The organism is Serratia sp. HNCC26DJ206 (assembly GCF_057180605.1).
Genome location: NZ_JBXUGP010000002.1, coordinates 57,672 through 114,054, shown reverse-complemented (window position 1 = coordinate 114,054; position 56,383 = coordinate 57,672). Strand labels below are relative to the sequence as shown.

Below are 56,383 nucleotides of genomic sequence, written 5' to 3'. Positions count from 1 at the left end.
TTACCGTATGCAGACCCGCCGCTTTGATATCAGCGGCTTTATCATGCTGGCGATCGGCATGGCAACGCTGACGCTGGCGCTCGACGGCCACAAAGGCATGGGGCTCTCCCCCACTATCCTGCTCGGGCTGGTGATTCTGGGCTGCACGGCGCTGGCCGGTTACTGGTGGCACGCCAAGGGTAACGGCCGGGCGCTGTTCTCGCTGCGGCTGTTTAAAACCGAAACCTACAGGATCGGTCTGACCGGTAGCCTGCTAGGGCGCATCGGTAGCGGCATGTTGCCGTTTATGACGCCGCTGTTCCTGCAGGTCGGCATGGGGTTTTCACCTTTCCATGCCGGGCTGATGATGATCCCGATGATCATTGGCAGCATGGGCATGAAGCGTATTGTGGTGCAGATCGTCAACCGTTTTGGCTATCGCCATGTGTTGGTCGCCACCACCCTGTTGTTAGCCGTGGTCAGTTTAACCCTGCCGCTGGTGGCGATGCTCGGCTGGGTCTATCTGCTGCCGGTGGTACTGTTCTTCCAAGGGATGGTCAACTCGCTGCGTTTCTCGTCCATGAATACCTTGACGCTGAAAGACCTGCCCGATCGCCTGGCCAGCAGCGGCAACAGCCTGTTGTCGATGGTAATGCAGCTTTCCATGAGCCTGGGGGTGAGCGTGGCCGGGATCCTGATCGGCAGCTTCGCTCATCATCAGGTAGTGGCCGACAGCGCTGCCATCCACAGCGCATTTATCTACAGTTACGCCTGCATGGCACTGATCATCGCCCTGCCTGCGCTGGTTTTCGCCCGCGTACCGGCCAACATCGCGCCTAGCCGCACGCTGACAAAAGGGCCGAGTAACGGCTCAACGAGGTTGCAATGAGAATAGGCATCACCGGCAAACTGTTCATGGCGATCTTCGCCACCTGCATGCTGGTGCTAATCACCATGCACTGGGGAGTACGCATCAGCTTTGAACGGGGATTTATCGACTATATCAAACAGAGTAACGAACAGCGTATTGCCCTACTCGCCGACGCGTTGGAAGAGCAATACCGTCAGCATGGTAACTGGGCGTTCCTGCGCAATAACGATCAGATGGTGTACCGTATCGTGCGCTCTCTCGAACAAAGCAACGACCGTGAGCATAATCTGCCGCCCAAAGGCTGGCGTTCGCAGTTCTGGATCGTCGATAACCAGTATCAGCGGCTGGTGGGCCATTCAGGCCCGATACCGAAAGAGAGCACCCGCCACCCGATCCATTACAACGATCAGATCGTCGGCTGGGTGATGGCAGCCCCGCCGGAGAAGCTGACGCGCAATGCCGATATCAACTTCGATCGACAACAAAAACGCACCAGTTGGCTGATCGTCGCGCTGTCGACGCTGCTGGCAGCGGCGGTCACCTGGCTGCTGTCGCGCGGCCTGCTGGCACCGGTAAAACGGCTGGTGGCGGGCACGCACCGCTTGGCAGCCGGGGATTTCAGCGCCCGCGTCACCGCCAGCAGCCAGGATGAGCTGGGCCGGTTGGCGCAGGATTTCAACCACCTTGCCATTTCGCTGGAAAAGAACGAACAGATGCGGCGAGCGTTTATGGCCGATATCTCGCACGAACTGCGCACCCCGCTGGCGGTGCTGCGCGGTGAGCTGGAAGCCTTGCAGGACGGCGTGCGCCAACAGACACCGGCGTCGATCAGTTCGCTATTGGCAGAAGTTTCTACCCTCACCAAACTGGTGGACGATCTGCATCAGCTTTCGCTGTCCGATCTCGGTGCCCTGGCCTACCGTAAATCATCGGTAGATTGTGTCCATCTGGTGCAAATCGCCGTCGCCGCCTTTCGTGAGCGTTTTCATGCCAAAGGGCTGGAGATCGTCACCCAGTTGCCGCAACAGGCGAAGCTGTTCGGCGATCCGGATCGCCTCAACCAGTTGTTCAACAATCTGCTGGAGAACAGCCTGCGCTACACCGATCCCGGCGGCAGGCTGGAGGTCGGTATCGAATCGCTGCCGGGCATAGTGCGGATTTACTGGCAGGACAGCGCCCCCGGCGTCAGTGACGAGCAGTTGGCACGCATCTTCGAACGCTTTTACCGCACCGAGGGTTCACGCAACCGCACCAGCGGCGGAGCCGGGTTAGGGCTGGCCATCAGTCAGAACATTGTAGAAGCGCATAATGGGACGATCCACGCTCAGCATTCGCCTTTCGGCGGCGTGCGCATTACAGTAGATTTCTCCACTCAGGTGAACAACAAGGCTCCATAATGGAAAATCCGAACCCGCCATTGCAGATTATGATTGTCGAAGATGAGCCCAAGCTGGGCCAATTGCTGGTGGATTATCTACAGGCGGCGGGCTACGCCACACGCTGGCTAAGCAACGGCCGCGAGGTGGTTCCGGCGGTGCATGAGCAGCAACCGGCGCTGATCCTGCTGGATCTGATGCTGCCGGGTTGCGATGGTTTAACCATCTGCCGCGATCTGCGCCGCTTTACCGACGTGCCGATCATGATGGTGACCGCCAAAATTGAGGAGATCGACCGCCTGTTGGGGTTGGAGATTGGTGCCGATGACTACATCTGCAAACCCTATAGCCCGCGTGAAGTGGTTGCCCGAGTCAAAGCCATTCTGCGCCGCTGCTACCGGCCCATGGAACAGGGTGACGAAGAAGCGCTGTTGCATATTGATGAACCGCGCTTTCAGGCCAGCTATAGCGGCCATATCTTGGATCTGACACCGGCAGAATTCCGCCTGTTGAAAACCCTGGCCTGCCAGCCGGGCAACGTATTCTCGCGCGAGCAGTTGTTGAACAACCTGTATGACGATTACCGCGTGGTGACCGATCGCACCATCGACAGCCATATCAAAAACCTGCGCCGCAAGCTGGAACTGATTGACGGCGACAAAGCCTTTATCCGTTCGGTTTACGGTGTCGGCTATCGCTGGGAAGCCGAACCATGCCGGTTGGTAAACGGCTTGGCTTAAATCCCTGCCGCGTAAGTGTAGAGATCACATATCCCACGATTATTTCGCTGCTCAAACGTCACTTTTCAAGCTATTGGCTACAATTACCTCTGTCATTGGAACCAAGCGGAGAAGGACTATGGCAACCGGCCACTATGAGCTAAAAAAATCGAGTAATGGACAGTACCACTTCACCCTGAAAGCCAGTAATGGAGAGATCATTCTTTCCAGCGAGATGTACGCCAGCAAGGCCTCAGCGGAAAACGGCATTGCGTCTGTGCAAGCCAATTCGCCCGATGAGGCCCAGTTTGAACTGAAGACCGGCAGTAATGAAAAGCCCTACTTTGTGCTGAAAGCCAAAAACCAGCAGGTGATCGGCACCAGCCAGATGTACAGTTCAGAAAGCGCGGCGAAAAACGGCGTTCAGTCAGTGATCAAGCATGGCCCAACCCCTCATATACGTGATTTGAACGCTTGAATCATGTCGATGTTAGATACAATCCCACCTGCAAACTACCGAAAACACCCCAATCGCTGAGCCAACTCAGCGTTTGGGGTGAATAAAGGCCCCCCTGAAGAACAGCGATCCCCCTAAATAATTCCGGTTAATTGCTGATTTCTTGCCGGGCTGCCGTTACAATCCCCCACTTTCGCTGCGCCATTAAGTGGCGCGGTGCTGACCTGAAATCAGACCGAGAATCACGATGTTTACACCAGAATTGCTTTCCCCGGCGGGAACGCTGAAAAACATGCGTTACGCCTTTGCCTACGGTGCCGATGCGGTATACGCCGGCCAACCCCGTTACAGCCTGCGGGTGCGTAACAACGAATTCAACCACGAGAATCTGGCGCTGGGGATTAATGAAGCCCATGCGCTAGGTAAAAAATTCTACGTGGTGGTTAACATCGCACCGCACAATGCCAAGCTGAAAACCTTCCTGCGCGATCTCAAACCGGTGATCGACATGGGCCCGGATGCGTTGATTATGTCCGACCCGGGCCTGATCATGATGGTGCGCGAAGCCTTCCCACAGATAGATATTCATCTTTCAGTGCAGGCCAACGCGGTCAACTGGGCCACGGTAAAATTCTGGCAGCAGATGGGGCTGACGCGCGTGATTCTGTCGCGCGAGCTGTCGTTGGAGGAGATCGCAGAAATCCGCAGCCAGGTGCCAGAAATGGAGCTGGAGATTTTCGTCCACGGTGCGCTGTGCATGGCCTATTCCGGCCGCTGCCTGCTTTCCGGCTATATCAACAAGCGCGATCCGAACCAAGGTACCTGCACCAATGCCTGCCGCTGGCAGTACAAAGCGGAAGAAGGCAAAGAAGACGATACCGGCAGCATCGTGCATATGCATGAGCCGATCCCGGTGCAGAACGTTGAGCCAACGCTCGGCATCGGTGCGCCGACGGATAAAGTGTTTATGCTTTCCGAAGCACAGAAACCCGGCGAGTACATGAGTGCCTTCGAAGATGAACACGGCACCTACATCATGAACTCGAAAGACCTGCGTGCCATCCAGCACGTGGAGCGCCTGACGCAGCTTGGCGTGCATTCGCTGAAAATCGAAGGCCGCACCAAATCCTTCTACTACTGCGCGCGAACTGCGCAGGTATATCGCCGCGCCATTGACGATGCCGTTGCCGGTAAGCCGTTTGATCCCACCCTGCTCACCACGCTGGAAGGGCTGGCACACCGTGGTTATACCGAAGGTTTTCTGCGTCGTCACACCCACGATGCCCACCAGAATTATGATTACGGCTCGTCGATCTCCGAACGTCAGCAATTTGTCGGTGAATTCACCGGCGTGCGTCGCAACGGTTGGGCTGAAGTGGATGTGAAAAATAAATTTCTGTGCGGCGACAGCGTGGAAATGATGACGCCCGGCGGTAACGTCTTGTTTACCTTGGAAAGCATGCAGAATAAGAAAGGTGAAGCCATTGACGTTGCGCCAGGTAATGGCCATATCGTTTATTTGCCGATCCCAGAAGATGTTGACCTGAATTACGCCTTGTTGATTCGCAATCTGCCAGAAGAAAATAGCGAACCGCAATAAGCCGTTTATCGCCACCTCAGCCGGTGGCGATTTTTTAGCAAATATTAGAATCAGATCACATCAATTACCGTACAGCTTGGTTATTATTGCGCTGCTTAAAACTAATAACGAAAATATTTGCATAGCAATACTAGGAACCACCTCCTTAGCCAACCCAATCTCCCTTGGGTTGGCTTTTTCTTTTCTTATTTCCCCCTGTTTTTCATTGCATTAACTCATTATTGCCCAAACCAGCGCGGGGCGCGCTCACGAAGTCAACCAGCCAAAAACTGAGATTATTGATAGGAATTTACTAGGCTGCGGGGCTAAAACATCGGAAATAGTCATTTTTATAAGACATTTCTTAATTTTAATTTAGCTAGAATAGCGAGCTCCTTCTTATATATAAATTTTAATATAACGATTAAGAATTTTTTTAATGTGAACATTTATACCGAGATAGAAATATCCCAGTTTCAGAAGAAAATGCCGTTATAGTCAACCGCGATATACTATTACCCGAATATTCCGGTGGCCCATCCCCCTGTTGTGGTTTATCGTCTAGATACATTCTTTTTCACCCTGGGGATAACAATGAACCAACACGCGTCAGCGCTGCTTATCATTAACGGCAAAAGCGCCAGCAACGAGGAAATACGTTTCTCGGTGAAAACGCTGCGGGATGAAGGCCTGACTTTGCATGTTCGCGTAACCTGGGAACAAGGTGACGTTGCCCGTTTCGTCGCAGAAGCCTGTCAACTGGGAGCGGGAACGGTAATCGCCGGTGGGGGCGACGGCACCATTAACGAAGTGGTCACCGCGCTGGCCCAACTCCCGCCCACCACGCGGCCGATATTGGGCATTGTGCCGCTGGGCACCGCCAATGACTTCGCCACCGCCTGTAATATCCCTCTGGCGGCGGACCAGGCGCTGCAATTGGCGATCAAGGGCCGAGTCGTGCCAATCGACTTGGCGAAAGTTAACGAAGATCGCTATTTCATCAATATGGCTACCGGCGGTTTTGGTACGCGTATCACCACCGAAACCCCGGAAAAACTGAAAGCGGCATTGGGTGGCGTCTCCTATTTCATCCATGGCCTGTTGCGTATGGATACGCTGCAAGCCGATCGCTGTGAGATCCGTGGGCCAGACTTCCACTGGTCCGGTGACGCGCTGGTGATTGGTATCGGCAACGGTAAGCAGGCCGGTGGCGGGCAGAAACTGTGCCCCGGCGCGCTGATCAACGACGGCCTACTGCAACTGCGCCTGTTGACCGCTGAAGAGTTGCTGCCGGCCTTGATCAGCAGCCTGTTCAGCGGCGAAGAAAACAACAGCGTGGTCGATGCCTCATTACCCTGGCTTGAAATTAGCGCACCACACGAAATCATCTTCAATCTCGATGGTGAGCCGCTAAAAGGTAAGCATTTCCGTATTGAATTACTGCCAAACGCAATTGAGTGCCGCTTGCCACCCAACTGTGAGTTGTTGGGTTAATCTGCCGCCATACTGTTTCGCCCTCAAGAAAAACTTAACCATCTGTTTTTAAAACGAAACCTACTCCAAGCCCGACAATGTCGGGCACTTTTTATTGCCATAAACTCTCCGCCTCCTGGCTTTCCCTGGCTTAAAACTTCCTTTTCTTTCATTTTAATCTTTCATAATAAAATATTTATCTTTCAAAATGTGATCTATTTAAAACAAACAACTTCATAAAATGATTACTGTAGACCCATGGCGACAGAGTCGCTGTTCGCTCCAGGCCATTTCATCCATCACAGGAGAAAATAATGATTGATCTAATAACCCACGGAGCCGAATGGTTTATCGGCCTGTTTCAGAAAGGTGGTGAGGTGTTTGTCAGCATGGTGACCGGCATCTTACCTTTGTTGATCTGCCTGTTAGTTATCATGAACGCGCTGATCAAATTTGTTGGCCAGGAACGAATCGAACGATTGGCACAGCGTTGTGCAGGTAACCCGGTTTCACGCTACCTGTTGCTGCCGCTGATCGGCACCTTTGTGTTTTGTAACCCCATGACCCTGAGCCTTGGGCGCTTTATGCCTGAGAAATACAAACCTAGCTACTACGCCGCCGCTTCTTACAGTTGCCACTCGATGAACGGCCTGTTCCCGCATATCAACCCCGGTGAACTGTTCGTTTACCTCGGCGTCGCCAGCGGGCTGACCACGCTGGGCTTGCCGCTGGCCCCGCTGGCCGTGAGCTATTTCCTGGTTGGGCTGTTCACCAACTTCTTCCGTGGTTGGATCACCGATCTCACCACCAGCCTGTTCGAACGCAAAATGGGCATCAAACTGGATCGTCAGGTTCAACTTTAATTTGTGGAGTACAGCATGAGCGCTTATATCCGTATTGAGAAAGGTGCCAGCGGCTGGGGTGGCCCACTGCAACTGGCTATCGAACCGGGCAAGAAGGTTGTCTATATCACCGCCGGTACCCGCCCGGCGATCGTCGACAAAATCAGTGAACTGACCGGCTGGCCAGCGGTTGACGGTTTTAAAGAGGGTGAACCGCCAACAGAAGAAATCGGCGTGATGATTATCGACTGCGGCGGCACCTTGCGCTGCGGTATTTACCCGAAACGCCGCATTCCGACCATCAACATTCATGCCACCGGTCAATCCGGCCCGCTGGCGCAGTTTATTCTGGAAGATATCTACGTTTCCGGCGTGCGGGAAAACAATATCAGCCTGGTTGAGGTGGCTGATGGCGCGGCAACGGCCCCGGTCACGGAAAAACCCGTAGCGCCAAAAGTGCGTGACTACGACACCAGCAAGAAGATCACCGAGCAAAGTGATGGATTGCTAGCCAAAGTCGGGATGGGCATGGGTTCGGTGGTGGCGGTGTTCTTCCAGGCTGGCCGTGACACCATCGACACCATCCTGAAAACCATCCTGCCGTTTATGGCCTTCGTCTCGGCGCTGATCGGCATCATCCTGGCCTCTGGGCTCGGGGACTTTATCGCTCACGGCCTGACGCCGCTGGCCAACAGCCCGATCGGCCTGGTGACGCTGGCGCTAATCTGCTCCTTCCCGCTGCTTTCGCCGTTCCTTGGCCCAGGCGCGGTGATTGCTCAGGTGATCGGCGTGTTGGTCGGCGTGCAGATTGGCCTTGGCCATATCCCGCCGCAGTTGGCCTTACCGGCGCTGTTTGCCATTAACGCACAGGCCGCCTGTGACTTTATCCCGGTGGGTTTGTCTTTGGCAGAAGCCAAACAGGATACGGTGCGCGTCGGCGTACCTTCGGTACTAGTCGGGCGCTTCCTCACCGGCGCACCCACAGTGCTGATCGCCTGGGCAGCATCGGCCTTTATTTATCAATAAGTTGAACAGGGGAAAACGATGAACACCATTTTCCAGACCACCATTACCCATATCGGCGGCTGCGCCCGTGATGCGCTGCTGGATGACATGCTGATCACCTTCCGTGAAGGCGCTCCGGCAGATATCGAAGAGTACTGTTTCATTCACCAACACGGCAACACCGCCGGTGATTTACAGGTCGGCGGGGTGATGGAGCTCGGCGAAAGCCGTTACCCGATCACCGCCGTCGGTGAGGTTGCCACGCAGAACCTGCGCGAACTGGGCCACGTCACCGTGCGTTTCGACGGCGAGGCACAGGCGGAATTCCCCGGTTCGATCCACGTTACCGGCCCAACGCCTAGCGATATCCCATTAGGCAGCACGCTGAAATTTTCCGCATAAGGAAAGGAGTACAACATGTCTGAAGTAGCTGTAGTGATTGGCGGTGGCCAAACGTTAGGAGCCTTCCTGTGCCACGGCCTGGCTGAAGCCGGTTACCGCGTGGCGGTGGCGGATCTGAGCGCTGACAACGCCCATCTGGTGGCACAGCAAATCAATCAGGAATACGGTGCCGATCGCGCAATCGGCTTCCAGGCCGATGCCACCGATGAAGCCAGCGTTATTGCGCTGGCAAGTGCGGTTGATCAGGCTTTCGGCCAGACGAATCTGTTAGTGTACAGCGCCGGGATCGCCAAAGCGGCGCCGATCACCGATTTCCAACTGGGTGATTTCGATCGCTCATTGCAGGTGAATCTGGTGGGGTATTTTCTCTGTGCCCGCGAGTTTTCGCGCCTGATGATCCGCGACGGCGTTGCCGGGCGCATCATTCAGATCAACTCTAAATCCGGCAAGGTCGGCAGCAAACACAACTCTGGCTACAGCGCGGCCAAGTTCGGCGGCGTAGGGTTGACCCAATCGCTGGCGCTCGATCTGGCGGAGTATGGCATTACCGTGCACTCATTGATGCTCGGTAACCTGCTCAAATCCCCAATGTTCCAGTCGTTATTGCCGCAATACGCGCAGAAACTGGGGATCAAACCCGAAGACGTTGAGAAGTATTACACCGACAAAGTACCGCTCAAACGCGGCTGCGATTATCAGGACGTGCTGAACACCCTGCTGTTCTACGCCAGCGATAAGGCGTCGTACTGCACCGGTCAGTCGATCAACATTACCGGCGGGCAAGTGATGTTCTGATATATATCGGCTGAGGGCGAGATTGTCCCCCTCACCCCAACCCTCTCCCCAAGGGAGAGGGAGCCGATAAGTGCCACGGTTAAGACTGGAGTAAAGCGGTGGCGCATACCGCCCCTTAGCCCAAGGGAAAACAAGTCGATAAATACCACGGTTAATGCCGGAGTAAAACAGTGGCACATCCAGTCCCCTCTCCCTGTGGGAGAGGGCTAGGGTGAGGGGAAGATCACCTGATTTCCCCTTCATTTTTACACAGGAGCACAATCTCATGACCAGCGCACTCATCACCTTTGCCATTATCGCCTGGTTGATGCAAATCGCCCTCGGCTGGTGGCAGATTCAGCGTTTCAACCGCGCCTTTGATCGCCTGTGCCAGCTAGGCAACGTGGGCGTTGGCCGCTCTGGCGGGCGCTTCAAACCCCGCGTGATACTGGCACTGGCGTTCGATGAACAGCAGCGGGTGTGCGGTAGCATGCTGATGCGCGGCCTGACTATTTTCGCACAGCCTAAACAACTCACCGAGTTGCATGGCATGCATCAGCAAGATTTATGCCCGGATGTGATCTTCCCCGAGGATCAATCATGCAAAACTGCACTATTGTTAGCGATTACACCGAAATCATGATATTTTCACACTAAAAGACATTACCTTTCATAGTGAATTATTCACCGAGAGGAATGGTCAACTCTGGTGAACAGGAATCGCTATGAAACCAAAGCAGCGGCAAGCCGCTATTCTTGAATACTTGCAGCGACATGGCAAAACGGCAGTGGATGCACTGGCAGAACATTTCTCCACCACCGGCACCACCATCCGTAAAGACCTCACCCTGCTGGAAGAAGAGGGTGACGTGATCCGCACCTACGGCGGTGTGGTGCTCAGCCGTGACGATGGCGATCAACCCATCGATCGCAAAACCCATATCAATACCGAGAAGAAACGCCAGATTGCCTACGCCGCCATCAAACTGATCGACGACGGCGATTCGCTGATCTTCGACGCAGGTAGCACCGTATTGCAAATGGTGCCACATCTGGCGCAGTTCAATAACATCACCGTAATGACCAACAGCCTGCATATCGTCAATGCGCTGGTGGAGTTGGACAACGACCAGACCATTCTGATGCCCGGTGGCACCTATCGCAAAAAATCAGCCTCGTTTCACGGCAGCCTGGCCGAATCGGCGTTCCATCAGTTCAGCTTTGATAAACTGTTTATCGGTGCCGACGGGGTCGATCTCAACGCAGGAGTGACCACCTTCAATGAGGTACACAATGTCAGCAAAGCCATGTGCGAAGCTGCCAGCCGCATTGTGCTGCTGGTCGATTCCTCCAAATTCGGCCGTAAAAGCCCGAACGTGGTGTGCGAACTGGGCGTAGTGGATACGCTGATCACCGATAAAGGCATCAACCCGAGTTACCTCGCTGCGTTGCAGGCGAAAGGCATCAATATCATTCTGGTAGGAGACTCCGATGAGTAACGCCACTGCCCTGCTTAACTTTGCCCGCGAAACGCTGGAGATTGAACTGGCGGAAGCACAACGCCTGCTGACCCGACTGGACGATAATTTTGTCCGTGCCTGCGAACTGCTATTGAACTGCCAAGGTAAAGCGGTGATTTCCGGCATCGGTAAATCCGGCCATATCGGCAAAAAGATTGCCGCATCGCTGGCCAGCACCGGCACGCCGTCGTTCTTCGTCCATCCCGCCGAAGCGCTGCATGGCGATCTCGGCATGATCGGTGCCGACGATGTGGTGATCTTTATCTCTTATTCCGGCCGCGCCAAAGAGCTGGATCTGATCCTGCCGTTGCTGGCCGAAAGCCAGATCCCGGTGATCGCCATCACCGGCGGTAAAGAATCCCCGCTGGCGCTGGGCGCAGCCTGCACGTTGGATATCAGCGTAGAGCGTGAGGCCTGCCCAATGGGATTGGCCCCCACTTCCAGCGCTGTTAACACTCTGATGATGGGCGATGCGCTGGCCATGGCGCTGATGCGCCAGCGCGGTTTCAACGCGGAAGATTTTGCCCGCTCTCATCCGGGTGGCAGTTTGGGCGCACGCCTGTTAAACCGCGTCCACCACCTGATGCGCACCGGTGATCGCCTGCCGGTGGTTAAAGAAAGCGTCAACGTGATGGAGGCGATGCTGGAATTGAGCCGCACCGGCCTTGGTCTGGTCGCGGTGTGCGATGCTCAACAGAAAGTGGTAGGCGTATTTACCGACGGTGACCTGCGCCGCTGGCTGGTGAAGGGCAATAGCCTCGCTGATGCCCTCAGCCCGGCGATCACCCGCCCCGGCTATCGCCTGCCAGAACAGTGGCGGGCTGGTGAAGCATTGGAAGCCCTGCACGAACAACACATCAGCGCGGCCCCGGTCGTTAACCTTGACGGCGTGCTGGTGGGGGCGATCAACCTGCACGACCTGCATCAGGCTGGAGTCGGCTAAGGCTTATGCCGGGCGTTCTCTGCGCCCGGCCAACTTCACCACCAGGCATGAAAATGGTGCACTGGCCCAATACCCTGCCCCACTTCTAGGCTATCGGCCTGCTGCAAAGCTTGTTGCAGATAGGCCTTGGCCTCCATCACCGTTGCAACCCAATTCTCATGACGCGGGCGCAATGCCGCCAGCGCGGCTGAAAGTGTGCAGCCGGTGCCATGGGTATGCCGGGTCGCCACGCGCGGCGCAGTGAAACGCTGCTCCAGATCGGCGGTAAATAACCAATCCGGACTCTCACCTTCGTTCAAGTGCCCCCCTTTTATCAGCACCGCCTGGCAACCCATCGCCAGCAATGCCTGCCCCTGCTCGCGCATTTGCCGTTCATTCTCGGCCGGTGCGCAAGCCAGCAACGCCGCCGCTTCCGGCAAATTTGGCGTGATAAGAGAAACCAACGGCAATAATTCACGGCGGATAGACTCCACAGCCTCTGGTGCCAGCAGCGGATCGCCGCTTTTGGCAAGCATCACCGTATCGAGCACCACATAAGGCAGTTGATAGTGCCGCAGACGTTCCGCCACCGCAGTGACGATCTCCGCATTGGCTAGCATGCCGATCTTGGCGCTGTCGATCCGCACATCGCTGAGTACGGAATCAAGCTGGGCAGCCACAAAGGCTGGATCGATGTGATATACCGACTGCACCCCACGGGTGTTTTGCGCCACCAAGGCGGTGATCACGCTGGTACCATAGGCCCCCAGCGCCGAAAAAGCTTTCAGATCGGCCTGGATCCCCGCGCCACCGCTCGGATCGGTGCCCGCAATGGTTAGAGCATTAATACGTTTCATTGCAGATCCTCTGAGGTCAGTTGATAAAGCGCATCGAGAAATGCCGGGGTAAAGCTGCCGGGGCCGCTACAGCGTGCCACCGCACGTTCACCGCATAGCGACATCACCCGGCAAGCGGTGGCTACGTTATCCAACCGCTCGCCCGGCAGGCTGCAAAAGGCAGCCACTACCGCAGACAGCGCGCAGCCGGTGCCCACCACCCGCGTCATCAGGATATCGCCACCGGTCACGGCCCAGTCACGCTCGCCGTCGGTGATGTAATCCACCACCCCGCTCACCGCCACAATCGCACCGCTACTCTGGGCCAGTTCACGCGCTGCCGGTAACGCTGCCAGTGAGTCGTCATTGCTGTCGACGCCACGGCCGCTAGCCCGTAGACCGCTCAGCGCCATAATCTCCGACGCGTTACCGCGGATCGCCGCAGGCTGTAGCATCAGTAAACGCTGAGCAAAATCAGTGCGATAAGTCAAACCGCCCACCGCAACCGGATCCAACGCCCAAGGCTTGCCTGCGTGATTGGCAGCCTCGATAGCGGCCAACATCGACTCGGCCCGCGCGCTGTGCAGCGTACCGATATTGATCAGCAACGCATCCGCCACACGGCTGAACTGTGCGGCCTCGGCAGGCTCGACCACCATCGCCGGAGAAGCCCCTAGGGCCAGCAGAACATTGGCGGTCAATTCCTGTACCACTTCGTTAGTCAGGCAATGAATCAACGGGAGATGGCGTTTAAATTGGTGAAAACAGGCCGCGGCACGGTTGCCGGGTAACACATCAGGTCGAGTCAACATATTGCTCCCAACCGGCGTTCAAGAAGGCGGGTACCGGTTGAGATACCGAGACTTCCCTACGCTGGTATTATCCAGATCAGGTAATACGGGTAAATTCTCAGCCGATTACATCGGCACCCCGAGTCATTGAAAAATCATTAAATTTTTGTTGGCTGTCTCGCCAACGTCGATCAGGATAATCGCCAAACCTGGGGCTGTAAACCCATTTTAGGGAAGACTCCAGGTTGAGCCTATTTAGCTTAATGACAGGGAATATATTTGCAGGATAAATTTCAAAAAATAATGCATGCATTTTCCATATTAAACATGACGTCATTCTTTATGTTTTGTGCTGATTATGCATCACAACTCAAATTGAAACTTGACAAGGCAGCCGAAAAATTAGCGCGATTAATACTTAAAAATTAATGTCGATATGATCCCCAACAGGAACGATCAGACATACTCATTATCTGAAGCTTATTCTATTGCATTAATAAACAGAGATCGGGTAGATTGCTCCCGACCTCATAAGCTGCCGTTGTACTGGCTTAGGAGCAGGGAGTTCGTCTTGTTATTTAGGGATACATATAATGAGTTCTGTACCACAACAAAACACCACCTCGTTTGCTTTCGTTCTCGCCTCTTGGGCAGCACTCCTCGGCGGTTTTGGCGTGTTTCTGCTGGGCCTGTGGAATGCGGAAATGCAATTGAATGAAAAAGGCTATTATTTCGCCGTATTGATATTGGGCCTGTTTACCGCCATAACCATTCAAAAGACGGTCCGCGATCAGCAAGATGGCATTCCAGTGACTCATATTTATAGTATTACTTGCTGGGTGGCTTTTGCGATTGCCGTAGGCCTGTTATGCATCGGTTTGTGGAATGCCAAATTATTATTAAGTGAGAAAGGTTTCTACGGTGTCTCCTTCTTTCTTAGCCTGTTTGGCGCCATTGCGGTGCAGAAAAATACCCGCGATGCGGCCAAAAACTACGGCAGCGAAGCTGAATACAGCGTAGATAAAGATGTAACGGTAGAATAATGTATTGCTCAGGGGGTTAACCCCCTGATTATTACCCCATATAAATATCATCTTTACCATATAATAAGTTTAAACAACCTGCCAGTAACCGCTCTTAGTCGACCCAACTCTTGCTAATCGTTTTTCCTCCTGTAATACCTTGATAGTGCGCTCGATCGTACGGCTACTTACCTTCAACTCACCAGCAAGTTGCACAATAGTCATGGAAGGATTAGCGGTGACAGCAGCTAAGATGCGTTCTGCGGATGGATGAATTCAAATTCGTAATGGAATATGGAACTGGCAATCAACGGGTGGATATCAGTGTGCTGTAACCATGTCAGCAGATCGCTGACTAAACGCGGCAATTGATTGGCTGGCGGAGCCATATGAATCAGCTGCTTTTCCCGATACACGCCAACATTACCACTGCGCAACTGACCTGGCGCATCCACTAGGCCAACCATCAGTAAACGATGTGCTGCCAGTAAGTCATCAAACCGATGGCTCTGCCAGTCAGGCAATTTTTCATAGGCAAGGATCGCGTTACGAACTTCCTGAATATCTTTTGCCGGCGCCAATACCCGTTTACCATCCATGATCGCAGTAACCTGTTCGGTAGACAGACTGTTGTGCTCAATAGCCAATGATGCCTGGATAGTGCGGATACGGTTCTCTTTACGTAGCAAAGGGGAAGATTGTTCAGCCTGCGCAGCCCAACGGCCTAATAGCTCCCCCACCTCAACCACCTGATTCAGAATGTTTGGTGTTATGGTATAAGGCGGTTGATAACCTGCCATCGTGCTCCCCTCATTATCAAAAAAACAGGCCCAGAATCACCTTGCCAGCCCTCACACTACGCAAATCATGGTGTGTTGAGTACTAAATATCAAGCAGTTGACTGGTTTCACTTAGCTTCAACCTATTTAATGAGGTATTTTTATTCACTACCACTCAAATATGCGGCAGTTAAACCCTTCATTCGATACTTTCATAAAATAAATCAAATAATTAAAAGCAACCAACCCTCTTGCTTATTACCTGTAACCAGTCCTACATTTAATTATAAATATGAGGAAATTATCCTTTCTGGTCAGTTCACACAATGAAGGTGAAAACTATCAGCAAATTAATCAACTCAATATTGTTACTCGTGACCGTATTGATACCAAGCACCGCGGCCTATGCTGCTAGTGCTACGGATGTTGCCCCCTCTTCGCTGTTCAGCGCAAACAGCACAGACCCTATTGTTCTTGCCCAGCAACATTTTGAGCAGCTTGAATCCTATCAGGTTAAGATCGTTTCCCAATCGGCCCTGGGTGAAAATAATGTGATTCGATACAGCTATCGCAAGCCCGGCTATGTGCGGATGGATTTTACTGAGCCTCATCCGGGTGCGGTTCTGGTTTATAACCCAAGTAGCGGCACGGTTCGCCTATGGCCATTCGGTCTACATCAATTCCCGGTGCTAAATCTTTCACCGACAGACGCGTTGATACGCGATCAGAACGGCCATCAGGTGGATCAATCGGATGTTGGCACGTTACTGCGCAATATCCGCAGCCTGCAGCAAGGGGGTAAAACCACCATTGTTGGTAAAGAAATCTTGTTGGGGCAACCCGTATTGCACGTATCGATCAATGGCCCAAGCGGTTTCACAGTCAGCGGAGTTCACCGCTCTGAACTCTGGTTGGAGAATAGCCATAGTTTCCCTGTCAAAGTCGTGAGTTATGGCATTAATGGTCACATCATAGAAACCGTATTTATGGATGCAGTAGTGTTCAACCTTCGATTTCCCGATAATTTCTTTACCCCTTGATGCGGAGTTTAACTGCATGGCTGAGTATCAGCTTTCCACCACTTGGCGAATCAAAGCACCACTGCAAGAGGTATGGGATGCTCTTTACCATCCTGATGTCTGGCCAAATTGGTGGAAAAACTTAGTGCAGATTGTTGAGATAGAAAAAGGCGATGTGCTTGGTATCGGCGCATTGCATCGCCATACCTGGAAGGGCGTTCTCCCTTATCGGATAACTTTTGATATTCGCATATTAAATATCGTGCCTTTACAGCTTCTTGAAGGGCAAGCCAGTGGTGAAGTTGAAGGGATTGGGCGGTGGATCCTCTCTTATGACGGCACTGACACCCTCGCTTGTTACCATTGGGATATCCGAACCAATGCATTGTGGATGAACTGCCTGGCACCGCTTATAGCACCATTATTCCGCTGGAATCATTATGCCGTGATGCGCGAAGGGGCTAGAGGACTGGCTCGTAAATTAGGAACCCGCGTTGAAATGGATTGATGCTGATAACGATCTACCCTACGACATCCCCAAGCAATGCAAAGGAAACACCATGCAGATAAGACCCTACCAAGAGGCAGATCGCCCATTTCTGAGCGTTCTGTACCTTGCTGCACGCCGAGCGACCTTTACTTGGCGCGACACTCGCCATTACCAATTGGAGGATTTCGATCGCTCAACGCGGGGTGAAGAAATATGGGTAGCAGAAAAGGCAGGAAAACTATTGGGATTTGTATCGATTCACCGCGCTGACAATTTCATTCATCACCTGTATGTCGACCCCGATCTACCACCGCAGGGCATCGGCAGCGCATTGCTGCATGCGGCCGAACGCACCTTTACGTCGACCGGCTCGCTAAAATGCCTGGTGAAAAACCAAAAAGCCCTGGCGTTTTATCATAAGCATGGTTGGCAGAATATTGCGGCCGGTTGTGACGGCGGTGAGGAATATTATCTGCTGCACTGCCCAAAAGGACAAAATACACTACGGAGCTGAAGCCACACCTTGGATTTCACCGGTATATCCGGTGCGGGAAATCGCCGTCAGTAATGTCTGATTATCAAAACCTTCTGGCACAATCACCTCTGCCTGATGCGTTTTCAGAGAGGCTTTAGCCTTGATAACGCCGTCAGTAGCACGCAGTGCCTTATTGATGGAGATAACGCAGAGCGAGCATGTCATATCTTTGATATCGATAGTGACCTTTTGGTTTTCAGCCCATGCCTGCGGTGCCATTAAAACCAGAGCCAGCATCAGAAAAAAGCGCTTCTTCATTCCATCAACTCCCACAACCAGGGTAATACGTACGGATAGGTCATCAGAGCCAAAAGCAGCGGCACCGATAACCAATAAAGCCAGATCAATACTCGACGGCTAACGACATTCACACAAACGGGACGTGGCGACAGATAAAGCCGCCAGAATCCTCTCAGCATTAAACCGACAGAGAGAACCACCATCGGTAACTGCAACCATGATAGAGCCGGGATCCCCGTCAATCCGGCAGCGGAAATACCGAACACCAAATAGAGCAGCGGGCCAAGGCAGCAAAGCGTCGATGCGGCGGCTGCAAGCAGAGCCGCCAACAACGTCACCACGCTGCCCTTAAGGCTGTTCGACAGAGACGTAGTCATAACTAAATTCAGCCGGATCGTAGAAGTTCAACGGATCGCCATCCACTTCAGCATAAGGATAACCAAAGTTATTGAGGTCACCTTGTTCTGCCACTGGCGAAAGCGCAAAGTCACGGGCATAGTTAAAGCCCACCCAGTTCATTTCCCAGTTACCGAACAGATAATCACTGACGGCCTCAACGGCTGGATCACCGTTTTCTTTTTTCTCAGTTAAACGCATTTTTGTGACATCGGCCGGATCGGCCGGTAGCCAGCCGAAACCCGCCAGCCAGAACATGGCCCGACAGTGTTGCCCACCACTGATTTTCGCCACGCCCTGTTCGTCTGAGCTACCGAACGCCTTCTTCGAATAGTTGATGAGCTTGCGGGTGGCTCCCAGGCGAATACCAAACATCTCACGCGCCGGGATCCCACTGGCACGGCACAGCGCAACAAAAACGGAGTTAATGTCGGTACATTTCCCGCCCAGATTGCCGGTTTTGAGAATTTGGCCCACATCGCCGCTACCACAGCCGATCACCGAATCGTCGCGATGCATATGGGTTCTTACCCAATCATGGATTAACCGCGCCTGCTTCAGAGGTGACTTCTCGCTACCGATAATCTTCAGCGCCGTTTCTTTCACCACCCCATCCACCGGGATATGAGGAGTAGCGTTGAGATAGGGTTGTACCTCTGCGGGGAAAACCAGCTCGGTTTCAGGAAGATGCCATGCGGACAGTTGATTGTTCTTTAACGGTTCCCAGTCCAAGGTTTCAATCAGCATTTCCACTTTCATTTCCATCGGGCCTTTTGAATCCGGCCAGGATGCAAACAACGTTTTGGCCGCGTAACGGTTATTGGCCGTTAGATAAGCCTGCTGATAGTTGCCAGAAAAGGAAATGTGCTTCAGTTGCTGAAAGGCGGTGTCTTCCGGTACCGGGATCCACAGATTAGCCTTACCTTCAGAGCCTGCTGGCGCTTTCAGCCGATAAGTCTGCGTCATCACGAAACGTCTTCTTCTATCTACGCAGGTTGCCGCCGGTATGTCAGCTTTACGCGACTCAGACCAGGCAGGACTAATCAGACCAAAAGAAGATAACGCAGCAGCACCCTTGAGAAAATTACGCCTTTCCATCACATTTCCTTTATTGTCAGATAACGCCAAAGCCTTGCCCAGCGCCGGCGAGGAAAGATAGTACGCATCCTGTCAGCACAAAACAACACACTTGCCGCCTGATCAGGCATCGGGATATGAAAGGAAATATACGGTAAATGCCATGGGAGAAAGTGGAGAGGTATCAAGAATAACTAAAACCCTGCATCAGTATTCTGCAACAGAGCCGCTCAAGTAAGGTACTACACTGGAAGGTAAAGAACTGCCCCTGCGCTTTAAAATACTCTTTGCCTGAATCGCAACCAGGGGTTCAGTAAAGGCTCCAGTCCTCAAGACGCAGGCCATTGATGCGAACAAACTCACGTGTGTTATTGGTTACCAAAATAAACCCCTGCGAGCGGGCATGAGCCGCAATCATGCAGTCATACGGGCCAATGGGCGTACCAACCTTCGCCAGTTCGGCGCGCACCTGCCCGGTATGGATGGCGGCATCATTACCATAGCTCAGCACCTCAAGCCTGGCGGTAAAACCTTCCACCACCCTCAGGTTCTTCTCTGGGTTGCTGGATTTCTCCGCGCCGTAGATTAGCTCCATCAGCGTTACAGAACTGATACACATGCGGCCATAGTGCTGATTAAATGCTTCACGTACCGCCTGAGGCTTGTTTTTAATTGTGTAGATACAGATATTGGTATCCAACATGTATTTGAGCATCAGAACGCTTCCCTATCCTGTTCTCCCGGCTGTTCACGCGCCACCATAAAATCTGGTGTCACACTATCGCCATCAAACCAACTGTCCCACCCCTCGCCCGCTGGCGTAATAATACGCGCCCGGCCAACCGCAACGATGTCCACATGTTTGACATCCTCAGGTAAGGCCACTGCTTTTGGCAAGCGTACCGCCTGGCTGCGGTTGCTTTTAAACACCGTCGTTTTCTCCATCATTACCCCCTGTGGTGATGTTTTGTACCGATCATCAGCATAGGGAAATCAAGGGATATGTCAATGGGATATACATCGAGAATAAATGAGTTACAGCATTACGGATTGAATCTGATGGAGTTTCTCTTTTCTGGATAAATCCAATAAATCATGCTTTAAATTCGTTTTCCGAGTTTAAAACACTAATTAAGAGAATTATGGAACTTGCTCAGATTTCTAGTTAATTCTATAATTTTGGGTACTAACTCGCTTTATTTGGAGATTCTCACAATATGTTGGATTTAAGCTTCAAAAAGCCGAGTGAGATTGTCAAACGACTTTGTGAGCGCTTGCGCACTGAACGATTGGCGCAACAGATGACTCAAGCGGATGTGGCTGGCCGCGCAGGCATCGGCACCAATACCGTGTCCAATCTGGAAGCCGGGCGTAATGTCGGCTTCGAGAACGTGGTTCGCGTGGCGATGGTTCTTGGCCGAACCAAGGAACTCGAAGATCTGTTCCTGCCTAAGTTAGAGAGCCTCGAAGACATTCGCCGCTACGAAAACAGCGCCAATCGTCACCGTAGTAAGAGGAAGCCCAACAATGCTTGAGCAAGTGAACGTTTACTACGAAGGCTGGGGTGAACGGTGGCTCTGGGGTACGCTGATGTCTACGACGGCCCTCACCGGCCGCCCGCAGATTATGTTTGAGTACAGCAATGAGGCAAGGCAAAGGGGTTTCGAGTTATCGTCCTACACCCTACCGCTGGAAGGAACTCAGTTGCGTCGCGGTTTCCCCCTCCACCAATTGGGCCTGCCAGGGCCAGTCTATGACTCGTTGCCTGACGGTTGGGGCATGCTATTGATGGACCGATTATTCAGGCGCCGCGGGCTTACCACCGCACGCATCGGCCCATTGGAACGACTGACGTACATTGGCAGCAATGCTATGGGGGCTATGTCGTTCGAGCCTGTGGTGCCCGAGGGATTGGCGTCAAGTGTGCATATCCCACTCGACCTGCTTGCCACCGAAGTGCAGGAGGTGCTCCATGGTAACGATGGAGTATTTCTGCAGCGTTTGTTGCAGGTGGGTGGCTCACCTCAGGGTGCCAGACCGAAGGCGCTAATCTATCGCGATCCTCAAACCGGAAAGTTTACAACCGCTGCCACACAGGGCTTCGAAGCCTGGCTAGTCAAGTTCCCAGCCAAAGAGGAACATGCAGAAGTGTGCGCTATCGAGATGGTCTATGCCGAGTGTTTGCGTATGTGTGGCATCCCAACCCCAGATACGCAGTATTTCAGCCTGCCCAAAGGAATGGCGGCGTTCGCCAGTAAACGCTTTGACCGCCAAAACGATCTACGCATCCCCATGCAAAGCCTCGCTGCTTTTACCGGCACCGACTACCAGGTTTCAGGAGTTTTAGACTACGTTAACTTCCTGCGCGCAACCCAGATGTGCACCAACGATGTGCGCGAAAAAGCATTCGCTTTCGAGCGTGCCGCCTTCAATGTCGCGTTCAACAATCGAGACGATCACCCCAAGAACTTCGCCTATCTGATGTCGCCAACTGGCGATTGGAAGCTAGCACCCGCCTACGACGTGACCTTCTGCGAGGGGCCCGGTGGATACCACCAGATGGACGTGATGGGTGAGGCGCTGGCGATCGAACGCGCTGCCATGCTCCAACTTGCTGAGGAGGCTGAGGTTTCAGCGGAGGCCGCTAGCCGCATCATTGCCCGCATTTGCGATGTCGCAGGTCAGTTTGCCACGATCGCCGATCACCTGCTGCCACAGGTTATCACCCGAGACACTCTGCGCATGATCCAGGGCCGTATTGACCAAAACCTTGCTCTGCTGCGCTAGGGTTACACCGGTTGCAGAAACAAAAAAGCCCGCAATTACGCGGACTTAAACGGGGGGGTTTTGTACGTAGTTGTGCCAGACTTTAACTCATTCCCACTCAATCGTTGAAAGTCTACTTAATCAACTGATTTATAATAAATATTTACCAGTCAAAATATTAATGCCGTCAAATCTACCGGTGCCACTGTAAGGCGTCGTCTGTAGCCGTTCACAGGCACTGACAATGCCTGAGGTGTAACGTGCCGCGATATCAGCAGAAGCCGCCGTTGCAATATAACGGTACAGCGCTAACCCATATTCTTGCGCGGGTGGTGAGTGCTGTCACTGCGAAGCAGTGACAGCACCTTTGCAGCAAATAGCTCTGTGCTAGCACACCTAAACCTCGTTCGCCGCGAGGCAATTACCGGAGGATTAAACACCTATCCCCCGGTATTGCCGCCAGCGTCAGGCATTCCAGTCAAGCTTAAATCCCCAAGAGACAAAAATGAAAGAACGGGACTATATCTCCAAACGCATGGCAGTACGGTTTGCTAAGCCATAGCGCTTTTCCTCCTCAAGAATATCCTTGAGGAATGGAGGTTCCTTCGTGCCAGTCATCACCACAAAACCCAGTTTTGCATAAAATGGGGCATTCCAAGGCACGTGAACAAAGGTGGTCAGGTAGAAAGTGTTTTTGTTGAGCAAGCGCAAATGCTCCACAGCCCGCATAACAAGCGCGGAACCAATCCCCTTGCGCATATGCTTGGGATGCACATCCATTTGAGCTAGCAACGCGGCGTCTTCAACCAACTGCACAAGCGCATAGCCTATAGGACTTCCGTCCTCGGCAAGGGCCACCCAGAGCAGTCCTTTTTGCACCGCCTCGAGCAATATCTTTATCGGTACAGAATCTGAGCGGATGTGATCCGGTATGGAGCCTGGAGGGAAAATACTCGCAGCCGCAATTTCAATTGCACCCAGCAACGGGGCATGATCTGCGTTGGCCTGTTCTATGGTGTATTCTTTTTGCACTCGCCTTGCCTCACAATCTACTCGGACTCTTGCCGCAATTCCCGCAGGCATTTTTCAACAACAAATGCATCAGATAGCCCTTGAGCGATGAGCTTCTTTGCCTCGCGTCATCTTTCCCGTACATCTAATAACGTTATCTGATCATACCTGCCGAGTACGAGCGTTTCACGCCAGCCATTTATGCTGTAGTCGTAACGAAACGACACGGTTCCAGAAGGTAACACGGCAACATACAGCCCATCACGATCGACAACTTTATAAAGCCGATCTTTTGCTTTCAGCACTTTTAATTGGCTATCCGTCAGCACCTTCGCCTTCTCACACTTGTGAAAAATACCGTCAACCTAAACGGTATGTTTTCCAATCTACCACAAGCAATGCAAAGCGATACCGTCAAAAGTCACGGTATCAGAGAGCGGATTTCAATGGATTTTGATGGCTCGCAAAAAACAAAAAACCAGTAAATCATTTGATTTAACTGGCTTTTCAAGACATCAACGGCCTTCAGAAGACGCTAAAAACTTACTCCCACTCAATCGTCGCCGGTGGCTTACCGCTGATATCATAAACGACGCGGGAAATGCCGTTCACTTCGTTGATGATGCGGTTGGACACACGGCCGAGGAACTCGTACGGCAAGTGCGCCCAGTGCGCGGTCATAAAGTCGATGGTTTCTACCGCACGCAGTGAAACCACCCAGTCATATTTACGGCCATCGCCCATCACGCCGACGGAACGCACCGGCAGGAACACGGTGAACGCCTGGCTGACCTTGTTGTACAGGTCCGCTTTGTGCAGCTCTTCGATGAAGATCGCATCGGCACGGCGCAGCAGGTCGCAGTACTCTTTCTTCACTTCGCCCAGCACGCGCACGCCCAAACCTGGCCCTGGGAACGGGTGGCGATACAGCATGTCGTACGGCAGGCCCAGTTCCAGACCGATCTTGCGCACTTCGTCTTTGAACAGCTCTTTCAGCGGTTCAACCAGGCCCAGCTTCATCTCTTTCGGCAGGCCACCCACGTTGTGATGCGATTTAATCACGTGTGCTTTGCCAGTAGCAGAAGCGGCAGATTCGATCACGTCCGGGTAAATAGTGCCCTGCGCCAGCCATTTCACTTCGCTCTGCTTGCAGGCTTCTTCGTCGAACACTTCGACAAATACGCGACCAATGATTTTACGCTTGGCCTCTGGCTCATCCACACCCGCCAGCGCGCTCAGGAAGCGGTTCTCTGCCGCAACGTGCACAATGTTCAGGCCGAAGTGATCGCCGAACATTTCCAGCACCTGATCGGCTTCGTTCAGGCGCAGCAGGCCGTTGTCGACAAACACGCAGGTCAGGCGTTTGCCGATCGCGCGGTGCAACAGCATCGCGGTAACGGAAGAATCTACGCCGCCGGACAGGCCGAGGATCACGTGATCTTCACCTATCTGCTCACGCAGCCGCTCAATGGCATCTTCGATGATGGTGGCTGGCGTCCACAGGGCTTCACAGCCACAAATGTCCAACACGAAACGCTCCAGCATGCGCTGGCCCTGGCGGGTATGCGTCACTTCCGGGTGGAACTGCACGCCGTAGAAGCGTTTTTCTTCGTTAGCCATAATGGCGAACGGGCAGGTATCGGTGCTGGCTACGGTCACGAAATCGGCCGGGATGGCGGTCACTTTGTCACCGTGGCTCATCCACACATCCAGTAGCGGTTTGCCCGCCGGGCTGACGGCGTCTTCAATGTCGCGCACCAGCGCGCTTTTGGTGGTGATTTCTACCTGCGCATAGCCGAACTCACGCTCGTTAGAGCCTTGAACCTGGCCACCCAACTGCATCGCCATGGTCTGCATGCCGTAGCACACGCCCAATACCGGTACACCGGCGGTGAAGACGTATTCTGGCGCGCGCGGGCTGTTGTGCTCGGTGGTGCTTTCCGGGCCACCGGAAAGAATAATGCCGCTTGGGTTAAATTCGCGGATCTGCTCTTCGCTGACGTCCCAGGCCCACAGTTCGCAGTAAACGCCGATCTCACGCACGCGGCGGGCAACCAGTTGGGTATATTGCGAACCAAAGTCCAGAATGAGGATGCGATGCTTATGAATATTTTTTGACATGTGAGGCAAATTCCAGCAACAAAGAAAAAATGCAAAAAAATGTATTTGGGGTGAAGGATTTCCCCTCACCCACGCCTCTCCCTAGGGAGAGAACAAAACATTAGCCCATACGGTAGTTTGGTGACTCTTTGGTAATGGTCACGTCATGCACGTGGCTTTCTTGAATACCGGCGCTGCTGATACGCACAAATTCAGCCTTGGTACGCAGTTCATCGATCGTGCCACAGCCGGTCAAGCCCATGCAGGAGCGCAGGCCGCCCATCTGCTGGTGCACGATGGCTTTCAGCATGCCTTTGTACGCCACGCGGCCTTCAATACCTTCGGGCACCAGTTTATCAGCGGCGTTATCGGTCTGGAAGTAACGGTCTGAAGAGCCTTTGGACATCGCGCCCAAGGAGCCCATGCCACGATAAGATTTGAACGAACGGCCCTGATACAGCTCGATTTCGCCCGGAGATTCTTCCGTTCCTGCCAGCATCGAACCCACCATGACGCAGGATGCACCAGCAGCAATCGCTTTGGCGATATCACCCGAGAAGCGGATACCACCATCGGCAATCACCGGGATCCCGGTGCCTTCCAGCGCTTCTACCGCATCGGCAATCGCGGTGATTTGCGGTACGCCAACGCCGGTTACGATACGGGTGGTACAGATAGAACCTGGGCCAATACCTACTTTTACCGCGCTGACACCGGCTTCCACCAAGGCCTTAGCACCGGCTGCGGTCGCCACGTTGCCGCCAAGGATTTGCAGATCCGGGTATTTGGCACGGGTTTCACGGATGCGCTGCAACACACCTTCAGAATGGCCGTGCGAGGAGTCGATCAGCAATACGTCAACACCGGCAGCCACCAGCGCATCAACGCGCTCTTCGTTACCGGCACCGGCACCTACCGCTGCGCCAACGCGCAGGCGACCGTGTTCGTCTTTACAGGCGTTAGGCTTACGTTCTGCTTTCTGGAAATCTTTTACGGTGATCATGCCGATCAGATGGAAACTATCATCCACCACCAGCGCTTTCTCAACGCGTTTTTCGTGCATTTTTTGCAGCACAACTTCACGCGCTTCGCCTTCCTTGACAGTAACCAGACGCTCTTTCGGCGTCATCACCGCAGTGACTGGCTGGTTCAGATCGGTGACAAACCGCACGTCACGACCGGTAATGATCCCCACCAGTTCGTTGTCTTCGGCCACCACCGGGTAACCGGCAAAACCGTTGCGGGCGGTCAGCTCTTTGACTTCGGCCAGCGTGGTGCAAGGCGTAACGGTTTGTGGGTCCGTGACCACGCCGCTTTCATGTTTTTTCACACGGCGGACTTCTTCCGCCTGGCGCTCAATAGACATATTTTTGTGAATGAAGCCCAGGCCGCCTTCCTGCGCCAGCGCAATGGCCAGGCCGGATTCGGTGACGGTATCCATGGCTGCGGACAGCATAGGGATATTCAGGCGGATAGATTTGGTCAGTTGGGTGCCAAGATCTGCGGTATTAGGCAGAACTGTGGAGTGGGCTGGAACCAGGAGAACGTCGTCAAACGTTAGAGCTTCTTTAGCGATACGTAGCATGGGCAATATCTCACCAAGGTGGATGCGGAAAGGATAAAATATTGCCGTGGCATTCTACAGGGCGTAATCGATTGCCTCCAGCACTTTCTCACAAAAACTCTTGATTACTTGTTCCGGCGCTGTAGTATCGACCAATTAAGTGCTTGTTTTGAAATTTGATCTGGGTCACATGTCGCTACCTACTTCACCGTCCATTTTTACCGTAAGCCGCCTGAATCAGACGGTTCGACAGCTGTTGGAAATGGAAATGGGGCAGATTTGGCTCTCTGCCGAGATCTCCAATTTCTCCCAACCCTCTTCCGGCCACTGGTATTTCACGCTGAAGGATGACCGTGCGCAGGTGCGTTGTGCGATGTTCCGCAACAGCAACCGCCGCACCACCTTCCGCCCGCAAAATGGCCAGCAGGTTTTGGTACGCGCCAGCATCACGCTGTATGAACCGCGTGGCGACTATCAGCTGATTGCCGAAAGCATGCAACCCGCCGGTGACGGCCTGCTGCAACAGCAGTTCGAACAGTTGAAACAGCACCTGGCGGCCGAAGGGCTGTTCGATCAGCAGTTCAAACAACCGCTCCCCAGCCCTGCCCAATGCGTCGGTGTGATCACTTCCGCCAGCGGTGCGGCGCTGCATGACATTCTGCAAGTATTGCAACGGCGCGATCCTTCCCTGCCGATCGTGATTTATCCTACTTCTGTGCAAGGCGCAGAAGCACCGTTGCAGATCGTGCGCGCCATCGAAACCGCTAACCGCCGTGATGAGTGTGATGTGCTGATCGTCGGCCGTGGCGGGGGTTCGCTGGAAGACTTGTGGAGCTTTAACGACGAACGCGTGGCGCGAGCGATTTTCGCCAGCCATATTCCGATTGTCAGCGCCGTCGGCCATGAAACCGACGTCACCATCGCCGATTTTGTCGCAGACCTGCGCGCACCGACGCCTTCCGCCGCCGCCGAGCTGATCAGCCGCAACCAGCTTGAGCTGTTGCGCCAGTTGCAGTCGCAGCAGCAACGGCTGGAAATGGCGATGGACTATTATCTGGCACAGCGGCAACAGCAGTTCACCCGTATCAATCACCGTCTGCAACAGCAGCACCCACACTTGCGCCTGGCGCGGCAGCAGACGCTGTTGTTCAAGCTACAACGCCGCCTGGAAGAAGGTATGCAGCAGCAATTGCGGCTCTCCTCACGCCGCAGCGAACGCGCTCAGCAGCGTTTGGGTCAAGTTCAGCCAATGGGCCGGATCCACCGTTTGCAGCAGCGCCTGCAACAGCAAGAATACCGCTTGCAACAAGGGCTGGAACGGCAGCTCAACGGCTATCGTCAGCGCTTTGGCGTGGCTTGCAGCCAGTTGGAAACCGTTAGTCCATTAGCCACTCTGGCACGCGGCTATAGCGTGACACAAACGCCGCGTGGCGAACTGTTGAAAACCACCAAGCAGGCGCAAGTCGGGGAAATGCTGAAAACCCGTCTGCAAGATGGCTGGGTGGAAAGCGAAGTGAAAACCATCACCGTAGCAAAGAAACCACGCAAGAAGCGCGCGGTTGAATAGTGACCATAATCTTGCCGCGGTGAAACGGGGCTGTATCCCGCTCTTTTAGCGGATACAGCCACATGAGATTTACATTTATTTGGCAGCAATACACTCCACTTCAGCCTTAGCGCCTAATGCCAAACCGCTCACGCCAAATGCACTGCGTGCAGGATAGGGTTTGCTAAAAAAGGTTTGATAGACTTCGTTAAACTCGGCCCATTCCGACATATCAGCTAACATTACCGTGCACTTGATAATATCCTTCATGTCATACCCTTTATCATTCAGCGATGCTCTGATATTTTCAAAAATTCTTTTCGTTTCGGATTTAATACCACCAGGAATAACTTTAAAGGTATTATCAGGTTGTCTTTCTGAAGCAATCTCCCCAGAAAGAAACAGTAAATTACCCACTTTAACCCCGTCAGAGAAGGGTAGCCCGGTAAACTTACCTGAATCAAAAAAGGTAATTCTATTTTCACCCTCGTGAGGTTTATCTTTAGCGATGGCAGAGGTACTTCCGTAAATAAAAATCGCCATTAAAAATATTGATATATATTTAGCCACAATCATCTCTCCATGTGATAGATATTACCTAAATTAGTCAACCAGATATCATTTCTTTATTTTTGAAAAGTAAACACGTTAGTTTTTTTACATGTAAATATATAGATACAATTTCTTATAAAAAGGGATATAACAGTTCTTTTATGGGAAATATACCTAAAGAAAACGCTATGGTTAACAGCCTGCAAGAGCCAAAAAATTATCCCCAAGGGCAGTATGGAATATGCCTTTGGGGATCGGTTCAATGACGGCCAAGGTTTTAGGCCTTTAACATCATCTTTAACTCAACGCATAACTATTACAGCGCAACCCATTCACCCACAGCTCACGGGTTTCACCGGCGGGCAGCGTGATATCCAGCGTTTGCCAGGCCGGTTTAAAGTGCCCTTCGGTGGTGATGGTCAGCTCAATACGTGCATTGTCGCTCACCGCCTGCCAAAGTAGCCATAGCGCGTTATCCTGCTGCCAGCCGTAGCTTTCACCATCGTCTTCAAACAACATCCCAGCAGAGCGCCCACAGCCTTTGGTGGGGAATAGCTGCAATTCGCGGCGATCGTCTGCGGCGATATCCACATGGCCCAAACGCTGCGACAGCGGCAACGCAGCACCGGCGCGCACCAGCAGCGGCAGACGCTCCAACGGAGCATCCAGTACGATAGTTTGACCGCCGCTGTACCACTGGCCGCTGTAGAAGCAGTACCAGCCATCGCCGTTGTCCGGCAGATAAACCTCACGCTGGCGCTGCCCCTGCTCCACCACGCTGGCTACCAGCAGATCGCGGCCAATCAGGAAGTCATCGGTTTCGCGCCAGGTACGTTCATCATGCTCGTGATCGAGGAACGTTGGCCGCAGCATCGGCTCATCGTCGGTGCTCGCCAGCCATAGCAAGGTGTAGAAGTAAGGCATCAGGCGATAACGCAGGTTGATGGCCTCACGGATCATCGGCGTGGCGGCTGGATACATCCAGGGTTCGTTGACGGTCGCGTCGTCGTTCCATGAATGGATGGTAAAGCGTGGATGCATCACACCGTTTTGTACCCAACGCACAAACAGCTCGGCATCCGGCTTATCACCGGAAAAACCGCCGACGTCATGCCCGACGTTAAACAACCCCGAAAGACTCATGCCCAATCCCATTCGCGTGTTGTAACGTAGAGTCTGCCAATTGGTGCGGTTATCACCGCTCCAGGTTTGCACATAGCGCTGCATGCCAGCACAGCCGGAACGGGAGATCAGGTAAGGGCGCAAATGCGGCGCAAAACGCTGCTGTGCCTCCAGCGAGGCGCGCATCATCAGCAACGGCATCACCGGGCGGATATGCTTGATGGCGATCGGCTGACCAAAGCCGTGGCAGCGCGCTTCGCCGTCCCACACTTCATATTCGTTGTTGTCATTCCAAGTGGCATCAATGCCCTTGGCCAGCAGTTGCTCGGTAACGCCCTGTTGCCACCAGCGCACAGTGTCCGGGTTGGTGAAATCGAGGTGCGAACCTTCATCGTCCCAGAAGCTTGAGCGTTCCGGGCTGTTGCTTTCCGAATCTCGGATAAACAACCCCTGCTCTGCCACCTGCTGATACTGTGGGTGATCCTGCAACAGGCAAGGCTTGATATTCGCCGCCAGCTTCAGCCCGGCATCGTGAAAGGCTTTACTGAGCTGTTCAGGCTGCGGCACTTTGTCGTAGTTCCAGTTGAACACGTAACGTTTGTTGCCAATCGAGGTGTAGCCGGAAGAGAGCTGGAACGAATCACAGGGAATATCGTGTTGCCTGCACAGTTGGATAAACTGCTGCAACTGCTGCTGGGCGTCCGGTGCATCGGTGTAGTGCATGGTGGAACCACTGTAGCCTAGGCTCCATTTCGGCCCGAAGTGCGTTTTACCGGTCAGGCGCACAAACGCCTTGGTGACATCCAGCACTTTCGGGCCGAGGAACAGATAGTAATCCAGATCCCCCGCCTCGGCCTGATAGCGGCGGTAGGCCAGATGATAGTTGTCAATCTCATTACCAAGATCCAACCAGCAACTGCTCAGGTTGTCGTAAAACACCCCGAAGCTGACGTCTGCACGGCGGGTAATGGTAAATGGAATATGTTTGTAGAGCGGATCGGTACTGGCGGCGTTGTAACCCATCGCATCCAGATTACGCATCTCAAAACGGCGGCCGCTACGCTCCAGATCGCCAGTCTTTTCCCCCAAACCATAGTAACGCTCGCTGGCAAAGCGGCGCTGATAATGCGCCACCCCGTCGCCGTGCGCATTGAGCAGATAAGCACTGGTGGGGCGATCCGCCGCCAACGGCTGCCATTCCCCCTCTGCATTACAATATTCCCACTCCAGCCACAGCGGTTGATGCACCGTCACGCGCAGTTGCGGGGTGATCAACGTCAAACTTTCACCGTTGCGCTGCAATTGGTAACCGGGCAGACCAAAACCCGCCACGCTGAGGCGATCCCGCCCTTCCCACGGAACATCTCCTTCCGGGGCAATACTCCAGGTGCGGTTCAACGCCAGTTCGCCATTGCGTTTGATCAGCACGCGGAACAGTGAGTTTTCCAAGACGTAGAGGCAGAACAGGTGCCGCTCATCCACCAGCAACTCAATGTGATCGGCGTATTGCCCCGCCAATGTCCAATTCTTTAACGTTTTCATAGAGACTCAGCTTAAACAGTAGGTGAAGATTTCTTACCGCGTTCAGCGATCAGGCCAATCAGGAACATGGCACCGATCAAATCGAAGAAGCCCATGGCGACGAACAGCGGGTTGAAGCCAACAGTGTCGGAAACCGCACCGATCAGCAGCGTAAACAGGAAACTGGCGATCCAGGCGCTGGAACCGCGCATGCCGTTAACCGTCGCCATCTGGTTTTTATCGAACGATTCCACCACCAGCGCGCTCAACATGCAGGAGATCACCTGGTGACCAAAGCCGCCAACGGAGATCAACGCAATGGCGATATAGGGATCTTTAGTGATCGCCACAAACGCCAGCGATACCATCATAAAAGCCCCGGTGACCGAACTTGCCACCACCGAGTTCACCCGTGAACAACCAAACCATTTGCGATACAGCGTGGTGAGATAACCACTGGCAACGCTACCAATATCCGCCGCCAGGAACGGCAACCAGGCAAACATGGCGATCTGTTTGAGATCCATACCGCGCTCGGTAGCCAAATAAAGTGGAACCCAAAAACTGAATACCGCCCAGGCAGGCTCAGCCAGAAACGCCGGGATAGCGATACCGTAGAATTTTTTGTTTCTGCACAGGATCGCCAGCGATTTGAAGAACGGCAACTTTGGTAGCACCGGTTCGTTATCTTCATGGATCAGATCAAATTCTTTCTGGCTCAGATTCGGGTGCTCTTTAGGGGAATGGTAAAACACCCACCACAGGACCACCCACACCAGCGCCAATGCGCCAGAGAACAGGAATGCCCCCTGCCAACCAAAAGAAACGTGCGCAATGACGATGATCGGCGGGGCCAGCATCGCACCGATGGAAAACCCGACGCCCGCCCAACCTGCGGCAATCGGCCGTTCCTTTTTCGGGAACCAGTCGGAAATCGCTTTGGCGTTGCCCGGTGTGGCGGCCGCTTCCGCTCCCCCCATGAAGAAACGCAGGATCGCCAGTTGCAACCAAGTGCCTGCCCCGGCGTGCATCATACAAACCACCGCCCAGATACTGGCGCAGATCAGGAAGCCCATCTTCAGGCCGATAACGTCAATCAACCAGCCGCAGATCGGCTGGAATACGGTATAAGCCAACTGGAACGAGGCCACCACCCAGGAATATTGTTCGGTGGTCATATTGAGGCTGGTTTTCAGTTCCGGTGCCAGAATCCCCAGTGAGTTACGGGTAATGTAGTTAACCGTCACCCCCAGCAGGAATAGCGCCAGCATCCACCAGCGTAACGATTTAAATTTACGGGCGCTGCTGCGCGCAGCAGTTTGTTCGATTTCTACGCTCATCTCGAATCTCCGTGGTGACGATGCACCTTTTTGGTAGAGCACATTTTGCTATCGGAGGTGTTAACAGCGAACTCTTGTGATAACGCTCACAAATACAACGTCGCCATTATGACAACCCTATGATTTAATTTGTTTTACTTGTAATCCAGCCCAATGAATTGGCCTGATAAATCGATAAAATTGGTGTGCCAAAGCAGACTAACCAGTGAAGCGAGGGATCGAAATGACGTTTTTTGCAAAAATTTTCATCAGCAAGTTAAAATATCGCCATAATGGCAGCCGGAAGCCGCTGACAAGCCAGAAAATACGGTGAAAATATTCTCACGGACGAATTTGAAGGAGATCACAGAATGAACGGAAAGCTGAAAATACAGGAAATTGCCCGCCAAACCGGCCTTTCCATCAGTACCGTTTCCCGCGTGTTGGCAGGGAAAGCCAATACCAGCCAAGCTGCACGGCAACGGGTGCTGGAGTGCGCACAGCAGAACGGCATTCTGCAAGGCCTTTCCAGCGGTAGGCTGATGCTGAACAATGTGATGGTGTTTGCGCCACAGCGCGCCTTCGACGTGCGTACCGATATCTTCTATTACAAGGTGATTCAGGGGATCACCGCCGCACTGGCACAGCATGAAGTACGGCTCCGTTACTGCGGGCTGGAGGAAATCCACAGTGACAGCGCACTGTTTATGGAAAAGATGAGCGATCCGCAGACCGAAGCGGCGCTGATTATCGGCATTGATGATGAGCATATCCATACGCTGGCGGCCGATCTGAATAAACCCTGCGTGCTGATTAACTGCACGGATCGCCAGATGCGGCTGGACAGCGTTTCACCCGATCATCAATTAATTGGTGAACACTCTGCCAACTATCTGTTCCAGCAAGGCCATAGCCGCATCCTCAACTTGCAATGCCTGCGTCGTAACACTATGGAGCTGCGTCTGGCGGGCATCCGACAGGCCTATGTGCGGCATAATATTCCCTTCGATGATGGCCAGCACCTGATCACTACCTCCGGTTTTGGCAGCCAAGAGGCCGAGCAGGCACTCACCACCTTTATCAACAGCATTGACGATCGTGCGCGCTTGCCAAGCGCCATCCTGATCGGCGGTGACTATATGGCCGTCGGCGCAGTAAACGCCCTCAAGAAATTGCAACTCAGCGTACCGGGGGATATTTCGGTGATGAGCACCGACGGTTTTAATCTGGCAGAAATCCACGATGTGCCACTCACCTCGGTGCACGTACCGCGCGATGAGTTGGGGATGGAAGCCATTGGGTTATTGCAGCGCCGTATGCTGCGGCCAGATGCGCCACCGTGCAATATGCTGCTGTGCGGGCGGTTGGTGATGCGGGCTTCGGTTAAGCGCCTCAGCCCTAATAAGGTGACACCGGCGGTAAGCACTCACGATCACCGCCTGTATGATGTATAAGCCTGGAACTATTAAAGCGGCTGATAGCTGAACTTGACGCGCTTTTTAGAAATCAGCCCGTGGCCATGTTGGCACAGATAATCCACCGCGCCGCAGGCTTTCAACTCCTGCAATGGTTGCCCACAGTCGGGGCACTCAGCAAGCTGCCGGTAGTTGCTGTTACACGTATCACAGTGATAGTGACCATTCACCCAGCTCATCGGCTGAGCACAGTTTGGGCAAGGTGCGTCCATCTTTCCTCCCGATTAAATCACGCCCCACGAGCGTAGGAGATAAATCCCCAACGCGGTGGTAAAAAATGAGCCTACGGTGGTGATGGCAATAATATTGGCAGCCAGCGTGGCATTGCCGCCCATCGCGCGAGTCATGACATAGCTGCCCGACGCCGTCGGCGTCGCCGAGAATAGGAAGATAATCCCCAGCGCCGCACCGTGGAAACCAAATAGCCATCCCCCCAACGTCATCAGCATCGGCACCAAAAACAGCTTAGCGGATGACGATAACGCAGCGACGTTGGAAGAACGGAACATGGCGCGTAAATCGAGGCTGGCACCGGTACACAGCAGTGCCAACGGCAGCGAAAGCCCGGAGATATAACTGCCGGTCTGTTTGAACACCTGCGGTATCCCCAGCCCGGTTTGCGCATAGGCCAAGCCACTCAGCAAGCCAATAATCAGTGGATTGGTGACGATGCTGCGCAACAAGGACAGGTGCTTGATCTTCTTACCCTCGCCGCCCTGCAAGCTGCGCGTCAGAGTAATCACCGACAGCACATTAAACAGGATCACCGTGACGGTCAGATACAGCGAGGCGATGGCCACGCCTTCATCACCATAGGCGCTCATGGCGTAGGCCAGGCCAACGATCGCCGTATTGGCACGGAAGCCGCCTTGCACAAACACGCCGCGTTCGCGGGGTTCTTTCACCAACCACTTAGCCGCGACCTCCAGCAATAAGAAGGTAACCAGAGTGCCCAACGCGCCATAAATCACCAGCGGAAAGTTATCCCGCAGCTGTGGATGATTGGTGGCAATGCTGAAAAACAACAGGCAGGGCAGCGCCAGGTTGAACACCAGCTTGCTGGCACCGTCGATAAAACGATCGTCCATCAGCCGCGTGTGACGCAGCACGATCCCCAACAGCATCATCAGCAAATTCGGGACGGTAACATTAAATGCAAAACTCCAGGTTTCCCAGGACATGACGTTCCTTCGCTGGTGCCGGTAAGAAGGTGGTAATACGCAGATAATAAAACGCTTTCAGGCAGATAAAAATAGGGCGCGGTATCATTTACCAAGCCCTCAGACTGCTGACAAAGCCCGTTATTAGGGGGAGCGTGCCGAAGGGGTCGTAGCGGCGTAAGCCGCCGGAGTGCCCCTCGGTGCGCTAGACCCGAGTATCTCGGGTTCAAAAGCCACTTTGTCATCAACCTCAGGGCGCGGTATTATTTACCACGCCCTTATTGCTGTTATTTTGACTTTTTCAGATGGCTCATCAAGCGCTTACGCTTACGCATCTGATTCGGGGTCAAGGTATTGCGTTTGCCAGCAAACGGGTTGTCCCCTTCTTTGAACTGAATGCGGATCGGCGTGCCCATCACGTTCAGTGAACGACGGAAATAGTTCATCAGATAACGCTTGTACGAATCCGACAAATCGGCCACTTGGTTACCGTGGATCACCACGATTGGCGGGTTATAACCACCAGCATGAGCATATTTCAGCTTCACGCGGCGGCCGCGCACCAACGGCGGCTGATGGTCATCGGCGGCCATCTGCATGATCTTGGTGAGCATCGAGGTATTAACACGACGGGTCGAACAGTCGTAAGCTTCCAGTACCGATTCGAACAGGTTGCCAACGCCGCTGCCGTGCAGCGCAGAGATAAAGTGCACGCGGGCGAAATCGACGAAGCCCAGGCGCAGATCGAGCATCTCTTTCACGTGCTCACGATCTTCTTCACTCATGCCATCCCACTTGTTGACCGCAATCACCAGTGAGCGCCCACTATTGAGGATAAAGCCTAACAACGAGAGATCCTGATCGGAAATACCTTCACGAGCGTCGATCACCAGCAGCACCACGTTAGCATCTTCAATTGCCTGCAACGTTTTGATTACCGAGAATTTCTCTACCGTCTCGGTGACCTTGCCACGCTTACGCACTCCGGCGGTATCAATCAGCACATATTCGCGCTCATCACGTACCATCGGGATATAAATGCTGTCACGGGTGGTGCCCGGCATGTCATACACCACCACGCGCTCCTCACCGAGGATGCGGTTAGTCAGTGTTGACTTACCCACGTTAGGGCGGCCAACAATCGCCAGTTTGATCGGCAAGTCCTGCGGGTTGAAGTCGTCTTCCGGCTCTTCGCCTTCGCCGTCTTCCGCCATTTCATCGTCTTGCGCCGCCCAATAAGCGGCGTTAGCCTCTTCTTCGGTCAGCTCTGCTTCTTCTGGTTTTTCCGGCAGGAACGGCACCAGTACGTGTTCGATCAGCTGTGCAACACCGCGCCCGTGGGAAGCGGCGATCGCATACACTTCACCCAGCCCCAGCGAATAGAAATCGGCGGTGGCGGTATCAGGATCCATACCGTCGGTTTTGTTGGCGACCAGGAAAGTGGCCTTCTGACGGCTGCGCAGATGCTGGGCAATGCCCTGATCGGCTGGCATCAACCCGGCACGGGCATCCACCATAAACAGAACAATGTCCGCTTCTTCAATCGCCAGCAGCGATTGGCCCGCCATACGGGTTTCTACACCGTCTTCCGTGCCGTCAATACCCCCGGTATCGACGATAATAAATTCGTTGCCCTCAACTTCAGCACGACCATACTTACGGTCTCGCGTTAGCCCGGGGAAATCCGCCACCAGCGCATCGCGCGTCTGTGTTAAACGGTTAAACAAGGTGGATTTACCCACATTCGGGCGCCCGACCAGCGCGACGACAGGTATCATGGTTGAAGCCTCATTACTTAATAATCAATGCGTAACCACGCAGCACAATAGACTCGTCATACTTCAAATTGCATGTGCGTTGGCTGCGTTTGTTCGCCCCAGTCACATAGTGGCCTATGCTCCTGGGGACTCTCAAACTTACCGCCTTCCTGCAACTCGAATTATTTAGAGTACACAGCGACAGCGTCGTTTTAAAAACACGAAACGGCCCCTGAACATCAGGAGCCGTTATCCCCTTACTCTTTCAAGCTGCGGTACTGTTGGTAATACTCGCTTACCACCTAGCCGCAACTTGAAATTTGTCGGGTAGACAAACCGGTACGTTAGCGGGTGAAAGCGTAAACTTTACCGCCACGCGCCTGGATCAGCAGCTTATCGCCAGCCACAATCGGTGCAGACAGGAAGCCGGAGCTATCCACTTTCTGCTGAGCCACAAAACGGCCATCGGTCGTGTTGATCCAGTGCAGGTAACCTTCGGCATCCCCAACCACCAGATAGCCATTATACAATGCAGGTGCAGTCAAACCGCGATGCAGTAGATCGCTTTGGCGCCACAGGCTGGCACCACCATCGGTATTCATTGCCACAACACGATCGTCCTGATCAACCAGGTAGATACGGCCAGCGTCAACGATGAAATCGTTCACTGAGCCCATCTCACGCTTCCACACGATCTGGCCAGAACGCAGATCCAGCGCCGTCAGGTTACCATTGTAACCCAATGCGTACACCACGTTATCAACAATCACCGGGGTGGTATCCACATCGTTCAGGCGATCGATTTCGGTCGCACCACTCGGTTGGGTAACACGCTGTTGCCAGATCAACTGACCCTGCTGCATCAGCACGGCGCTGACGCGGCCGTTATCACCACCGACGATCGCTGCACCAAACGCGACAGCAGGCGCAGATTCACCACGCAGTGACAACGAAGGAATATCCAGGTTGACCGTCCACTTGATCGCACCATCAGACTCATTCAATGCCTGCAACTGGCCGTTAGTGGTATGGATCAGCACCATGCCGTCGGCAACCACCGGACGGGAAATGGCCTCACCTGCCACTTTGGTCTGCCAGGTCACTTTACCGTCTGAGGTATTCAGCGCATAAACGATCGCCTTCTCGCTACCAACGTACACGTTAGAGCCAGAAACCGTCAGGCCGCCAGACAGCAACGCAGGTTGGTTACTGGAGAAGAAACGGGTTTTTTCTGAAAGATCAACCGTCCACTTCTCTTTACCTTCCAGCAGATCCATCGCTTTCACGGTGCCACGGCGATCGGCCGCATATACGGTGCCGTCCTGGAACGCCGGGCGCAGGTGGGAATAGTATTCACCGACTCCATCACCGACCGACGTGCTCCACACTTTATTTGGCGTGAATTGATTTTCAACTGTTGGCAGCGGCGACATGGTAACCACGTCTTCTTCGCTGCTAAACAGCGAGCAACCACTCAGCAAGGCAACGGAAACCAGCCCGACCAAGAGTGTTTTACGCAATTGCATGGGAATTCCCCTTAGCTGGACAAGTTATTCAATTTCATGCGCATCAACCCTGCAAGCGCCTGAGAAGCATTGGATTCGATGCCTTTACTGTAAGCATCACGGGCACCTTGGGTATCGCCTTTCGCCAACAGTACGTCACCACGTACGTCTTGTACCATGGCCAACCAGCCATCGCCCTTCACGCCATCCAGCGTTTTCAGCGCTTCATCCAGCTTTTTCTCCTGCAACTGCACACGCGCCAGACGCAGGTTAATCATCGCCAGCAGGCTTTCATCTTTGGCCTGGCTCTGCGCCATCACCAATTGCTGTTCTGCTTTCGCGAAATCGTTTTGTTCAACAAAGTGCTTAGCCAACTGCAACGCTGCCAGTACGCCGTAGTTATTGCTGTTGGCTTGGATAAATTTCTCAGCCACAGCCACATCATCCGCTTTTCCGGCTGCAAGCTGTTCGCTGGCCTGTTGATAAGCATCCGAAGCCGCCATCATGTTGGCGTTTTGGTGGCTCTGCCAATAGCGCCAACCCAGCAGGGCACCAATACCGAGCACAACGCCCACGGCCAATGCCTTACCGTTTTCGATAAAGAAATTACGCACGGCATCAAGTTGTTCGTTTTCAGTGGTATAGACTTCCACGGTGTCCTTCTCCTTAACCTAACATCAAGGCCAGACGCGTTGCGACTTCGCTTTGCGCCAGCGTTTCTTGTTCACCACTGCGCAGGTCTTTAACCACCACCTGCTGTGCCGCAACTTCATTTTCGCCCAGGATCAGGGCAATGCGAGCGCCCCATTTGTCTGCCCGGGTGATCTGCTTCTTAAAGTTACCGCCACCATAGTTGGTCATTAATTTAATCTGCGGTGCTGCATCACGCACGCTTTCTGCCAGTTGCATCGCGGCACTCTGCGCGCCTGCACCGGAAGAGATAACATAAACATCAATGGTAGCCGGCGCTTTGAAGTCTGGATTGACGGCCTGAACCAGCAACACCAGACGCTCCAGCCCCATGGCAAAACCCACGGCAGGAGTAGCACGCCCGCCCAGTTGCTCAACCAGGCCGTCGTAACGGCCACCGGCACACACAGTGCCCTGCGCGCCGAGACTGGTGGTCACCCACTCAAATACCGTGCGGTTGTAATAATCCAGACCACGAACCAGACGTTCGTTGACGGTATATGGGATACCTGCCAGCGTCAAAAGTTCACATAAGCCATTGAAGTGCTCTTTGGATTCTTCATCAAGATGCTCAGAAAGGCGCGGCGCATCGTTCAGCAGGACCTGCACTTCGGGATTTTTGGAGTCCAATACGCGCAGTGGGTTGCTGTACATGCGGCGTTTGCAGTCTTCGTCCAGCTTTTCCTGATGCTGTTCCAGGAAGGCGACCAGCGCATCACGGTAATTGGCACGCGCTTCCAACGAACCAATTGAGTTCAGTTCCAGTTGGACATGCTCGGCAATACCCAAGGCTCTCCACCAGCGGGCGCTAAGCAGGATGAGCTCGGCATCAATATCCGGCCCCTGCAGGCCAAAGACTTCGGCCCCTAACTGATGAAACTGGCGATAGCGGCCTTTTTGTGGGCGCTCATAGCGGAACATCGGGCCGATGTACCACAGACGCTGCTCTTGATTGTACAGCAGACCATGTTCGATACCGGCGCGCACGCAGCCAGCCGTCCCTTCCGGGCGCAGCGTCAGGCTTTCGCCGTTGCGATCGTCAAAGGTATACATCTCTTTTTCTACGACATCGGTCACTTCACCAATGGCGCGTTTAAATAACGGGGTCTGCTCTACAATCGGCAAGCGGATTTCGCTATAACCGTAGCCGCTCAGCACCTGTTTAAGAGTGCCTTCAATTCGCTGCCATAATGCCGTGTCTTCCGGCAGGTAATCGTTCATGCCGCGAATGGCTTGAATGTTTTTTGCCACGTGAGTTCTCTGTCCGTTTTATATAAAAATGAACCCGATTATAGGGACTTTGCCACCCACGGTTCAATGTGGATACGCTTTTAAGCCCACAGGGCTCATCAAAAAGCGGGCCTAAATGCCCGCTACACCGACTTTATTGCTTACTTTTCCAGCAAATTGACCGCAATGCGCTTGGATTGATCCAGCATCGCTGCTTTGGCGCGAATCTTCGCCTCCAGTTGGTCAATCATCTGCTCGTTGTCAAAACGCTCTTTCTGACGCACGCCGTCTTCATAAAAACCGCTCTTATTATGCCCGCCGGTCACGCCTAAGGTAGACACCAGCGCTTCCCCCGGCCCGTTCACCACGCAACCGATAATGGAAACATCCATCGGCGTGATGATATCTTCCAGGCGCTGTTCCAGCGCGTTGACGGTACCAATCACGTCAAACTCCTGACGTGAACAGGTTGGGCAAGCGATAAAATTGATACCGCGTGCGCGGATGCGCAGCGACTTCAGGATATCAAAACCGACTTTCACTTCTTCTATCGGATCGGCGGCCAGCGAGATACGCAAGGTATCGCCAATGCCTTCCGACAGCAGCATGCCCAGGCCAATCGCCGACTTCACGGAACCGCTGCGAGCGCCACCGGCTTCGGTAATGCCCAGATGCAACGGTTGGTCAATACGGGAGGCTAACAAACGATAAGATTGCACCGCCAGGAAGACGTCAGACGCCTTTACGCTCACCTTAAACTGATCAAAGTTCAGACGATCGAGGATATCGACGTGGCGCATTGCCGATTCCAGCAGTGCTTCCGGCGTAGGTTCGCCGTACTTTTCCTGAATATCTTTTTCCAGCGAACCGCCGTTGACACCAATGCGGATGGGGATATTTTTGTCGCGCGCGCAGTCAACCACCGAGCGGATACGGGATTCGTTACCAATGTTGCCAGGGTTGATGCGCAGGCAGTCAACGCCGTATTCGGCAACCTGCAACGCGATGCGGTAATCGAAATGAATATCGGCCACCAGCGGCACGTTAACCTGCTGCTTGATCAGCCGGAATGCTTCAGCGGCGTCCATGGTGGGAACGGAAACGCGGACGATGTCGACACCGACACGCTCCAACGCTTTGATTTGATTCACCGTCGCTGCAACATCGGTGGTGCGCGTGTTGGTCATCGACTGCACGGCAATCGGTGCGCCATCGCCAATAGGCACCTTGCCGACGTAAATACGTGTTGATTTGCGGCGGTTAATGGGTGCTTGGTTATGCATCACTTACTCTCCATTGTTGCTCTGACGTAACGACAATGGCCGCGCAATTACTGCGCGGCAACAGTCAGACGAGCAACACGGTTTGACTTAACAAACCGGCTTAAATCGACCGGCTTACCTTGATATTGAATCTGTACTGCGGCCGGTGCGCCAATGGTCAGTTTATACGGCGCGGTTCCAGCCAGGTTCAATCGGGTTCCCCCTTTCTGGATACCGCTGAACAAGCTTTTGCCCGTGGCATCCGTCACCTGCAACCAGCAGTCGGCGGAGAAATCCATCACCAATCCATTAGTCTCGTCAGCAGGTGCACCAACGGCAGCTTCACCAGTCGGTAACTGAGCCTGCGCAACAGGAGCCACCGGTGTGGCTGTCGGTATAGTCGCCTGACTTGGCGCTACAACAAGCTGCGGAGCCGTTTGTGCCGCTGTAGCGGCCGGGGTCTGCTCAGGAGCAGGAGCAACTGCCGCATTATTGGTTACCGGAACTGTGCTATTTTCTGGCGCACTTCCGTTATCAACCTCAGAAGCAGCACCATCGTTAAAGGGAACTGGTTCACCATCATTATTGTGCTGGGAAAGCTGGGCCGATGATTGGTCAGCCATGGTCGCAATCTCTTCCTGCTGCGCCTTGTGGTTTTGCCACCACCAGGCACCGGTCAGGCCAACGACTACAAACACGATCAACCAGGTAAAGCTCATCAACCAGCCATCACGCTTTTTACGGCGTTTGCCCAGCGAGAAGCTCTGCATCTGAGCCACTTTGGCCACTCTGGCAGGTGCCTGTTTTGCCAACATCGGCAACAGTTCATCTTCTGGTACATGTACTAGCTTGGCGTAGGAACGGATATAACCGCGCACGAAGGTCGAAGCCAGATCGGCAGAAAGCGTGTCACTTTCGATCTCGCGCACGGTAGACATTTTGAGACACAGGCGCTCTGCAACGGCCTGTTGACTCAGCCCGAGCTGTTCACGGGCCTGACGCAGACGTTGACCTGTCGTCATAGATACGGTTTTATCTTGGGAGTCTTCAGTATTCATTAGCTAAGAACTGCTGGTACTGTTTGGATTGTGGAAAACTTCGCGCTAACTGCTTGCCATAACGTTGAACGCTATCCTGACGGCCTGCTAACGCGGCGAAACGAATCTGTAACCATAAACTGTCGGCACTGGCCGGCAGAACATGTTGATAACTATCCAATAAAAGTTGCGACTGCGCGCGTTTCCCTTCTCCAAATTGCTTTTCTGCCTCCACTAACAGTGGAGCGCCCTTGTCCGGATCAATCTTCAGCGCCCGCGACAACAACTTGCGTGCCTCATCGTTTTGCCCGGCTTTGAGGAAACAGTAACCTGCATTTTCCAGACTGTCGGCAACCTGGCCGTAATCTTGCGCCAGTGCCGCAGCGCTAAACTGCTGTTGGGCCGGTACATACTGCCCTAAACTACAGAGAAACGCACCGTAATTATTCAGAACAGTGCCATTGGCAGGCGCAAGTTTGAGCGCTTGCTGATAACGCTGTTCAGCGGCGGTGTTATCACCGATCCGCTGAAGGTAGAGTGCCATACCCAGTTGAGTACGATAATCCTGTGGAGCGGCGTCTGCTGCTTTTTCCAGATTCTGCTTCGCGGCCTGCATATCACCTTGATTGAGATATTCCAGACCCAGTTGCAAACGCGTTTGACCCGCCGCCGGTTCGTTTTTATCCGGCACCGAACTTGAGCAGCCCGCCAGCAAACCGGCTGCCAATAACACACCCCACAGTTTCAGCTTCATGCTTGCACTCATTCCTTATCTGATGTTACCCGATCGCCTGAAGGATTGCTGCTCACATAACAGGCTGTTAGATAACAAAAAAATCATGCTATAAGGTTCAGACCGCCCGTACGTTGATAGGTTCCCCGGCCATTCTCTTTTTCAGGGTACGCTTCGTACGATCGATCACTTCACCCGCCAACTGCCCACAGGCAGCATCTATGTCGTCGCCGCGGGTTTTACGAACAATAGTCGTAAAGCCGTACTCCATCAACACCTTGGAGAAACGGTCTACGCGACTGTTGGAACTGCGGCCATAAGGCGCACCAGGGAACGGGTTCCATGGGATCAGGTTGATCTTGCAAGGCGTATCTTTCAGCAGTTCCGCCAACTGATGCGCATCGTCGGTGCTGTCGTTGATGTGATCCAACATCACGTACTCAACGGTGACGCGCCCCTGATTGGCGTTGGATTTATCCAGGTAACGACGCACCGCAGCCAGGAAGGTTTCAATATTGTATTTACGGTTGATCGGCACGATCTCATCGCGGATCTTGTCGTTCGGTGCATGCAGCGAGATCGCCAGCGCGACGTCGATCATATCACCGAGTTTATCCAATGCAGGAACTACACCAGAAGTAGATAGCGTCACACGGCGTTTTGACAGGCCAAAACCAAAGTCATCCAACATGATTTCCATCGCAGGCACCACGTTGTTCAGGTTGAGCAACGGCTCTCCCATCCCCATCATCACCACGTTGGTGATTGGGCGCTGGCCGGTGACTTTCATCGCACCGAGGATTTTGGCCGCACGCCATACCTGGCCAATGATTTCCGACACGCGCAGGTTGCGGTTAAAGCCCTGCTGCGCGGTCGAACAGAATTTACACTCCAGCGCGCAACCCACCTGTGAAGAAACGCACAACGTGGCGCGATCGCCGTCCGGGATATACACGGTCTCAACCTGCTGATCGCCGACTTTGATCGCCCACTTGATAGTGCCATCCGTCGAACGCTGCTCTTCCGCTACTTCCGGCGCACGAATTTCAGCGACACTGTGCAGCTTATTGCGCAGAACCTTATTGATGTCGGTCATCTGCTCGAAATCGTCACAGCAGTAGTGGTACATCCACTTCATTACCTGATCGGCACGGAACGGTTTCTCCCCCATATTGGCGAAAAACTCGCGCATTTGCTGACGGTTCAAATCCAGCAGGTTAATTTTGGCCGCAGCCGGTTGTTCCGTTTGAACGGCAGAATCAGTTAATGAATTATTTTCAGACGCGATGGGTTCTAACATAATGATCTCTTGGCCTCGTTGTTACACGTTATGGCTCGAAAGAATGGAAAGTAAGTGTGTCATTCAGGCCACAGAGAGAGGCGCTAAAAACACGCCCCAGATAAGGTGGCTTACCTGGGGCGCGGCATTGTACAAATTTTGGTAGCAGGTTTCCACGCTTGAACGGCTTTCACGGCATTTTTATTGTATCTACCGGTAAATAGCCTGCTTCAGCAGCAAAACAGCCGCCATTAACGTGGGCAGATTTCGCTTTCGTTGAAGAAGTAGGCGATTTCACGCTGGGCAGATTCTACTGCGTCAGAACCGTGCACCGCGTTAGCGGTGAAGCTGTCGGCATAATCAGCACGCAGGGTACCAGCCAGCGCGTTGTCTGGGTTGGTTGCGCCCATGATGTCACGGTTACGCTGTACGGCGTTTTCTGCTTCCAACACCTGAACCACGATCGGGCCAGAGGTCATGAATTCAACCAGACCGTCGAAGAAAGGACGGCCTTTGTGCTCGGCGTAGAAGCCTTCGGCTTGTTCGCGAGTCAGGCGCAGCATTTTGGAAGCAATGATTTTGAAACCCGCGCGCTCGAAACGAGCATAGATTGCGCCGATGTCATTGTTAGCTACTGCGTTTGGTTTAATGATGGAAAAGGTACGTTCTACGGTCATGGTGGCCTCTATATGATCCAAAACAGGCCGGACGAAAATTGGGGTGCCGGCCTTCTCAAGTGGCGCAGATTATATGTGTGCCGTTAACGCTTGCCTACGGGAAAATCAACATTTCATTAAAAAAAATCTCTCAATTCCCCATGTTCTGTGACGGAGCTTCTTACCTCGGCCAACGATCTCCCCAAGGGGATGCTTATTGCGTTGTATCCGTCGAAGGAATGAGATTACGCAACCAACTGCCCCAGCGGCGCTGATAGAACGGCTGCGTATGGGTAATCAGATAGTGGCTGACGCCACGCTCCTTTTCAGATACCAGGCAAAAATCGACCGGATCGTCATTCGGGGCGGTGGCGCTGGCCACGCTGCCCGCTTCATTGATCAGGGCGTCGATCTCAGCCGGTTCTCCATCCACTTCCAGGCCGATCAACAGATTAGGTTTTTCATCCACCGCCCGATCGTGCATCAGCGCCAGAAACGCGCGGCGTACCGGTTTACGTTGGCTAAACAACGTAGTTAACGCATCCACCATCGCCGAAGGATAGGTTTCAGGCTGGCCCAGCAGGATTTGGCTGTCTTTATCGACGTAGTGCTCCGCCGGTTTCACTACCCCGCCGGTGGCTAACAGCATGGCGATCTCATCCGGGAAAAACTCTTTACCGTATTCCGCTTTCGGGTTGAGGAACAGCTCAGCGCCCTGAGTGATTTCAAACAGCACGCGTGCTGGCATGGCGATAAAGGGTTGTTCATCTTCCACCGCTTTTTGCAGCGTTGCCAGCGAAGAGAAGAACGGCACAACGCTGCTGCCACCCTGCTTTTCCCAATGCTGAATATTCACCGGGGTCTCGGCATTCAGCATGATGTCACCTTGCTGTTGCACCTGCTCGCTGTCGCCCAGAATGTAAACCGTCGAATCCAGCAACACGCGGAAAAATGCCGGGCGATGTGCCGGTTCCGATACCGCCAGTTTCAGAAGGCGCTCAAGTTCATTTTCGCCCGCAACGGCATCGTCATCATGATGGTGGGAACTCATTGCTTACTCCAATGTATTAAGGGTTCAGCATGCTGAACCCTTAGGGAAAACGTCATTTTAAAACCAGGCAATTATTTGGCTTTACTCAGCAGCAGATTAGCCAGCGTGCGCACGCCCAGGCCGGTGGCACCGGCAGACCACTGCTCGACAGCACCTTTGCGGTAGGTGGCGGAGCAATCAATATGCAACCAACCTTTCTGGTAATTTTTCACGAAGTGCGACAGGAAGGCCGCTGCGGTACTGGCCCCCGCGCTATGCGCCGCACCGGCTACGTTGTTCAATTCAGCAAAGTTCGATGGCAACTGGCTGCGGTGGAACTCCGCCAACGGCAAGCGCCAGAAGGGTTCATGCTCATCGTCAGCGCTGGCCAGCAGTTCCTGCGCCAAAGCATCATCAAAACTGAACAGGGCGTGATAATCATTACCCAGTGCCGTTTTTGCCGCACCGGTCAAGGTAGCGCAATCGATAATCAGTTCTGGGTTCTGCGCACTGGCGTCGATCAGACCATCGGCCAGCACCAACCGCCCTTCGGCATCGGTATTCATCACTTCAACGGTTTTGCCATTGCGGTAGCGGATAATATCACCCAGCTTAAACGCGTTGCCACTGACCATGTTATCTGCACAGCACAGGAACAGTTTCACTCGCTGTTTCAGGCCACGAGCCGCCGCCAACGCCAGCGCACCGGTGATCGTCGCCGCACCACCCATATCGGATTTCATCGAATCCATAAATGCGCTTTGCTTCAGGCTGTAACCACCGGAATCAAAAGTAATACCTTTGCCTACCAGGCAGGCAAACACCGGGGCATCCGGATTGCCGGTCGGGTTGAAATCCAGCGCCAGCAGCACCGGCGAACGATCGGAACCGCGGCCAACGGTGTGGATACCAGCATAGTTTTGTTCGCGCAGATCTTCGCCCTTGGTGATGCGGTAATTGACCGCAGCGCCGCCAACGTCACACATCAGGTCAACTGCGCGAGTCGCCAATTGCTCTGGCCCGAGTTCTTCTGCTGGCAGATTGATGGTGTCACGCACCCAGTCGACGATCTTCAAGCGTTGATCCAGCTCGTTACGCTCTGCTGCTGGCAATTCAGCCCATTCAACGCTGCGCTGGCCTTTTGGCCCACGGAATCCTTGCCAGAAGGCCCAGCTTTGTTCCAGGCCCCAGCCCTCACCGGCCAGTTTCACTTTCTTGATGCCCTGGCCGTCAATCTTGCGCGCGGCACGCTGGATCGCGCCCAACTTGCCATTACCGATCAGATGGATAGTCATGCCGTCGTTGTTGGTACTCAGCAGTGCTTTTTCACCCCAGCGCGCATCGGCGGCGTCGTGGGACAGCGTGATCTGCATGATTTCAGTTGTCATAGCCTTACTCCAGTCCGGATTATTCTTTTATTAATCGTATTGGATACAATATAAACGGGCCACCAATGGCAGCCCGTTACGCTATTTATTCCGCTTCATCTAACCAGACCAGCAGGATCGCTTCCAGTATTTTTTCGTTGGAAGCCTGTGGGTCATCATCGAATTCTTCCAGATCGCAGATCCATTGGTGCATATCGGTAAAACGCACGGTTTTCGGATCGGTGTCCGGGTATTGATCGTACAGGGCTTCGCCGATTTCGCGGCTGTCGGTCCACTTTAGTCCCATGATTATCTCCAGCAGTACATTGTGCCTCATTTTACCCAATGGATTTCAAGTTGCAGCTAGGCGACAAACTCGTGAATCCCCAGGAGCTTACTTGAGTAAGTGACTGGGGTGAGCGAGTGCAGTCAACAACGCTGCGGCTTGAAAGACGAAGGGTAAATTAGTGCTCACGCGCGTGGTTGACGGTATAGCGCGGCATCTCGACCACCAGATCTTCATCGGTGACGCGCGCCTGGCAACTCAAGCGACTTTCTGGCTCCAGCCCCCAGGCTTTGTCCAGCATGTCATCTTCCAGCTCGCTACTTTCGGCCAGTGAATCAAACCCTTCACGCACGATACAGTGGCAGGTGGTGCAGGCACAGGATTTCTCGCAGGCGTGTTCGATTTCAATTCCGTTACGCAGCGCAACGTCGAGGATGGTTTCCCCTTTCTCCGCTTCCAGTACTGCTCCCTCTGGGCATAAATCTTGATGGGGCAGGAAAACAATTTTTGGCATGGTTAAACCTCATCCACAGAATGGCCAGCCAGCGCGCGGCGAATGGAGGCATCCATGCGGCGCGCGGCAAAATCTTGGGTTGTCGCATCAACGACTTTTATGGCGGCTTCGATCGCCGCAGGATCGGTGCCCTGCATCGTCTGCTGTAGGTTTTCTACCGCAGTATTGATCGCCTGACTTTCTTCATCGCTCAGCAGCGCAGCATCGCTCGCCAAAGCCCCTTGCAGACTTTCCAGCACGCGTGAAGCATCAACCCGCTGTTCAGCCAGCATGCGCGCACCGATATCGCCTTGTGCGTTAGCCATGGAGTCTTTGATCATGTCGGCAATTTCGGCATCAGAAAGCCCATAAGAAGGCTTCACCTGAATAGAGGCTTCAACGCCGGTAGATTTTTCCATCGCCGTCACGCTCAGCAGGCCATCGGCATCTACCTGAAAGGTGACACGAATATGCGCCCCGCCCGCAGGCAACGGCGGCAGGCCACGCAGCGTGAAGCGTGCTAACGAGCGGCAATCCGGCACCAGTTCACGCTCCCCTTGCAGCACGTGGATCATCATCGCATTCTGGCCGTCTTTAAAGGTAGTGAACTCTTGCGCACGCGCCACGGGAATGGTGGTGTTACGCGGGATCACTTTCTCAACCAGGCCGCCCATGGTTTCCAGGCCCAGCGACAGCGGGATCACATCCAGCAACAGCATTTCGCTGTCCGGCTTATTGCCCACCAGAATATCCGCCTGGATCGCAGCGCCAATGGCGACCACTTTATCGGGATCGATAGAAGTTAGCGGTGTACGGCCAAAGAACTCGCCCACTTGCTCACGCACCAGCGGCACGCGGGTAGAACCGCCAACCATCACCACTTCCAGCACCTCGTCGGCACTAACGGCAGCATCTTTCAGCGTGCGGCGGCAGGCCAGCAGGGTGCGTTTTACCAAGGCAGCGATCAGTGATTCGAATTGTTCACGGGTCACTTCGCCTTGCCAGCCAGCAACCTCAACCTGGGTGCTTAACGCATCGCTCAGGGCGATTTTGGTAGCGATCGCCGCATCCAGCAGTTGGCGCTGCACGCCGTGGTCGCTACGGTCGGCCACACCGGCTTGCTCACGCAACCAGTCGGCCAGCAGATGATCGAAATCATCGCCACCCAGCGCGGAATCACCACCGGTAGCCAGCACTTCAAACACCCCACGGCTGAGGCGCAGAATGGAAATATCAAAGGTGCCACCACCCAGATCGTAAACGGCAATCACCCCTTCCTGGCCCGAGTCTAACCCGTAGGCGATCGCCGCGGCGGTGGGCTCATTCAGCAGGCGCAACACGTGCAGACCAGCCAGACGCGCGGCGTCTTTGGTGCCCTGGCGCTGTGCATCGTCGAAATAAGCCGGAACGGTGATCACCACACCATCGAGTTCGCCTTCTAATGCAGCGGTGGCCCGTGCAGAAAGTGCCTTGAGGATATCGGCAGACACCCCGACCGGATTAACCAGGCCAGCGGCCGTCGCCATCATCGGCAAGCCATTATCACTGGACTGAAACTGATACGGCAGGTTTGGGTAGCGTTGCTGCACATCGGCCAGAGAACGGCCCATCATGCGTTTGACCGAACTGATGGTATTAGCCGGATCTTGTGCTGCTTGCGCGCGTGCGGCCCAACCTACGTGATGCTCTTCGGCCTGATAATGCACGACCGAAGGCAGCAGCTCTCGCCCCTGCTCGTCGGCCAGCGTTTCCGCCTGCCCGCTGCGCACGGTAGCAACCAGCGAATTGGTGGTGCCTAAATCGATCCCGGCAGCCAGACGGCGCTGGTGTGGCGCGGCGCTGAGACCAGGTTCACTAATTTGTAATAAGGCCATGTTAGGGCTTCCACAATCAGAATGTATTACTCAAAACCCAGCAATTTTTCTTCGAGTTGTTCAACTTGCTGCTGAAGTTTGTCCAAAAAACGTAATTTACGCACGGTGTCCGCGGCTTGCGGCCACTGCTGACTATCCAGTTCCTGCACCATCTGAGCACTACGCTGCTTAAATGTATTGTTCAGGCGCGCAGCAAAAGCGGCAAGCGCGCTTTCTGCATCGGGCTTGCGCTCAATGGCATCCAGCTCTTCACGCAGTTCCAACTGTTCCATCAGGAACGCGGTGTCACGCATCGTGTGTTGCTCGTTGCGCAAGTCAAAACCGTGCAAAGATAACATATACTCCGCGCGTTTTAACGGGTGCTTCAGCGACTGATAGGCTTCATTGATAGTGGCTGCCTGCTGCAACGCCATCAGGCGTTCACGTTCAGGCTGGAGAGCATGGCGATCGGGGTGAAATTGGCGCTGTAAATCCTGATAGCGCGAGGTAAGCAAGCTGCCGTCCACGTTATAGCGAACCGGTAGCCCGAATAAAGTAAAGTAATCCATAGCGTGCTCTGGGCGTTATCGTGATGGTTAAGGTTCCCCCGCGTATTGCGGGGGAGCACGATGGACTGTCAGACGTTAAAACTTTCGCCGCAGCCACACTCGCTTGAGACGTTCGGGTTGTTGAACTTGAAGCCTTCGTTCAGGCCTTCCTTAACGAAATCAAGTTCCGTGCCATCAAGGTAGACCAGGCTCTTGCCATCAATGATCACCTTGACGCCTTTGTCTTCAAAAACGATGTCGTCATCGTTCGTTTCATCAACAAATTCGAGCACATACGCCATCCCGGAACAGCCAGAAGTTCGCACTCCCAGACGCAAGCCAAGACCTTTGCCGCGGTGATTCAAAAACGCCTGAACACGCTGTGCAGCGCTGTCGCTCATAGTAATCGACATAACAACCTCACACTCAATATACCCTTTATCTTTCACTCTACGGCGCAGTTGGCAGTGGCTGAAAATCTATCGGGTATCACTGAAAAAATTACTTGGCGCTGTGTTTGCTTTTATAGTCGGCAATAGCTGCTTTAATGGCGTCTTCGGCCAGAATCGAGCAGTGAATTTTAACCGGCGGCAATTCCAGCTCTTCGGCGATCTGGGTATTTTTGATCGCTTCAGCCTGATCAAGCGACTTACCTTTCATCCATTCGGTGACCAACGAGCTGGACGCAATAGCAGAACCACAACCGTAGGTCTTGAAGCGGGCATCTTCGATAATCCCTTCATTGTTGACCTTGATTTGCAGCTTCATCACGTCGCCACAGGCCGGTGCCCCTACCATGCCGCTGCCAACGGTAGGATCTTCGTTATCAAAAGATCCTACGTTGCGTGGGTTTTCGTAGTGATCGATTACTTTTTCGCTATAAGCCATGATGTTGCTCCTGAATCCTGAGAATTAATGATGTGCCCATTCGATGCTGCTGATATCCACACCCTGCTTGAACATTTCCCACAGTGGAGAAAGGTCGCGCAGACGGCCGATGGATTTGCGCACCAGCGAAATGGTGTAATCGATCTCTTCTTCCGTGGTAAAACGCCCCAGGGAGAAACGGATCGAGCTGTGCGCTAACTCATCACTCATCCCCAATGCACGCAGTACATAGGAAGGTTCAAGGCTGGCAGAGGTACAGGCAGAACCTGAAGAAACCGCCAGATCTTTCAACGCCATGATCAGCGACTCACCTTCAACATAGTTGAAGCTGACGTTGAGAATGTTCGGAGCACCGTGCTCCAGATCGCCGTTCAGATACACTTCTTCCATATCTTTCACGCCGTTCCACAGACGATCGCGCAAGGTACGCAAGCGCGCCATTTCGCTCGCCATTTCTTCTTTGGCAATGCGATAGGCTTCGCCCATGCCGACGATCTGGTGAACCGGCAAAGTACCGGAACGCATACCGCGCTCATGGCCGCCACCGTGGATCTGGGCTTCGATACGGATACGCGGCTTACGACGCACGTACATCGCACCGATGCCTTTCGGGCCATAAATCTTGTGGGCAGAGAAAGACATCAGATCGACTTTCAATTTGCTCAGGTCGATCGGCAATTTGCCCACGCTCTGAGTGGCATCCACATGGTAGATGATACCGCGTGCACGGCACATTTCGCCGATCGCTTCGATATCCTGCACCACGCCGATTTCATTATTCACATGCATGATAGAAACCAGAATGGTGTCTTCGCGCATGGCGGCTTCGAGTTCTTTGAGGTCGATAATCCCGTTGCTCTGCGGCGCCAGGTAGGTGACTTCAAAGCCTTCGCGCTCAAGCTGGCGACAGGTGTCCAGCACGGCTTTATGTTCGGTTTTGCTGGTGATGACGTGCTTGCCTTTCTTCTGATAGAAATTGGCTGCGCCTTTAATCGCCAGGTTGTCAGATTCAGTGGCCCCAGAAGTGAACACGATTTCACGTGGGTCCGCGCCAACCAGTTCGGCGATCTGGTTGCGGGCGATATCGACCGCTTCTTCCGCCTGCCACCCGAAACGGTGGGAACGGGAAGCCGGGTTGCCGAAAGTACCGTCCAGGGTCAAAAACTGCATCATCCTCTCGGCGACACGTGGATCGACCGGAGTCGTTGCCGAGTAGTCCAGATAAATCGGTAATTTCATTGCTCTAGTGCTCCGTACATCACTTCCAAAAACGAATAAATTTATCGCCAGCTGCTTATGCGCGCAGATTAACGTTGATCGTTTCTTGCGCTCGGCCATTGGCCGTGCGGCGCGTATCGTTATTTTGACGATCCGCCACGTCCAGCACTTCCTGGTTGTTGACCAGTTCAGCCAGCGTAATGTTATTCAGGAACCCGCTGATGCGCTCGCTCAGATCGCGCCACAGGGTATGGGTCAGACAACGATCGCCGCCCTGGCAGCCTTCTTTGCCTTGGCAACGGGTAGCATCTACCGACTCGTCGACGGCCGAGATCACCGCACCTACCGCGATCTCACCCGCGTTTTTGCCCAGCAGATAACCACCACCCGGCCCACGCACGCTGGCCACCAGGCCATTCTTGCGCAGACGGGAGAATAATTGTTCCAGATAAGAGAGCGAGATACCCTGGCGTTCAGAAATATCCGCCAATGGTACCGGCCCTTCCTGGGAATGCAATGCTACGTCGAGCATAGCAGTTACGGCATAACGGCCTTTGGATGTCAGTCTCATAGCTAAATGGTTACCTGTTGGTCAAACATGGCCGAAAGTTTGACATTCCCGAGTAATACAGTCAACTATTTAACCTACTAATTTACTCAACTATTAGCACATTTCGTGCTTTATTCCATCCAATGCATATAAAATACATCTTATAACTACCGGATAAATAATGCTATTGCCCGTAGCTACCAGACAACATCACGATTAATTACCTTGATGTTTATCCTGTTTTTCGATCGACGTCAGCATCCCACGCAAAATATTCAGCTCTTGCGCTTCCGGGCGCGCCCGGGTAAATAAACGCCGCAAACGGCTCATGACCTGCCCCGGATGTGCCGCACGGATAAAGCCGGTATGCAACAGCGTTTGCTCCAGATGCTGATAAAAACGCTCAAGATCGTCCACCAGCGGATAAGGTGTCTCTTCCTGTGGCTGAACACCTTGCTGCTGGCGATCGAGATAGGCAACGCGCACTTCATACGCCAGGATCTGCACCGCCATCGCCAGATTCAACGAGCTGTAATCCGGGTTGGCAGGAATAGCGACATGATAATGACATTTTTGCAATTCATCATTCGTTAAACCAACGCGCTCGCGGCCAAACACTAAGGCAACCGGCCCCTGTTCCCCTTCCTGTATTGCGCGCACCCCACATTCACGAGGTTCCAGCATCGGCCAAGGCAAAGTACGCGAACGCGCACTGGTGCCCACCACCAGGCTACAACCGGCAATCGCTTCATCAAAGGTATCAACAATGGTGGCATTACCGATGACATCGCTGGCACCAGCCGCCAGAGCGATCGCCTGTGAATCAGGCCTGACCAACGGATTAACCAGGTAAAGATTGGTTAATCCCATGGTTTTCATGGCACGGGCAGTGGAGCCCATGTTACCGGTATGGGAGGTTTCGACCAGGACAATGCGGATGTTGTGCAGCATACAAACTCTGAGCGTAGCGGAAAATCGTAGCATTCTAACACAGCTATATCCCCAAAATCATTCGAGTTGCATCGAGGCGGCAACGCAGTGAAGCCCCAGGAGCTTACACAAGTAAGTGACTGGGGTGAACAAGGATGCCAACAAAGATGCAGCTTGAAGGATGAAGGGGATTAGGCATTTTGCCGAATACCTGCTACACTTCGCGCCGTTTCCTGTTCTTTAACATCCTGTGGAAGATACCCATGCATCCGATGCTGACTATCGCCGTGCGCGCTGCGCGCAAGGCCGGTAACCTGATTGTCAAAAATTACGAAACCCCAGACGCTGTAGAAGCGACACAAAAAGGGTCAAACGACTTTGTCACTAACGTCGATCGCGATGCAGAGCATCTGATCATCGACATCATCCGTAAATCTTACCCACAACACACCATCATTGGTGAAGAATGTGGTGAGTTGGCTGGCGTTGATCAGGACGTACAATGGGTGATCGATCCACTGGATGGCACCTCCAACTTCATCAAACGTTTTCCACACTTCTCTGTTTCTATCGCCGTGCGCATCAAAGGCCGCACCGAAGTGGCGGTAGTTTACGATCCTATGCGTAACGAACTGTTCACCGCGACCCGTGGTCAGGGCGCACAGCTCAACGGTTACCGCCTGCGCGGCACCAATGCCAAAGATCTGGATGGCACCATCCTGGCCACCGGCTTCCCGTTCAAAGTCAAACAGCATGCTCCGGCCTACATCAATCTGGTGGGTAAACTGTTCACCCAGTGTGCCGACTTCCGTCGCACCGGTTCTGCGGCGCTGGATCTGGCTTACGTGGCTGCTGGCCGCGTTGATGGTTTCTTTGAAATCGGCCTGAAGCCTTGGGATTTTGCCGCAGGTGAGCTGCTGGTACGCGAATCAGGCGGCCTGGTGACCGACTTTGTTGGCGGCCACAACCACTTCAGTTCTGGCAACATTGTCGCTGGTAACCCACGCGTGGTGAAATCTCTGCTTTCAGCCATGCGTGAAGAACTGAGTGAAGCGCTGAAGCGCTAAGATGGCAGGTTCAACTTACTGAACTACCAAGAAAAACGCTGCACATGCAGCGTTTTTTATGCCCACTAGCGGGCGAAAGGACGAATACCACCGCCAAATTCCGGCTGCGCACTCGCGTAGAGCAATACCCCAGCAAACAACAGGATCAGCCCCCCGGCCAATGCCAGCGATCCCCAGGCCAGCGCGCTCCAGGCGGCTGGCGCACGTTGACCGCTAATACGTACCGCCAGTTTGCGGCTGTAATGTACAAACAGCGCCAGTGCAGAAATAGTTAACGAAGTACCCAGTGCCATCGCCAGCGCCGAAATCACGCCCCAGGTAAACACGCCAATCACTTTGGCAAACAGCAACACCAGAATCGCACCGGAACATGGGCGCATACCCATTGCCAACACGATCGCCGTTCGGGTACGCCAATCACTGCCTGCTTGCAATTCGGCATCGCTGGGCAAATGCCGATGTCCGCAACCGCAGTGGGCACTGTGAACATGATCCGCTGGCAGCGGTTGCAAACGGCTAATACGCATCGTCGGCGTTGGCCGCATGGCTTTCACTGCCTGATATAAACGTTTCAGCGCCCGCCAGCTCAGCAATGCGCCAAGCAACATCACCAGAACAAAACTGCCCTTCTCCAGCCAAAAACTGCTTTGATGCAACTGACGGGAAGAGAGCTGCAACACCACCAATACCAGCGTAACCAGCCCAATCGCTACCAGCCCTTGCAGCAGCGAAGCGGCAAACGTCAGTTGCAAACTGCTTTTCAG

Annotated in this window: 58 protein-coding genes, 2 pseudogenes and 1 riboswitch (2 of these 61 only partly in view); of the genes and pseudogenes, 22 read left to right on the top strand and 38 right to left on the bottom strand. The window is 53.7% G+C overall.

Annotation, left to right across the window (positions count from 1 at the left end):
• The 13 genes from mdtD to gutQ form a co-directional block, all read left to right on the top strand.
• On the top strand, positions 1–868 hold the 3' portion of the coding sequence (gene mdtD / locus AC2A1E_RS01965; protein WP_484382318.1) for a multidrug transporter subunit MdtD. The gene continues 563 nt to the left of window position 1, outside the view; 868 of the gene's 1,431 nt are visible here — the last part of the coding sequence; the start codon falls outside the window, past its left edge; its stop codon occupies positions 866–868.
• Entirely contained in the window at positions 865–2,247 is a 1,383-nt protein-coding gene (baeS, locus tag AC2A1E_RS01960) for an envelope stress sensor histidine kinase BaeS (protein ID WP_484382317.1), read from the top strand. Before mdtD ends, baeS begins: the two co-directional genes overlap by 4 nt.
• Positions 2,247–2,966, top strand: a complete 720-nt coding sequence (gene baeR, locus AC2A1E_RS01955) for an envelope stress response regulator BaeR (RefSeq protein ID WP_484382316.1) — start codon at positions 2,247–2,249, stop codon at positions 2,964–2,966. The genes baeS and baeR overlap by 1 nt, the downstream gene beginning before the upstream one ends.
• Before the next feature lie 118 nt (positions 2,967–3,084).
• Positions 3,085–3,423, top strand: a complete 339-nt coding sequence (locus AC2A1E_RS01950) for a YegP family protein (RefSeq protein WP_484382315.1) — start codon at positions 3,085–3,087, stop codon at positions 3,421–3,423.
• A gap of 226 nt (positions 3,424–3,649) precedes the next feature.
• Entirely contained in the window at positions 3,650–5,002 is a 1,353-nt protein-coding gene (gene trhP, locus AC2A1E_RS01945) for a prephenate-dependent tRNA uridine(34) hydroxylase TrhP (protein ID WP_484382314.1), read from the top strand.
• Between the two features lie 573 nt (positions 5,003–5,575).
• A complete protein-coding gene (yegS, locus tag AC2A1E_RS01940; protein WP_484382313.1) occupies positions 5,576–6,475 on the top strand; it encodes a lipid kinase YegS in 900 nt (299 codons plus the stop codon).
• Positions 6,476–6,768: 293 nt separating this feature from the next.
• The gene (srlA, locus tag AC2A1E_RS01935) at positions 6,769–7,317 is read left to right on the top strand and encodes a PTS glucitol/sorbitol transporter subunit IIC (protein WP_459401747.1); all 549 of its coding nucleotides are present in this window, start codon (positions 6,769–6,771) and stop codon (positions 7,315–7,317) included.
• A gap of 15 nt (positions 7,318–7,332) precedes the next feature.
• Entirely contained in the window at positions 7,333–8,322 is a 990-nt protein-coding gene (gene srlE, locus AC2A1E_RS01930) for a PTS glucitol/sorbitol transporter subunit IIB (RefSeq protein WP_459401746.1), read from the top strand.
• A gap of 18 nt (positions 8,323–8,340) precedes the next feature.
• Complete coding sequence (srlB, locus tag AC2A1E_RS01925; protein ID WP_484382312.1) at positions 8,341–8,703, top strand: PTS glucitol/sorbitol transporter subunit IIA; 363 nt, start codon at positions 8,341–8,343, stop codon at positions 8,701–8,703.
• Between the two features lie 15 nt (positions 8,704–8,718).
• A complete protein-coding gene (srlD, locus tag AC2A1E_RS01920) occupies positions 8,719–9,498 on the top strand; it encodes a sorbitol-6-phosphate dehydrogenase (protein ID WP_484382311.1) in 780 nt (259 codons plus the stop codon).
• A 265-nt stretch (positions 9,499–9,763) separates the two neighbouring features.
• Positions 9,764–10,120 (top strand): transcriptional regulator GutM, encoded by a 357-nt coding sequence (gene gutM / locus AC2A1E_RS01915; RefSeq protein ID WP_484382310.1) that lies wholly within the window; start codon positions 9,764–9,766, stop codon positions 10,118–10,120.
• Between the two features lie 82 nt (positions 10,121–10,202).
• Positions 10,203–10,976, top strand: coding sequence for a glucitol operon DNA-binding transcriptional repressor SrlR (srlR, locus tag AC2A1E_RS01910; RefSeq protein WP_484382309.1), 774 nt, complete (start codon positions 10,203–10,205; stop codon positions 10,974–10,976).
• Entirely contained in the window at positions 10,969–11,940 is a 972-nt protein-coding gene (gene gutQ / locus AC2A1E_RS01905) for an arabinose-5-phosphate isomerase GutQ (RefSeq protein WP_484382308.1), read from the top strand. Before srlR ends, gutQ begins: the two co-directional genes overlap by 8 nt.
• Before the next feature lie 35 nt (positions 11,941–11,975).
• Here the strand turns inward: gutQ and thiD are convergent, their stop codons facing one another.
• Together thiD and thiM are read right to left on the bottom strand one after the other, a co-directional pair.
• Entirely contained in the window at positions 11,976–12,776 is an 801-nt protein-coding gene (gene thiD, locus AC2A1E_RS01900) for a bifunctional hydroxymethylpyrimidine kinase/phosphomethylpyrimidine kinase (protein ID WP_484382307.1), read from the bottom strand.
• A complete protein-coding gene (gene thiM / locus AC2A1E_RS01895) occupies positions 12,773–13,567 on the bottom strand; it encodes a hydroxyethylthiazole kinase (RefSeq protein WP_484382306.1) in 795 nt (264 codons plus the stop codon). The genes thiD and thiM overlap by 4 nt, the downstream gene beginning before the upstream one ends.
• A gap of 36 nt (positions 13,568–13,603) precedes the next feature.
• Positions 13,604–13,698: riboswitch (TPP riboswitch) on the bottom strand.
• Between the two features lie 441 nt (positions 13,699–14,139).
• Between thiM and yiaA the strand changes: the two genes are divergently transcribed.
• On the top strand, positions 14,140–14,589 hold the full coding sequence (gene yiaA / locus AC2A1E_RS01890; RefSeq protein ID WP_484382305.1) for an inner membrane protein YiaA: 450 nt from the start codon (positions 14,140–14,142) through the stop codon (positions 14,587–14,589).
• A 69-nt stretch (positions 14,590–14,658) separates the two neighbouring features.
• On the opposite strand, the pseudogene AC2A1E_RS01885 reads toward yiaA, so the two are convergent.
• Positions 14,659–15,368: pseudogene (locus AC2A1E_RS01885) on the bottom strand (Fic family protein).
• Positions 15,369–15,673: 305 nt separating this feature from the next.
• Here AC2A1E_RS01885 and AC2A1E_RS01880 point away from each other — a divergent pair.
• Genes AC2A1E_RS01880 through AC2A1E_RS01870 form a run of 3 tightly spaced genes read left to right on the top strand, consistent with a single transcriptional unit; the run spans position 15,674 to position 17,370 of the window.
• A complete protein-coding gene (locus AC2A1E_RS01880) occupies positions 15,674–16,387 on the top strand; it encodes a LolA family protein (RefSeq protein ID WP_459401736.1) in 714 nt (237 codons plus the stop codon).
• Between the two features lie 16 nt (positions 16,388–16,403).
• Positions 16,404–16,874 (top strand): SRPBCC family protein, encoded by a 471-nt coding sequence (locus tag AC2A1E_RS01875; RefSeq protein WP_484382304.1) that lies wholly within the window; start codon positions 16,404–16,406, stop codon positions 16,872–16,874.
• Between the two features lie 52 nt (positions 16,875–16,926).
• Positions 16,927–17,370, top strand: coding sequence for a GNAT family N-acetyltransferase (locus AC2A1E_RS01870; protein ID WP_484382430.1), 444 nt, complete (start codon positions 16,927–16,929; stop codon positions 17,368–17,370).
• Here the strand turns inward: AC2A1E_RS01870 and AC2A1E_RS01865 are convergent.
• The 5 genes from AC2A1E_RS01865 to vapB form a co-directional block, all read right to left on the bottom strand.
• Positions 17,359–17,649 (bottom strand): heavy-metal-associated domain-containing protein, encoded by a 291-nt coding sequence (locus AC2A1E_RS01865; protein WP_459401733.1) that lies wholly within the window; start codon positions 17,647–17,649, stop codon positions 17,359–17,361. The genes AC2A1E_RS01870 and AC2A1E_RS01865 overlap by 12 nt on opposite strands.
• Positions 17,646–18,008, bottom strand: a complete 363-nt coding sequence (locus AC2A1E_RS01860) for a mercuric transporter MerT family protein (protein WP_484382303.1) — start codon at positions 18,006–18,008, stop codon at positions 17,646–17,648. Before AC2A1E_RS01860 ends, AC2A1E_RS01865 begins: the two co-directional genes overlap by 4 nt.
• Positions 17,980–19,125, bottom strand: coding sequence for a transglutaminase-like domain-containing protein (locus AC2A1E_RS01855; RefSeq protein WP_484382302.1), 1,146 nt, complete (start codon positions 19,123–19,125; stop codon positions 17,980–17,982). The genes AC2A1E_RS01860 and AC2A1E_RS01855 overlap by 29 nt, the downstream gene beginning before the upstream one ends.
• 289 nt (positions 19,126–19,414) lie before the next feature.
• Positions 19,415–19,819, bottom strand: coding sequence for a type II toxin-antitoxin system tRNA(fMet)-specific endonuclease VapC (gene vapC / locus AC2A1E_RS01850; RefSeq protein ID WP_484382301.1), 405 nt, complete (start codon positions 19,817–19,819; stop codon positions 19,415–19,417).
• Complete coding sequence (gene vapB, locus AC2A1E_RS01845; protein WP_473191635.1) at positions 19,819–20,049, bottom strand: type II toxin-antitoxin system VapB family antitoxin; 231 nt, start codon at positions 20,047–20,049, stop codon at positions 19,819–19,821. Before vapB ends, vapC begins: the two co-directional genes overlap by 1 nt.
• Positions 20,050–20,321: 272 nt before the next feature.
• On the opposite strand from vapB, the gene AC2A1E_RS01840 reads away from it, so the two are divergent.
• Both AC2A1E_RS01840 and AC2A1E_RS01835 read left to right on the top strand, forming a co-directional pair.
• Complete coding sequence (locus AC2A1E_RS01840; RefSeq protein ID WP_484382300.1) at positions 20,322–20,639, top strand: helix-turn-helix domain-containing protein; 318 nt, start codon at positions 20,322–20,324, stop codon at positions 20,637–20,639.
• Entirely contained in the window at positions 20,632–21,891 is a 1,260-nt protein-coding gene (locus AC2A1E_RS01835) for a type II toxin-antitoxin system HipA family toxin (protein WP_484382299.1), read from the top strand. Before AC2A1E_RS01840 ends, AC2A1E_RS01835 begins: the two co-directional genes overlap by 8 nt.
• Positions 21,892–22,389: 498 nt before the next feature.
• Here AC2A1E_RS01835 and AC2A1E_RS01830 read toward each other — a convergent pair whose 3' ends face one another.
• From AC2A1E_RS01830 to guaB, 4 genes and pseudogenes are all read right to left on the bottom strand, one after another.
• The gene (locus AC2A1E_RS01830; protein ID WP_484382298.1) at positions 22,390–22,902 is read right to left on the bottom strand and encodes a GNAT family N-acetyltransferase; all 513 of its coding nucleotides are present in this window, start codon (positions 22,900–22,902) and stop codon (positions 22,390–22,392) included.
• A 32-nt stretch (positions 22,903–22,934) separates the two neighbouring features.
• Positions 22,935–23,210: pseudogene (locus tag AC2A1E_RS01825) on the bottom strand (Arm DNA-binding domain-containing protein); the annotation flags it as partial.
• 214 nt (positions 23,211–23,424) lie between these two features.
• The gene (gene guaA / locus AC2A1E_RS01820; RefSeq protein ID WP_484382297.1) at positions 23,425–25,002 is read right to left on the bottom strand and encodes a glutamine-hydrolyzing GMP synthase; all 1,578 of its coding nucleotides are present in this window, start codon (positions 25,000–25,002) and stop codon (positions 23,425–23,427) included.
• A gap of 100 nt (positions 25,003–25,102) precedes the next feature.
• Positions 25,103–26,566, bottom strand: coding sequence for an IMP dehydrogenase (gene guaB / locus AC2A1E_RS01815; RefSeq protein WP_484382296.1), 1,464 nt, complete (start codon positions 26,564–26,566; stop codon positions 25,103–25,105).
• Between the two features lie 169 nt (positions 26,567–26,735).
• Here guaB and xseA point away from each other — a divergent pair, with 169 nt between their 5' ends.
• Complete coding sequence (gene xseA / locus AC2A1E_RS01810) at positions 26,736–28,112, top strand: exodeoxyribonuclease VII large subunit (protein ID WP_484382295.1); 1,377 nt, start codon at positions 26,736–26,738, stop codon at positions 28,110–28,112.
• A gap of 75 nt (positions 28,113–28,187) precedes the next feature.
• Here xseA and AC2A1E_RS01805 read toward each other — a convergent pair whose 3' ends face one another.
• From AC2A1E_RS01805 to AC2A1E_RS01795, 3 genes are all read right to left on the bottom strand, one after another.
• Positions 28,188–28,661, bottom strand: a complete 474-nt coding sequence (locus AC2A1E_RS01805) for a RidA family protein (protein WP_484382294.1) — start codon at positions 28,659–28,661, stop codon at positions 28,188–28,190.
• A 279-nt stretch (positions 28,662–28,940) separates the two neighbouring features.
• Positions 28,941–31,307, bottom strand: a complete 2,367-nt coding sequence (locus AC2A1E_RS01800; RefSeq protein ID WP_484382293.1) for a glycoside hydrolase family 31 protein — start codon at positions 31,305–31,307, stop codon at positions 28,941–28,943.
• Positions 31,308–31,318: 11 nt separating this feature from the next.
• Complete coding sequence (locus AC2A1E_RS01795) at positions 31,319–32,626, bottom strand: MFS transporter (protein ID WP_484382292.1); 1,308 nt, start codon at positions 32,624–32,626, stop codon at positions 31,319–31,321.
• A 350-nt stretch (positions 32,627–32,976) separates the two neighbouring features.
• Between AC2A1E_RS01795 and AC2A1E_RS01790 the strand changes: the two genes are divergently transcribed.
• On the top strand, positions 32,977–34,059 hold the full coding sequence (locus AC2A1E_RS01790; RefSeq protein WP_484382291.1) for a LacI family DNA-binding transcriptional regulator: 1,083 nt from the start codon (positions 32,977–32,979) through the stop codon (positions 34,057–34,059).
• An 11-nt stretch (positions 34,060–34,070) separates the two neighbouring features.
• On the opposite strand, the gene AC2A1E_RS01785 is transcribed toward AC2A1E_RS01790, so the two are convergent.
• The 22 genes from AC2A1E_RS01785 to trmJ form a co-directional block, all read right to left on the bottom strand.
• Positions 34,071–34,292: a zinc ribbon domain-containing protein gene (locus AC2A1E_RS01785; protein WP_484382290.1), complete on the bottom strand. Its 222-nt coding sequence runs from the start codon at positions 34,290–34,292 to the stop codon at positions 34,071–34,073.
• A gap of 12 nt (positions 34,293–34,304) precedes the next feature.
• Positions 34,305–35,261: an AEC family transporter gene (locus tag AC2A1E_RS01780; RefSeq protein WP_484382289.1), complete on the bottom strand. Its 957-nt coding sequence runs from the start codon at positions 35,259–35,261 to the stop codon at positions 34,305–34,307.
• Between the two features lie 266 nt (positions 35,262–35,527).
• Positions 35,528–37,018, bottom strand: a complete 1,491-nt coding sequence (der, locus tag AC2A1E_RS01775; RefSeq protein WP_484382288.1) for a ribosome biogenesis GTPase Der — start codon at positions 37,016–37,018, stop codon at positions 35,528–35,530.
• A gap of 323 nt (positions 37,019–37,341) precedes the next feature.
• A complete protein-coding gene (gene bamB, locus AC2A1E_RS01770) occupies positions 37,342–38,523 on the bottom strand; it encodes an outer membrane protein assembly factor BamB (RefSeq protein ID WP_484382287.1) in 1,182 nt (393 codons plus the stop codon).
• A gap of 11 nt (positions 38,524–38,534) precedes the next feature.
• The gene (locus tag AC2A1E_RS01765; RefSeq protein ID WP_484382286.1) at positions 38,535–39,155 is read right to left on the bottom strand and encodes a YfgM family protein; all 621 of its coding nucleotides are present in this window, start codon (positions 39,153–39,155) and stop codon (positions 38,535–38,537) included.
• Positions 39,156–39,168: 13 nt separating this feature from the next.
• On the bottom strand, positions 39,169–40,443 hold the full coding sequence (gene hisS / locus AC2A1E_RS01760) for a histidine--tRNA ligase (RefSeq protein WP_484382285.1): 1,275 nt from the start codon (positions 40,441–40,443) through the stop codon (positions 39,169–39,171).
• 140 nt (positions 40,444–40,583) lie between these two features.
• The gene (gene ispG / locus AC2A1E_RS01755) at positions 40,584–41,705 is read right to left on the bottom strand and encodes a flavodoxin-dependent (E)-4-hydroxy-3-methylbut-2-enyl-diphosphate synthase (protein WP_459401711.1); all 1,122 of its coding nucleotides are present in this window, start codon (positions 41,703–41,705) and stop codon (positions 40,584–40,586) included.
• Positions 41,706–41,752: 47 nt separating this feature from the next.
• Positions 41,753–42,742, bottom strand: a complete 990-nt coding sequence (rodZ, locus tag AC2A1E_RS01750) for a cytoskeleton protein RodZ (RefSeq protein WP_484382284.1) — start codon at positions 42,740–42,742, stop codon at positions 41,753–41,755.
• The gene (pilW, locus tag AC2A1E_RS01745) at positions 42,732–43,475 is read right to left on the bottom strand and encodes a type IV pilus biogenesis/stability protein PilW (protein WP_484382283.1); all 744 of its coding nucleotides are present in this window, start codon (positions 43,473–43,475) and stop codon (positions 42,732–42,734) included. The genes rodZ and pilW overlap by 11 nt, the downstream gene beginning before the upstream one ends.
• A 97-nt stretch (positions 43,476–43,572) precedes the next feature.
• The gene (gene rlmN, locus AC2A1E_RS01740; protein WP_484382282.1) at positions 43,573–44,754 is read right to left on the bottom strand and encodes a dual-specificity RNA methyltransferase RlmN; all 1,182 of its coding nucleotides are present in this window, start codon (positions 44,752–44,754) and stop codon (positions 43,573–43,575) included.
• A gap of 230 nt (positions 44,755–44,984) precedes the next feature.
• A complete protein-coding gene (gene ndk, locus AC2A1E_RS01735) occupies positions 44,985–45,410 on the bottom strand; it encodes a nucleoside-diphosphate kinase (RefSeq protein ID WP_004952077.1) in 426 nt (141 codons plus the stop codon).
• A gap of 193 nt (positions 45,411–45,603) precedes the next feature.
• Entirely contained in the window at positions 45,604–46,440 is an 837-nt protein-coding gene (gene sseB / locus AC2A1E_RS01730) for an enhanced serine sensitivity protein SseB (RefSeq protein WP_484382281.1), read from the bottom strand.
• A 71-nt stretch (positions 46,441–46,511) separates the two neighbouring features.
• Positions 46,512–47,807 carry an aminopeptidase PepB gene (pepB, locus tag AC2A1E_RS01725; RefSeq protein ID WP_484382280.1) on the bottom strand — a complete coding sequence of 432 codons (1,296 nt, stop codon included), beginning with the start codon at positions 47,805–47,807 and terminating at the stop codon, positions 46,512–46,514.
• An 85-nt stretch (positions 47,808–47,892) separates the two neighbouring features.
• Positions 47,893–48,093 (bottom strand): Fe-S cluster assembly protein IscX, encoded by a 201-nt coding sequence (iscX, locus tag AC2A1E_RS01720; protein WP_006327336.1) that lies wholly within the window; start codon positions 48,091–48,093, stop codon positions 47,893–47,895.
• Between the two features lie 157 nt (positions 48,094–48,250).
• A complete protein-coding gene (fdx, locus tag AC2A1E_RS01715; protein ID WP_076942754.1) occupies positions 48,251–48,586 on the bottom strand; it encodes an ISC system 2Fe-2S type ferredoxin in 336 nt (111 codons plus the stop codon).
• Between the two features lie 2 nt (positions 48,587–48,588).
• Positions 48,589–50,439, bottom strand: a complete 1,851-nt coding sequence (hscA, locus tag AC2A1E_RS01710) for a Fe-S protein assembly chaperone HscA (protein WP_484382279.1) — start codon at positions 50,437–50,439, stop codon at positions 48,589–48,591.
• Between the two features lie 26 nt (positions 50,440–50,465).
• A complete protein-coding gene (gene hscB / locus AC2A1E_RS01705; protein WP_459401702.1) occupies positions 50,466–50,987 on the bottom strand; it encodes a co-chaperone HscB in 522 nt (173 codons plus the stop codon).
• Between the two features lie 68 nt (positions 50,988–51,055).
• Positions 51,056–51,379, bottom strand: coding sequence for an iron-sulfur cluster assembly protein IscA (iscA, locus tag AC2A1E_RS01700; protein ID WP_024913153.1), 324 nt, complete (start codon positions 51,377–51,379; stop codon positions 51,056–51,058).
• Positions 51,380–51,467: 88 nt separating this feature from the next.
• A complete protein-coding gene (gene iscU, locus AC2A1E_RS01695) occupies positions 51,468–51,854 on the bottom strand; it encodes a Fe-S cluster assembly scaffold IscU (protein WP_004952090.1) in 387 nt (128 codons plus the stop codon).
• Between the two features lie 24 nt (positions 51,855–51,878).
• Positions 51,879–53,093, bottom strand: a complete 1,215-nt coding sequence (locus AC2A1E_RS01690) for an IscS subfamily cysteine desulfurase (protein WP_484382278.1) — start codon at positions 53,091–53,093, stop codon at positions 51,879–51,881.
• A 55-nt stretch (positions 53,094–53,148) separates the two neighbouring features.
• Positions 53,149–53,643, bottom strand: coding sequence for a Fe-S cluster assembly transcriptional regulator IscR (gene iscR, locus AC2A1E_RS01685; protein WP_459401700.1), 495 nt, complete (start codon positions 53,641–53,643; stop codon positions 53,149–53,151).
• Between the two features lie 195 nt (positions 53,644–53,838).
• Positions 53,839–54,573, bottom strand: coding sequence for a tRNA (cytosine(32)/uridine(32)-2'-O)-methyltransferase TrmJ (trmJ, locus tag AC2A1E_RS01680; protein WP_459401699.1), 735 nt, complete (start codon positions 54,571–54,573; stop codon positions 53,839–53,841).
• A gap of 242 nt (positions 54,574–54,815) precedes the next feature.
• Between trmJ and suhB the strand changes: the two genes are divergently transcribed.
• Complete coding sequence (gene suhB, locus AC2A1E_RS01675; RefSeq protein WP_484382429.1) at positions 54,816–55,619, top strand: inositol-1-monophosphatase; 804 nt, start codon at positions 54,816–54,818, stop codon at positions 55,617–55,619.
• Positions 55,620–55,684: 65 nt separating this feature from the next.
• Here the strand turns inward: suhB and AC2A1E_RS01670 are convergent, their stop codons facing one another.
• A protein-coding gene (locus AC2A1E_RS01670; RefSeq protein WP_484382277.1) for a nickel/cobalt transporter crosses the window boundary here: on the bottom strand, positions 55,685–56,383 show its 3' portion. 318 nt of this gene lie beyond the right edge of the window; the window shows 699 of its 1,017 coding nt (coding positions 319–1,017); its start codon lies off the right edge, out of view; the stop codon is at positions 55,685–55,687.

What these genes read in the sequence shown, in the direction of transcription:
- pilW (WP_484382283.1), bottom strand. Translation starts at nt 43,475, where the DNA reads ATGAAGCTGAAACTGTGGGGTGTGTTATTGGCAGCCGGTTTGCTGGCG.
- vapB (WP_473191635.1), bottom strand. Translation starts at nt 20,049, where the DNA reads ATGGAGAAAACGACGGTGTTTAAAAGCAACCGCAGCCAGGCGGTACGC.
- AC2A1E_RS01795 (WP_484382292.1), bottom strand. Translation starts at nt 32,626, where the DNA reads ATGAGCGTAGAAATCGAACAAACTGCTGCGCGCAGCAGCGCCCGTAAA.
- AC2A1E_RS01870 (WP_484382430.1), top strand. Translation starts at nt 16,927, where the DNA reads ATGCAGATAAGACCCTACCAAGAGGCAGATCGCCCATTTCTGAGCGTT.
- fdx (WP_076942754.1), bottom strand. Translation starts at nt 48,586, where the DNA reads ATGCCAAAAATTGTTTTCCTGCCCCATCAAGATTTATGCCCAGAGGGA.
- trmJ (WP_459401699.1), bottom strand. Translation starts at nt 54,573, where the DNA reads ATGCTGCACAACATCCGCATTGTCCTGGTCGAAACCTCCCATACCGGT.
- hscA (WP_484382279.1), bottom strand. Translation starts at nt 50,439, where the DNA reads ATGGCCTTATTACAAATTAGTGAACCTGGTCTCAGCGCCGCGCCACAC.
- suhB (WP_484382429.1), top strand. Translation starts at nt 54,816, where the DNA reads ATGCATCCGATGCTGACTATCGCCGTGCGCGCTGCGCGCAAGGCCGGT.
- baeR (WP_484382316.1), top strand. Translation starts at nt 2,247, where the DNA reads ATGGAAAATCCGAACCCGCCATTGCAGATTATGATTGTCGAAGATGAG.
- srlE (WP_459401746.1), top strand. Translation starts at nt 7,333, where the DNA reads ATGAGCGCTTATATCCGTATTGAGAAAGGTGCCAGCGGCTGGGGTGGC.
- iscA (WP_024913153.1), bottom strand. Translation starts at nt 51,379, where the DNA reads ATGTCGATTACTATGAGCGACAGCGCTGCACAGCGTGTTCAGGCGTTT.
- srlB (WP_484382312.1), top strand. Translation starts at nt 8,341, where the DNA reads ATGAACACCATTTTCCAGACCACCATTACCCATATCGGCGGCTGCGCC.
- AC2A1E_RS01790 (WP_484382291.1), top strand. Translation starts at nt 32,977, where the DNA reads ATGAACGGAAAGCTGAAAATACAGGAAATTGCCCGCCAAACCGGCCTT.
- thiM (WP_484382306.1), bottom strand. Translation starts at nt 13,567, where the DNA reads ATGTTGACTCGACCTGATGTGTTACCCGGCAACCGTGCCGCGGCCTGT.
- AC2A1E_RS01780 (WP_484382289.1), bottom strand. Translation starts at nt 35,261, where the DNA reads ATGTCCTGGGAAACCTGGAGTTTTGCATTTAATGTTACCGTCCCGAAT.
- yiaA (WP_484382305.1), top strand. Translation starts at nt 14,140, where the DNA reads ATGAGTTCTGTACCACAACAAAACACCACCTCGTTTGCTTTCGTTCTC.
- gutQ (WP_484382308.1), top strand. Translation starts at nt 10,969, where the DNA reads ATGAGTAACGCCACTGCCCTGCTTAACTTTGCCCGCGAAACGCTGGAG.
- AC2A1E_RS01855 (WP_484382302.1), bottom strand. Translation starts at nt 19,125, where the DNA reads ATGGAAAGGCGTAATTTTCTCAAGGGTGCTGCTGCGTTATCTTCTTTT.
- rodZ (WP_484382284.1), bottom strand. Translation starts at nt 42,742, where the DNA reads ATGAATACTGAAGACTCCCAAGATAAAACCGTATCTATGACGACAGGT.
- AC2A1E_RS01785 (WP_484382290.1), bottom strand. Translation starts at nt 34,292, where the DNA reads ATGGACGCACCTTGCCCAAACTGTGCTCAGCCGATGAGCTGGGTGAAT.
- iscX (WP_006327336.1), bottom strand. Translation starts at nt 48,093, where the DNA reads ATGGGACTAAAGTGGACCGACAGCCGCGAAATCGGCGAAGCCCTGTAC.
- AC2A1E_RS01800 (WP_484382293.1), bottom strand. Translation starts at nt 31,307, where the DNA reads ATGAAAACGTTAAAGAATTGGACATTGGCGGGGCAATACGCCGATCAC.
- ndk (WP_004952077.1), bottom strand. Translation starts at nt 45,410, where the DNA reads ATGACCGTAGAACGTACCTTTTCCATCATTAAACCAAACGCAGTAGCT.
- sseB (WP_484382281.1), bottom strand. Translation starts at nt 46,440, where the DNA reads ATGAGTTCCCACCATCATGATGACGATGCCGTTGCGGGCGAAAATGAA.
- gutM (WP_484382310.1), top strand. Translation starts at nt 9,764, where the DNA reads ATGACCAGCGCACTCATCACCTTTGCCATTATCGCCTGGTTGATGCAA.
- vapC (WP_484382301.1), bottom strand. Translation starts at nt 19,819, where the DNA reads ATGCTCAAATACATGTTGGATACCAATATCTGTATCTACACAATTAAA.
- guaB (WP_484382296.1), bottom strand. Translation starts at nt 26,566, where the DNA reads ATGCTACGTATCGCTAAAGAAGCTCTAACGTTTGACGACGTTCTCCTG.
- AC2A1E_RS01950 (WP_484382315.1), top strand. Translation starts at nt 3,085, where the DNA reads ATGGCAACCGGCCACTATGAGCTAAAAAAATCGAGTAATGGACAGTAC.
- trhP (WP_484382314.1), top strand. Translation starts at nt 3,650, where the DNA reads ATGTTTACACCAGAATTGCTTTCCCCGGCGGGAACGCTGAAAAACATG.
- thiD (WP_484382307.1), bottom strand. Translation starts at nt 12,776, where the DNA reads ATGAAACGTATTAATGCTCTAACCATTGCGGGCACCGATCCGAGCGGT.
- yegS (WP_484382313.1), top strand. Translation starts at nt 5,576, where the DNA reads ATGAACCAACACGCGTCAGCGCTGCTTATCATTAACGGCAAAAGCGCC.
- xseA (WP_484382295.1), top strand. Translation starts at nt 26,736, where the DNA reads ATGTCGCTACCTACTTCACCGTCCATTTTTACCGTAAGCCGCCTGAAT.
- AC2A1E_RS01875 (WP_484382304.1), top strand. Translation starts at nt 16,404, where the DNA reads ATGGCTGAGTATCAGCTTTCCACCACTTGGCGAATCAAAGCACCACTG.
- iscR (WP_459401700.1), bottom strand. Translation starts at nt 53,643, where the DNA reads ATGAGACTGACATCCAAAGGCCGTTATGCCGTAACTGCTATGCTCGAC.
- der (WP_484382288.1), bottom strand. Translation starts at nt 37,018, where the DNA reads ATGATACCTGTCGTCGCGCTGGTCGGGCGCCCGAATGTGGGTAAATCC.
- AC2A1E_RS01880 (WP_459401736.1), top strand. Translation starts at nt 15,674, where the DNA reads ATGAAGGTGAAAACTATCAGCAAATTAATCAACTCAATATTGTTACTC.
- srlR (WP_484382309.1), top strand. Translation starts at nt 10,203, where the DNA reads ATGAAACCAAAGCAGCGGCAAGCCGCTATTCTTGAATACTTGCAGCGA.
- srlD (WP_484382311.1), top strand. Translation starts at nt 8,719, where the DNA reads ATGTCTGAAGTAGCTGTAGTGATTGGCGGTGGCCAAACGTTAGGAGCC.
- AC2A1E_RS01840 (WP_484382300.1), top strand. Translation starts at nt 20,322, where the DNA reads ATGTTGGATTTAAGCTTCAAAAAGCCGAGTGAGATTGTCAAACGACTT.
- pepB (WP_484382280.1), bottom strand. Translation starts at nt 47,807, where the DNA reads ATGACAACTGAAATCATGCAGATCACGCTGTCCCACGACGCCGCCGAT.
- AC2A1E_RS01860 (WP_484382303.1), bottom strand. Translation starts at nt 18,008, where the DNA reads ATGACTACGTCTCTGTCGAACAGCCTTAAGGGCAGCGTGGTGACGTTG.
- AC2A1E_RS01835 (WP_484382299.1), top strand. Translation starts at nt 20,632, where the DNA reads ATGCTTGAGCAAGTGAACGTTTACTACGAAGGCTGGGGTGAACGGTGG.
- hscB (WP_459401702.1), bottom strand. Translation starts at nt 50,987, where the DNA reads ATGGATTACTTTACTTTATTCGGGCTACCGGTTCGCTATAACGTGGAC.
- guaA (WP_484382297.1), bottom strand. Translation starts at nt 25,002, where the DNA reads ATGTCAAAAAATATTCATAAGCATCGCATCCTCATTCTGGACTTTGGT.
- baeS (WP_484382317.1), top strand. Translation starts at nt 865, where the DNA reads ATGAGAATAGGCATCACCGGCAAACTGTTCATGGCGATCTTCGCCACC.
- srlA (WP_459401747.1), top strand. Translation starts at nt 6,769, where the DNA reads ATGATTGATCTAATAACCCACGGAGCCGAATGGTTTATCGGCCTGTTT.
- bamB (WP_484382287.1), bottom strand. Translation starts at nt 38,523, where the DNA reads ATGCAATTGCGTAAAACACTCTTGGTCGGGCTGGTTTCCGTTGCCTTG.
- iscU (WP_004952090.1), bottom strand. Translation starts at nt 51,854, where the DNA reads ATGGCTTATAGCGAAAAAGTAATCGATCACTACGAAAACCCACGCAAC.
- AC2A1E_RS01865 (WP_459401733.1), bottom strand. Translation starts at nt 17,649, where the DNA reads ATGAAGAAGCGCTTTTTTCTGATGCTGGCTCTGGTTTTAATGGCACCG.
- rlmN (WP_484382282.1), bottom strand. Translation starts at nt 44,754, where the DNA reads ATGTTAGAACCCATCGCGTCTGAAAATAATTCATTAACTGATTCTGCC.
- ispG (WP_459401711.1), bottom strand. Translation starts at nt 41,705, where the DNA reads ATGCATAACCAAGCACCCATTAACCGCCGCAAATCAACACGTATTTAC.
- AC2A1E_RS01690 (WP_484382278.1), bottom strand. Translation starts at nt 53,093, where the DNA reads ATGAAATTACCGATTTATCTGGACTACTCGGCAACGACTCCGGTCGAT.